This window comes from Pseudomonas sp. Pse35 (genome assembly GCF_024519715.1).
Lineage (GTDB): Bacteria > Pseudomonadota > Gammaproteobacteria > Pseudomonadales > Pseudomonadaceae > Aquipseudomonas > Aquipseudomonas paracarnis.
The window spans coordinates 224,066-281,736 of the sequence record NZ_JALJRP010000005.1; the positions used below are offsets into that span (position 1 = coordinate 224,066).

A 57,671-nucleotide genomic window follows, 5' to 3' on the forward strand; every position below is an offset into this window, starting at 1 on the left:
TGTTGCCCGCGCCTTCGATCAAGTGCTCGCGCACGTCGGCCGGTAACTGAGTATCGCGGTGCGCACCCAACCCCGACAAATAGCTGAGCAAGGTGTGAGACAGCACCAGGAACCGAAAACCCACGTCGGCTTCCTTACGAAAGTGCCCCGGCTCCATCAGCATATTGGCCAGGGTGGTGGACAACGCGGCGTCGGCGTTGTGCGCGTTGCGGCGGGCCAGGCGGTAAGCCAGGTCGTCGCTCTTGCCGGCGGCGTATTGCTGCATGATCTGGCGCAGGTAGATGCTGTTGCAGGTCAGGGTGTTGGCCAGCACTTTGTTCAAGCGCCGGCCTTGCCAGTCCGGCAGGAACAGGAATACCGCCAGGCCAGCGATCAGGCTGCCGAGCAAGGTATCGAACAGGCGTGGCAGGAACAGCCCGTAGCCATCACCCACCTGGTTGAAGCAGAACAGCACCATCAGGGTGATCGCCGCCGTCGCCAGGGTGTAGCGGGTGGTGCGGTTGATAAAGAACACCAGGCCCGCGGCGATAGCGAACATCGACTGCACCACCGGGTTGGGGAACAGATCGAACAGCGCCCAGGCCACGGTGAGGCCGATGGCGGTGCCGATAATCCGCTGGCCGAGCTTGCGCCGGGTGGCGCCGTAGCTCGGTTGGCAGACGAACAGGGTGGTGAGGATGATCCAGTAACCCTGGGACGCGTGGATAGCGTGCAGGGTGGCGTAGCCGACGGTCAACGCCAGGGACAGGCGCAGGGCATGGCGAAACAGCAGCGAGGTGGGTGTGAGTTGGGTGCGCAGGCGCGTCCACATTTCCTTGAGGTTGCGCGGGGCGCGGTCCAACAGGTTACTGTCGGTGGCGTCCGCCAGGGCATCGGGATTGCTGGCGTCGCCCAGCAGGCGGTCGAGTGTGGACAGGTTGGCCGCCAAGGCGCGCAATGAACGCAGCAGGCCGCGCCAGGCCGGGTTGCTCTGGATGCGCAGGTGCTCCAGGGACGCGTTGAGGTCGCCCAGGGCCTGGGCAAAACTGTCGTCATAGATGAACGGTTGGCGCAGTTGGATCGACTCGGCCAGGGTCTGGCAGGCCTTGCCTTGCTGGCGCAGCAAGCGCTGGCAGCGAAACAGCACATCGCTATGGAAGAAGGCTTCAGTGAGGGCGTTGTAGGGGTAGTGGGAGGAACTGGCGCGCTCGTGGATGTCCTGGGCCAGGAAGTACAGTTTCAGGTAGCGGCTGACCTTCGACCCCGGTCGCCCATTGCCGACGCGGTGCAGGATGATTTCCTTCGCGGCATTCAGCGCAGCCACTACCCGGCCATTTTGCTGGGCCAATTCCAGGCGCCGCGCTTCCACGTCCAGCTGCCGGATCGGTTCGAACAACGATGACTTGAGCTTGAGGTAACGCCCCAGCTCGCGGAACAATCGCGCCAGGCTCTGCTGTACCGGCTGGTTGGAAAACAGCGCCTGCCACAGTACGGACAACACACCGTACCAGGCGGCACCGGCCACCAGCAGCAGCGGCTCATGCCAGAAATCCGTGACGGCGCCACCGCGCTGGTCCACGCCGATCATGGTGTAGACCGACAGAATCAAGGTGGCCGAAGCAATCGCGCCATAGCGTTCGCCCAGTGCGCCGAGCATGGTCAGGCCGAAACTGGCCAGGGCCAGGGCGATGGCAAATATCCAGGGGTAAGGGAACAGCAGCTCCACCGACAGCGCGGCAATGCTGAAACACACCAGTGTCACCGCCAGCGCGTTGAGGCGGCCTTGCCAGCTGTCATCCGTCTCGGCCAGGGCGCTGGCGATAATCCCCAGGAAGAGCGGGATCAGCAGCGTCATTTCATCCTGGTACCAACACAACGCCATGCTGCCGGTGAGGGCGATGAACACCCGTACGCTGTAGCTGAATTTATCCAGCGCCCACAGGCGCCGCATGGACTGCTTGAACGAGGTCGATGACATGAAGTCTGGAGTCTTCCGGGACGTTGTCGCTAAATTGAGCCAGTAATGACGCCACGGCAAGCGTAGCGATCACATCGGACAGCAAAATTTTCAGTATCACTGCAAAACCAATGTGGGAGCGGGCTTGCCTGCGATAACGATGTGGGATTCACCGCCGCTATCGCAGGCAAGCCAGCTCCCACAGGGGATTGCATCTCAAGGTGCACGTCAGGCGTATTGCGCGGCCGCGTAGCCGGAGGCCCAGGCCCACTGGAAGTTGAACCCGCCCAGGTGGCCGGTCACGTCCAGCACTTCGCCGATAAAGTACAGGCCGGGGCTTTTCAGCGATTCCATGGTCTTGGAGGACACTTCCCGCGTATCCACCCCGCCCAATGTTACCTCGGCGGTGCGATAACCCTCGGTGCCGGCCGGTACCAGTTGCCAGCTCCCCAGCTTTTGCGCGATATCGGCAATTTCAGCGTGGGTGTACTGCTTCATAGGCTTGGATTCGAACCAGCTTTGGGCCAGCAGGTTGGCCATCTTCTTGGTGAAGATCTCACCCAACAGGGTTTTCAATTCGCTGTTGGGGTGTTCGGCCTGTTGCTGTTGCAGCCAGGCATGGGCGTCGTGGTCGGGCAGCAGGTTGATTTCTACCGTGTCGCCGGAGTGCCAATACGAGGAAATCTGCAAAATCGCCGGCCCGCTCAGGCCGCGATGGGTGAACAGGATATTCTCGCGAAAGCTCTGGCCGTTGCAGCTCACCAGGCAGTCGACCGAGGTGCCGGACAACTCGCCGCACAACTCCTTGAGCTGGTCGGTGATGGTGAACGGCACCAGCCCGGCGCGGGTCGGCAGCAGTTCATGGCCGAATTGCCTGGCCACTTGGTAGCCGAAACCGGTGGCGCCCAGCGTCGGGATCGACAAGCCGCCAGTGGCGATCACCAGGGATTCACAGCGCAACTCACCCAGGGTGGTTTGCAGTTGATAGCCGCTTTCGAGCTTGGCGATTGCCTCGATGGAGGTGTCCAGGTGCAGGCTCACGCCGGTCTGGATGCACTCGTCGAGCAGCATGCCGAGGATGTCGCTGGACTTGTTGTCGCAGAACAGCTGGCCGAGTTTCTTCTCGTGGTATGGCACGCCGTGCTTGGCCACCAACCCGATGAAGTCCCACTGGGTATAGCGGGCCAGGGCGGATTTGCAGAAGTGCGCGTTGTGCGAGAGGAAGTTGGCCGGCTCGGTGTACATGTTGGTGAAGTTGCAGCGGCCGCCACCGGACATCAGGATTTTCTTGCCGGCCTTGTTGGCGTGGTCGATCAACATCACCTTGCGCCCACGCCCGGCGGCGGTCAGCGCGCACATCAAGCCTGCGGCGCCGGCGCCAATGATCACAACTTCGGTCGAGCGCACAGCCATGTCCTCACAAAACTATTGATTTGAAATGCAATCAACACTGTGGGAGCTGGCTTGCCTGCGATGGCGGTAGTGGATTCACCGTCGCTATCGCAGGCAAGCCAGCTCCCACAGTGATTCGGTCCTTGCAGTCACTATGTTGTTACAGGATCCGCACGCGCAGCGAACGACCTTTGATCTTGCCGTCATTCAAACGCTGCAAAGCCTGCTTGGCGATGCCGCGTTCCACGGCCACGAAAGCCTGGAAGTCAAAGATCGCGATCTTGCCCACCTGGGCACCCGGAATGCCGGCTTCACCGGTCAATGCACCGAGGATGTCGCCTGGGCGCACCTTGTCTTTACGCCCGGCGGCGATGCACAGGGTGCTCATCTGCGGCAGCAACGGGCCACCGCTTTGCGGTTTGAGGTTGTCCAGTTGGTCCCAGTTCAGCGGCGACTTCTGCAGTTGCTCGATGGCCTGGGCGCGGTGGGCTTCGGACGGCGCTACCAGGCTGATGGCGATGCCGGTCTCACCGGCACGGCCGGTACGGCCTACACGGTGGATGTGAATTTCCGAGTCGCGGGCCAGTTCGACGTTGATCACCATGTCCAGGGCGTCGATGTCCAGTCCTCGGGCGGCGACGTCGGTGGCCACCAGCACCGAGGTGCTGCGGTTGGCAAACATCGCCAGTACCTGGTCACGGTCGCGCTGTTCCAGGTCACCATGCAGGCCAACGGCGGAAATGCCTTTGGAGGTCAGGTGGTCGACGGTTTCCTGCACTTGCTGCTTGGTAAAGCAGAACGCCACGCAGGAGGCAGGGCGGAAGTGCGCCAGCACCTTGGTCACGGCGTCCATGCGCTCTTCCGGGGAGATCTCGTAGAAGCGTTGTTCGATCTGGTCGTCGGAGTGGAACGCTTCGGCTTTCACTTGCTGAGGCGCACGCATGAACTTGGAGGCCAGTTGCTTGATGCTCACCGGGTAAGTGGCCGAGAACAGCAGGGTCTGGCGGCGCGGTGGGGTCTTGCTGATGATGTCTTCGATGGCGTCGTAGAAGCCCATGTCGAGCATGCGGTCGGCTTCGTCGAGGATCAGGGTGTTCAAGCCGTCCAGCACCAGTGAACCTTTACGCAGGTGCTGCTGGATGCGGCCCGGGGTGCCGACGATGACGTGGGCGCCGTGCTCCAGGGAGGCAATCTGTGGGCCGAGGGACACGCCGCCGCACAGGGTCAGCACCTTGATGTTGTCTTCGGCACGGGCCAGGCGACGGATTTCCTTGGCTACCTGGTCGGCCAGTTCGCGGGTCGGGCACATCACCAGCGCCTGGCACCCGAAGTAGCGCGGGTTGATCGGGTTCAGCAGGCCGATGCCGAATGCGGCAGTCTTGCCGCTGCCGGTCTTGGCCTGGGCAATGAGGTCCAGCCCTTTGAGGATCACCGGCAAGCTTTGCGCCTGGATCTGCGTCATCTCGACGTAACCCAGCGAGTCGAGGTTAGCCAGCATGGCGGCGGACAGGGGCAAAGTATTAAAAGCGGTGGCGATGGTAGTCACGGGACTGGCTCTGCAAAACAAAATGTCGCGCAGTGTAACAGGCCCCCTTGGGTTTCTTTGTATGTTCTCGACGAGGAGTAGGGGGGCGCGGCAAGTTATCAGCTGCAAGCCGCAAGCTTGAGGCTTACAACTTGAAGCTTGCAGCTGCTTCAATGCTCGATATCGTGCTCGCGGCTGACCACCCGTTTGCCGTCCTTGGGCGACAGTTGCAGGAAGATCGCCGCCGCCAGCATCGCCATGAGGCCCACGGTGAGGAAGGTCAGTTGGAAGGCGCCCAGCACGGTATTGACCCCGTCATTGCCGGCTTCGGCGGTAAAGCCGCCGAGCAATGCACCGGCACAGGCCACGCCCAGGCTCAGGGACAATTGCGCCACCACCGACAGCAAACTGTTGCCACTGCTGGCCTGGGCGTCGTCGAGGTCGATCAGGGTGACAGTGTTCATGGCGGTAAATTGCAGGGAGTTGATGGCCCCCAGTACCGCCAGCATGGCCAATAGCAGCGGGTAGGGCGTTTGTTCGCTGACCAGGCCCATGCTCGCCAGCATCAGGCCCAGGGCCAGGGTGTTGCCGGTCAGGACGATGCGGTAGCCGAGGCGCTCGATAAGCGGGCGTGCGATGGACTTGGCGAACATCGCCGCCGCCGCCAGTGGCAACATGCTCATGCCGGCTTCCGACGGCGAATAGCCCAGCGCCACCTGCAGCAGCAGCGGTACCAGGAACGGCAATGCGCCGCTGCCCAGGCGCGCAAACAGATTGCCCAGGATCCCCACGGCAAAGGTGCGCGTCTTGAACAGCACCGGCGAGAACAGCGGGTTATCGATATGCCCGGCGCGCAGCCAGTACGCCGCCAGGCAGGCAAACCCGCCGAACAGCAGCAATATCACGCGCAGATGCGGCAGGTGCAGTTCGCCCAGGCCTTCCATGGCGATGGTGATCAGCACCATCGCCGCGCCGAACAGCAGAAAGCCCAGGCCGTCGAAGCGCGTGCGCTCGCTGCCGCGCAGGTCGGGGATGAATTTCCACACGGCGTAGCAACCGATCATGCCCACCGGCAGGTTGATCAGGAAGATCCAGTGCCAGGTCAGGTATTGCACCATCCAGCCGCCCATTGTCGGGCCAAGCAAGGGGCCGAGCAGGCCTGGAATAGTGATGAAGCCCATGATCCGCACCAGCTCGGAGCGTGGATAAGCCCGTAGTACCACCAGTCGCCCGACCGGCAGCATCAGCGCACCGCCCAGGCCCTGGATCACCCGTGCGCCCACCAGCATGCTCAAGCTACTGGACAGCGCACACAGCAGCGACCCGATGCTGAACAGCATGATCGCGCCAAAGAAAATCTTCTTGGTGCCAAAGCGGTCAGCGATCCAGCCCGACGCCGGAATCAGCAAGGCGACGGTGAGCATGTAGGCGATCACCACGCCTTGCATGCGCAGCGGGTTTTCCGCGAGGTCTTGCGCCATGGCTGGTAGCGCGGTGTTGAGAATCGTCCCGTCCAGCGACTGCATGAAGAAGGCAATCGCTACCACCCAGGGGAGCCAGCGGGCGGTCTTGGCATCGAGAGGGGCACGATTCGGCATGGGATCCCTTTTAATTAGCAGGCTATGTGTTGGCGATTATGCGCCATCCGTCGCCGCTTTTCCCACTGGCGGTTCGTCTATATCTGACAATGTCACCTGCTCGCCCACCAGGAAGTCCAGCAACGCCCGATGCACTGCCAGCGCGGCTTCGCGGGACTCCAGGTCCAGCAGATGGCCGGTGTGTTCGGCCACCGCAAAGCTGCTGCGGCCTACGTAGTGTTTGAACAGCTGGGCTTCGTCGGCCGGCGTGTATTCGTCCAGCGCGCCGTTGAGAAAGTGCACCGGTGTTTCAATCTGCCGCAGTGCCGGCAAGTAGTTGCCATCGCCCAAGCCCAGCACCTGATGGATATGAAAGCGCGCCTGGCGGTATTCGGTAGTGGCCATGGTCGACAGGTGTCGATGGTTGTTGCGCTTGAGGCGCGGCGACAGGTATTTGCCAACCGTTTCGTTGAGCAGATGGCCGACCGCCGACTTGTCATCGGCCTCGATCAGCACACGCACGCGCTCGACATATTCCAGCATCGCCTGGTTGAGGTTGGGCGCCAGGGCCATCACCACCGAGCTTTCGATGGAGGGCGGGTTGTGCGCCAGGGTCAACAGCGTGGAGATGCCGCCCCATGAGGCCGAAACCAGATGGTTGACCGCAAAGCGCGCTACCAAGGCACGCAGGATTTGCACCTCGTCGTCCTTGGTGACCAGTTCGAGGTCGGTGTTGTGCTCGCGTGACAAGCCAGAGAATGGCAAGTCGAACAGCAGCACATTGAAGTGCTCGGCCAGGCATTTGCTGGTGCGGGCAAAGGAGCGCGTGGTGGACAACGCGCCATTGACCATCAGTACGGTTTTTCTATGCGGGTCGTTACCCAGTTGCTCTACGTGAACGTTGTAGTGCTTGTACAGTTTTTCTATGACGAAACTTCCATGGTTCATGTCAACGCTCCAGCTTGCCTTTCCCGGGCAAGGTTATGCTCTCGTGGGCAGGGGTGGCGAGAAGCCATTAACCGTTATAACGAGGAATAAGCAGAGCGACAACATGCCGAACGGCCAAAGTAGGCGGGATAGAAGTTTCGTCGCAGCGCAGGTTATTGAACTGTAGGAGCGAGCTTGCTCGCGAAAAACGACAACGATAACGCAGCGCTGACAGCCAGCCCGCGGTGTCTGTACGTTCTTCGCGAGCAAGCTCGCTCCTACAGTTTATAAAGTCAGCGTCAAACGGTTTACCAAAGCGCCTGGCAACAGGTTGGAAGCGGTGTTGCGCTGGTCATAGGTACTGGCCGACAACAGCAGCTCCCGATCAGCGGTCAGCGCTTCCAATTGCGAACCGAGCAACTGATAGACACTGTCATCAAAGCGCATGGTGCTGACCGGCGCCTTGATCTCGCCGTTTTCCACCCAGAAGGTCGCAAAGCGCGTCATGCCGGTCAGGCGCGCTGCCGGCAGGTCGGAGTAGTTCAGGTACCAGAGGTTGCTGATATACAGACCGGTGCCCAACTGCTTGAGAATATCGGCCTGGGCCAGGCTGCCGGCCGCCATTTGCAGGGCGCTGGGCGACTCGTCGCTGCTGGCGCCGTTGGTGCTCAAGCCGTATTCGGCGGCGCTGCGCGAGTTGACCAACTGGCCCTCGGCCTTGCCTGCGTTGATCAGGGTGACATCCTCACGCGGGTAGCCTTCAGTGGAAAACGCCTGGCTCAGGGAGCCGCTGATCTGCTCATCCACCGTCACCAGCGGGCTCAATGACTGATCACCCGTGTACAGGCGTTGCAACGAACTGCCTTTGCTCGCGATGGCCTGGGCCGAAAAACCACCCCAGGTGATGATGCTGATGATTTCTTCCAGCGCTGCCGGCGCAAGGTAGGCGCGGTATTGGCCGGGCGCCAGGGTGTGGAGCGGGCGACCGAGAAACGCCAGTTGCTCACGGGCCTGTTGGAAACGGGCGGCGAACTCGGCGCTGTTCCAGGTGTGCCCGGCGTAGCTGGCTTTTACCGCTTCGCCATTGGCGTGGAACAGGCTGAAGTCGAAATTGAAGCTGTTAGCCCGGTGCCAGCCGAACGCCCCCGATGAGCTGGCGAAACCACGGCTGATCGGGCCGGCGGCGTAGAAGCCAACCAGGTCCACGCCATCGGCGGCCTGGCTGATGTCGTCCAGCACTTGGGCCAGTTCCGGCAGCGGGCGCAGCTGTTCGTTATGGCTGTGCCAGGCGTCGGGGTTCAGCAGCAGGTACGGGTCAGGCGGCAACAGCGGCAAGGTCTCGCGCAGTTGTTGCAGGCCATTCGCCAGGCGCTGGCGATCCAACTGCGCCTCGCCGGAAAGGGTGATACCCAGGTCGGCGTGGCGCCCATCGTTGATCAGCTTGAGGTTCAGGCTGGCCTGCTGTACCTGGCCCGCCTGGCGTACCTGCGCGTGGTTGAAGCGCACGAACTCGGACGTTTCATCCGCGTAGCCGAGTTGAAAGTGTTCTTGATCGGTGACCGCCTGCTTGAGCCAATCCACCAGAGCCTTGAAGTGGTTCATCAGGCATCTCCCCCAAATACATCGACATTGCTGAATACACAGGCCGGCGACGCATGGCCGACACGGATCACCTGGTTGGGTTCGCCCTTGCCGCAGTTCGGCGTGCCCAAGACCTTGAAGGTGCTGGCGTCGCCTACCGCGCTGAGCTTGCGCCAGAACTGCGCGGAAATCGCGCGGTAGTTGGGGTTCTTCACCACGCCCTTGAGTTCGCCGTTTTCGATCAACTGGCCCCACTCGCAGCCGAACTGGAACTTGTTGCGCGCATCGTCGATGGACCACGAACGGTTGGTCGACATCAGGATGCCGCTCTCAATGCCGCCCACCAATTGCGCGAGGCTTTTATCCCCAGGTTCGATATTCAGGTTGGCCATGCGGTCGATGGGCGCACGGTTCCAGCTGCAGGCGCGGCTGTTGGCGACGCCTGGCAGGTTGGCGCGAAATTGCGATAAGGCCCCGCCCAAGGGCTTGAGCAGCAGGCCTTCGCGAATCAGAAATTGCTTGCTGGCAGGCGTGCCGTCGTCGTCATGAGCGTAGCTGGCAAGCTGTTCGGGGATGTCCGGGTCGAAGGTGACGTTGAGCAGCGGTGAGCCATATTGCAGGTGGCCGAAGTCGCTGGCTTTCACAAAACTGGTGCCGGCGTAATTGCGCTCGTCACCAAGGATGCGATCCAGCTCCAGCGGATGGCCGATCGACTCGTGGATCTGCAGGATCATTTGGTCGGGCATCAGCAGCAGGTCACGCGGGCCGTGGGGCGTATTCGGTGCGAGCAGCAATTGCAGGGCTTCGTCGGCCACCTTGCGGGCGGCGCCCACCAGGCCAAAACGCTGGATCACCCCGGCACTGCCTTGCTGGCCGAAGTTGGTACCGCCCAGGGTACGGGTCTGGCTGTCGTTGCCGTCGAAGGCGGTCACACTCAGGCCCGGAAAGACAAAGCGCTGGGCCTGACGCAATTGCGCGCCAGCGCTGTTGAGATAGATCTGTTCAACCCGCGTGGTCCCCAGGCTGACTTCCCAGCTCACCAGGCGCTCATCCTTGGGCACGGCGGCGGACTCATCGCCGAGCAATTGGTAGCAGTCGCTCAGGGATGGGAAGGGCTGGTCGAGGTCGGGCGACAGGTAGTCGGCGACGTCGCTGGACACTGGCTGCTGGTGCAGGTCGAGCAGGGCGTGAGGCTTGATCAACCGGGCTTGCTGTTCAGCGCGCTCAAGGGCGGCTTGCAGGCCGGCAAGGGAAATGTCGTTGGTCGCGGCGTAGGCTTCCACGCCGTTGAGACGCACGGTAAGCATGGCGCCTTCGTCATGGCCCAGGTGAGGCGGCTCGGCGACGTTCTTGCGTACTGACAGGTACTGACCGGATTCGCGCACGTAGCGCAGGGAGAAAAATTCGGCGGTGGTGCGCAGGGCACCGAAGTGTTTCTTGAGCGTGGCGTGGTGTTCGAACATGGGGCCTTCCTTGTGGGCGGCTCGGCGCGGGCAGGCGAACAGAGTAGGCCTGGGCGGGGAGCTGATCAAGGGAGGTTTTGTTGTGTGATCGTTCCCACGCTCTGCGTGGGAATGCCACCCTGGACGCTCTGCGTCCGCTCTTGAAGGGCGTGACGCAGAGCATCACAGGATGCGTTCCCACGCGGAGCGTGGGAACGATCAATCACTGGGGTGTTTCGGTTACTGCGCCAATGGCCCTACTTCACGCATCGGCTTGCCACGCACCGGCGCATCGCCTGCTACGTAGTAGTCAGCGGTGCTGCGCGGCAGTGGCTTGCGGCCACGGATCTTGTCGGCGATTTTCTCGGCGATCATGATCGTTGGCGCGTTCAGGTTGCCGGTGGTGATGATCGGCATGATCGAGGCATCGACCACACGCAAGCCCTGCATGCCATGCACGCGGCCTTCGCCATCGACTACGGCCATCTCGTCGGTGCCCATCTTGCACGAGCAGGACGGGTGGAACGCGGTCTCGGCGTGCTCGCGGATGAACTTGTCCAACTGTTCATCGGTTTGCACTTCAATGCCGGGGCTGATTTCGCGGCCACGGTACGGGTCCAGTGCCGGCTGCTGCATGATTTCACGGGTCAGGCGGATGCCATCGCGGAACTCCTGCCAGTCCTGCTCGGTGGCCATGTAGTTGAAGAGGATGCTCGGGTAGTCCCGTGGGTTCTTCGACTTCAGCTGGATACGGCCACGGCTTGGCGAACGCATGGAGCCCATGTGCGCCTGGAAACCGTGCTCTTTCACACCGTTGCTGCCGTTGTAGTTAATCGCTACCGGCAGGAAGTGGTACTGGATGTTTGGCCACTCGAACTCTTCACGGGTACGGATAAAACCGCCCGCTTCGAACTGGTTGCTGGCGCCGATGCCGGTGCCGTTGAACAGCCATTCGGCACCAATCGCCGGCTGGTTGTACCAGAGCAGCGAGGGGTACAGCGACACTGGCTGGGTGCACGCGTATTGCAGGTACAGCTCAAGGTGGTCCTGCAGGTTTTCACCCACGCCAGGCAGGTCGTGAACCACCGGGATGTCGAGGCTTTCCAGCAGTTTGGCCGGGCCGACACCGGAGCGTTGCAGCAGTTGCGGCGAAGCGATTGCGCCACTGCACACCAGCACTTCTTTGCGCGCACGGGCTTCAACGCGTTCTTCGGCAGCGCCGATCAGGTAACGCACGCCGACCGCACGCTTGCCTTCGAACAAGACTTTGTCGGTGAGGGCATGGGTGACGATGGTCAGGGTCGAGCGCTTTTTAGCCGTGTCCAGGTAGCCGCGTGCGGTGCTGGCGCGACGGCCGTTCGGCGTGACAGTACGGTCCATCGGGCCGAAGCCTTCTTGCTGGTAGCCGTTCAAATCTTCGGTACGTGGGTAACCGGCCTGTACGCCCGCTTCAACCATGGCGTGGAACAGCGGGTTGTTGCCCGCTTTCGGCGTGGTCACGCTGACCGGGCCGTCGCCACCGTGCCAATCGTTGGGGCCGATGTCGCGGGTTTCGGCTTTGCGGAAATACGGCAGGCAGTCCAGGTAGGTCCAGTCTTCCAGGCCCGGCAGCTTCGACCAGTTGTCGTAGTCCATGGCGTTGCCGCGGATGTAGCACATGCCGTTGATCAGGGAAGAACCACCCAGGCCCTTGCCGCGCCCGCATTCCATCCGGCGGCCGTCCATGTGTGGCTCTGGATCGGTTTCGTAGGCCCAGTTGTAGCGGCGGCCTTGCAGCGGGAAAGCCAGGGCGGCTGGCATCTGGGTGCGGAAGTCGAGGCGGTAGTCCGGGCCACCGGCCTCCAGCAGCAAAACAGTGACGCCTTCGTCTTCGGTCAGACGGGTCGCCAGGGTGTTACCGGCAGAGCCGGCACCCACAATGATGTAATCGTATTCTTGGGACATGAATGTACCCTCGTAAAATGGGTTCAGGCTGCTTTTGTGGCGAGGGAGCTTGCTCCCGTCAGCAGTCGCAAAATCAGCGCTCGAGTTCTGTCTGAAAGAACTACTGGGTCTGGAATGGGGCTGCTTCGCAGCCCAGCGGGAGCAAGCTCCCTCGCCACAGAGGAGCATTCCAGGCCCATAAGGTGTTAGAACACCGAGGCGTAATCGCCCAACTCAACCTGTACCGATTTGATGCGGGTGAAGTTGTTCAGCGAGCTGATCCCGTTCTCACGGCCCACCCCCGACTGCTTGTAGCCGCCAACCGGCATCTTCGCGTCGGACTCGCCCCAGGCGTTGATCCAGCAGATACCGGCTTCCAACTGATGAATCACGCGGTGGGCGCGGTTCAGGTCCTTGGTCACCAGGCCAGCGGCCAGGCCGAAGTCGGTGTCGTTGGCACGGCGGATCACTTCTTCTTCGGTCTCGTAGGTGAGGATGCTCATCACCGGGCCGAAGATTTCTTCACGCACGATCACCATGTCATCGGTGCAGTCGGTGAACACGGTCGGGGCCACGAAGGCGCCTTTGGCGAAGTCACCCTCGGTCAGGCGGTCGCCGCCGCACAGCAGGCGGGCGCCTTGCTCTTTGCCTTTGGCGATGTAGCCCAGCACGCTTTCCATGTGGGCGAAGCTGACCAGCGGGCCGAAGTTGGTGTTTTCGTCTTCCGGGTTGCCGATGCGAATACGCGCCACACGCTCGACGATCTTGGCTTCGAACGCGGCTTGCAGGTGCTTGGGCACGAACACGCGGGTGCCGTTGGTGCAGACCTGACCGGAGCTGTAGAAGTTGGCCATCATGGCGGTGTCGGCGGCGCGGTCGAGGTCGGCGTCGTCGAAAATGATCAGCGGGGACTTGCCGCCCAGCTCCATGGTCACGTCCTTGAGCGAGGAGCTCGACGCGCTGGCCATGACTTTCTTGCCGGTGTCGGTGCCGCCGGTGAAGGAGACTTTCTCAATGCGCGGGTGCTCGGTCAGCCAGGTGCCGACTTCACGGCCGCTGCCGGTCAGTACGTTGAACACGCCCGCTGGAACGCCAGCCTCGGTGTAGATCTCGGCCAGTTTCAGGGTGGTCAGCGAGGTGACTTCGCTTGGCTTGAAGATCATCGCGTTACCGGCAGCCAGGGCCGGTGCGGATTTCCACAGGGCGATCTGGATCGGGTAGTTCCACGCGCCGATACCGGCAACCACGCCCAGCGGCTCGCGGCGGGTGTAGACAAACGAGGTGTCGCGCAGTGGGATCTGCTCGCCTTCGATGGCAGGTACCAGGCCGGCGTAGTATTCCAGCACGTCAGCGCCGGTGACGATGTCGACGTACTTGGTTTCGGAGAAGGCTTTACCGGTGTCCAGGGTTTCCAGGGCGGCCAGTTCATCGTTGCGCTCGCGCAGGATGTCCACGGCACGGCGCAGGATGCGCGAACGTTCCATGGCGGTCATGGCGGCCCAGATTTTCTGGCCTTTTTCAGCGCTGGCCACGGCACGTTCAACGTCGTCTTTGGTGGCGCGTTGCACTTGGGCGAGAACTTCACCGTTAGCCGGGTTGATGGCTTCGAAGGTGGCATCGCTGCCAGCGTCGCTGTAGCCGCCGTCAATGTAGAGTTTTTGCAGGTCGAAACGGGCCATAAAGTCCTCGCAAGTGCATAAGTGGTTGGCGTTACCCGCCGAACAGTGGGCCATGGGGGTGTGGCAACACTGAGCGGCGGACGTTCAGGGGTTGAGCATTTATAAGGGCTCTAACTCACCTGCTTGGCCAATTGGAAATCCATGTATTCGTAAGCGATCCGCTGCGCCTGCTCCGTGTCGAAAGCGTCTCCCGACAGGGCGCCGCGCAACCACAAACCGTCGATCAAAGCCGCCAGCCCGCGGGCTGCGCTGCGTGCCTCGGGTAACGGCATCGCACGGCGGAACTGGCAACACAGGTTGGAATACAGACGGTGATCGTTGATCCGCTGCAACCTGTGCAATGACGGGTGGTGCATGCTGGTGGCCCAGAAGGCCAGCCAGGTTTTCATTGCCGGGCCGTTGACCTGGCTGGCGTCGAAGTTGCCTTCGATGATCACCTGAAGGTGCGCCCGTGGGCTGTCATCCTTCAAGGCACGCCTGCGCTCTTGCACGTTCTCGATCAGCGCATTCATCAGGTAGCGCATCGTCGCTGCGATCAGGCCGTTCTTGTCCTGAAAGTAGTGGCTGATGATGCCGTTCGAGACGCCGGCCAGACGGGCGATCAGCGCAATGCTGGCATCTCCCATCCCGACCCGATCGATGGCCGTCAACGTGGCTTCGATCAACTGCTGGCGGCGTATGGGTTGCATACCGACCTTGGGCATGTAGCACCTCTCCTTAGGCCTGCCGATGGGCGATCCACGTCCGTCGGCTTGAGGGCCAGTCTATTTTGTTTTGATTGAACGTTCAATCAACAAAGAATAAGATCTGCGACAAATGGTCGCTGCCTACAGATATTTCCTACCTGCGAGCTGCAACCTTCGACACCTGCAAAAACCCTTGAAACAGGCCACTTCAGAGCCTGATCACCGCTTAGGCGGGCTCAAGAATTTTGGGGTGTCTTTATAACACCCGTCCGTCGACTGCCGAAAAATCGATGTCCCGGGATAACCGTTGCCTTGTGTTTCTCTCTCGCACTGCCTGGAGCATCTGCGCCATGAGTTCTGCCTCTCTTATAAAGACCCCACCGGAAAAGGTCCGGGTCAACGGTTGGGTGTTCTACACCTCCACCGCGCTGATTTTATTGTTGACCGCCATTCTGATCGTCGCCCCGCAGGAGGCCGGGCGCATGCTCGGCGTAGCCCAGGCCTGGCTGTCGAAAAGCTTTGGCTGGTACTACATGGTGGTCATCGCCGCCTACCTGGTGTTTGTGGTCGGCCTGGCGTTTTCGTCCTATGGGAAACTTAAGCTGGGTGCGAAGGACGATACCCCAGACTTCAGCTACGGCGCCTGGGCCGGCATGTTGTTCTCGTCGGGTATCGGCATCTCGCTGTTGTATTTCGGTGCGTCCGAGCCGTTGGACCATTACTTCAACCCGCCCGAAGGCGCTGCCGCCAGCAATGGCGCGGCACGCCAGGCGCTGCAGCTGACCTTCCTGCACTGGGGCCTGCACGGCTGGGCGATCTATGCGCTGGTCGGCCTGGCCGTGGCGTACTTTGCGTACCGCCACAACCAACCGCTGGCACTGCGTTCGGCGCTGTACCCGCTGGTGGGCGAGCGTTGGGTGAAGGGCGCGGCTGGCCATGCGGTAGACGGTTTCGGCATGTTTGTGACCCTGCTGGGCCTGGTGACCAACCTGGGGATCGGCTCGATGCAAGTGTCGTCGGGGCTGGAAAACCTGTTCGGCATGGAGCACAGCAATACCAATTTGCTGATCGTGATCATCGTGATGAGCACCGTGGCGACCATTGCCGCCGTGTCGGGTGTGGAAAACGGTATTCGCCGCCTGTCCAACCTCAACATCGTGCTGTTCAGCGGTTTGCTGATCTTCGTGCTGCTGTTCGGCCCCACCTTGCACCTGCTCAATGGCCTGGTGCAGAACACCGGTGATTACCTCAACGGTATCGTGCTGAAAACCTTCGACCTGTATGTGTACGAAGGCGACGGTGCCAAGACCGAACGCTGGATGGGCCTGTGGACTCTGTTCTACTGGGCCTGGTGGATTTCCTGGGCGCCATTTGTGGGCATGTTCATCGCGCGTATTTCCCGTGGTCGCACCGTGCGCGAACTGGTGGCTGGCGTATTGCTGATCCCGCTGGGCTTTACCCTGGCGTGGCTGTCGATCTTCGGCAACTCGGCCCTGGACCTGGTGTTGAACCATGGGGCGGTGGAGTTGGGCAAGACGGCGCTGGAGCAACCGTCCATGGCCATCTACCAGCTGCTTGAGCATTACCCAGCGTCGAAAGTGGTGATCGGCGTGTCGATCTTCGTGGGCTTCGTGCTGTTCCTGACGCCTGCGGATTCCGGCGCGGTGATGATGGCCAACCTTTCCTGCAAAGGCGGCAATGTGGATGAAGATGCGCCGCACTGGTTGCGTATCTTCTGGTCGGCGGTGATCACCCTGGTGACCATCGGCCTGCTGTTTGCCGGCAACTTCGAAGCCATGCAAACCATGGTGGTGCTGGCGGGGCTGCCGTTCTCTGTGGTGCTGGTGTTCTTTATGTTCGGTTTGCACAAGGCCATGCGCCAGGACGTGGCCACCGAACAGGAGCAAGCGCAATTGGCTGAACGCGGGCGTCGTGGTTTCAGCGAGCGCTTGACGGCGCTGGACCTGCAACCGAGCCAGGCCACCGTGCAGCGCTTTATGGACAAGCACGTAACGCCGGCGTTGGAAGAAGCCGCGAGTGCGTTGCGTGATCAGGGCCTGGAAGTGCAGACCCTGCTGGGCAAATCCAAGCGCTGCATCGGCGTGCGGATCGAGATGGACGAGGGCAACTCGTTTGTCTACGAAGTGAGCCTGGATGGCTACTCGGCGGCACCGGCTGACCTGCCTGAAGAAGAGCGCACCCGTTACTACCGTGCCGAGGTGTACCTGCACAACGGGCCGCAGGAGTATGACCTGATGGGCTTCACCCAGGAGCAGATCACCCGGGATGTGCTCGATCAGTTTGAAAGCCATCGGCAGCTCCTTGGCCGGGTCTATAGCTGATAATTGAAGCCTGGTGGTGTCTTCCCTGACATGATCGTTCCCACGCTCTGCGTGGGAACACCGCCATGGACGCTCCGCGTCCCGCTCTTGAAGTCGTGACGCGGAGCGTCACAGGGTGCATTCCCACGCAGAGCGTGGGAACGATCCAGTAGGTTTTGCAGGGTTGCCTTAACCCAGGTTTTTGCCCAGCAGGGCGTGGTAGAGCTCACTGTCTCCCAAAATCCCCACCACCTTGTTGTTGTCGTGCAGCACCAGCTTGTTGCCTGTCTGGTAGCGAATCTGCAGTGCATCGCGCATGCCGATGTTCGAGTCCACCAACGTCGGTACGCGGCCCAAGCCTTCCACGGCTTGCCCTGGCGCCCAGTTCTGCAGGTTCATCGTCACGCCATTCTGGCGTGCGCCCTGGATGGTGTTGCCTTCAGCCAGGTCCAGCCAAGAGTCGCCACCCGGATCAAGGCATACCGAACCATTCACACGCGTGCAGTTATCCAGGGTGCGCATCAGGCTGCGCCCGCACAGCACGTTCAACGGGTTGGTATGGGCGACGAAGGTGCGCACATAGTCGTCCGCCGGGTTCAGCACGATCTCTTCCGGCACGCTGTACTGGATGATCTTGCCGTCTTTCATGATCGCGATACGGCTGCCGAGCTTGAGTGCTTCATCCAGGTCGTGGCTGACGAACACGATGGTCTTGCTCAATTTGCGTTGCAGTTCCAGTAGCTCATCTTGCAAGCCTTGGCGGATCAGCGGGTCGAGGGCCGAGAAGGGTTCGTCCATCAGCAGGATATCGGCGTCCATCGCCAGGGCGCGAGCCAGGCCGACGCGCTGCTGCATACCGCCGGACAACTCGTCGGGCTTCTTGTTGCGCCATTGGCTCAGGCCCACCAGTTCGAGTTTCTCGTCCACCAGTGTGCGTCGTTCTTTCTCTGGGCGGCCCTGCATCTCCAGGCCGAAGCTGATGTTCTCGCGCACCGTCAGCCATGGCATCAGGGCGAACTTCTGGAACACCATGGCGATGCGTTTGGTGCGCATCATTTTCAGCTCGGCGGGGGTGCAGGAGGCGATGTCGATCTGACGCCCTTCATGCTCCACAAACAGCTGGCCACGGCTGACGGTATTGAGGCCGTTGATGCAGCGCAGCAAGCTGGATTTGCCTGAGCCCGAGAGGCCCATCAGCACACAGATCTCGCCTTTCTCGATATCCAGGCTGGCGTTCTCGACGCCGACGATCTGCCCGGTCTTCTTCAGGATTTCGTTACGGCTCATGCCCTGGTCCAGCAGCTTGAGCGCTTCGCGTGGGTCTTTGGAAAAGATCACGTCGACTTTGTCGAATCGGATAATGCTCATGCATCACCCCCTACTTTAGCGTCGGGTTGTTTGCAGATACGGTCGAGCATGATGGCGAGCAACACAATGGCCAGGCCCGCTTCAAAGCCCAGCGCAATATCGGCAGTGTTGAGTGCGTTGACCACTGGCTTGCCGAGGCCGTCGGCGCCTACCAGGGCGGCGATCACCACCATCGACAGCGACAGCATGATGCATTGGGTAATGCCGGCGGCGATGCTCGGCATGGCGTGGGGCAGTTCAATGCGTGAGAGCAACTGGCGGCGCGAGCAGCCAAAGGCCTTGCCGGCGTCCATCAGCTCTTGCGGCACATCGCGGATACCCAGGTAGGTCAGGCGGATCGGCGCGGCAATCGCGAACACCACCGTGGAAATCAGCCCAGGCACCACACCCAGCCCGAAGAGGGTCAGGGTAGGGATGAGGTAGACGAAGGTCGGCACGGTCTGCATCAGATCGAGTACCGGCCGCATCATGGTGTAGAACATCGGCTTATGCGCGGCAACAATGCCCAGCGGCACACCGATGACCACGCAGACCAGGGTGGCGAACAGCACCTGCGCGAGGGTTTCCATGGTTTCCTGCCAGTACCCCAGGTTGAGGATCAGCAGGAAGGAGGCGATGACAAAAACAGTCAGTCCCCATTTACGTTGAATAAAGTGAGCCAGCAGCGCAATCAGACCGATCAATGCCAGTGGATTGAACCAGGTCAGCGCAAACGTCACGCCGTGGATCATCGTTTCCAGTGTCGATGCGATTGCGTCGAAGTAGTTGGCACCGTGTTGGGTCAACCAGTCGACGAAGGCAGCGATGTACTGGCCTAGTGGGATTTTCTGTTCAGTCAGCATGGTAGTGAATGTCCACATGCGAAGGGGAAAACATCCCAGGCCAGCGCACCGGCCTGGGGTCAGCGGGTGCTATTTGGCGAGGTAAGCTTTAACGGCATCGAGCCCTGGTTTGCCATCAACGGTGGTGACACCGGCGAGCCAGGTGTCGAGCACTTGCGGGTTCTTCTGCAGCCAGGCCTTGGCGGCAGCATCGGCCTTCATCTTGTCGTCCAGGACGTTACCCATCAGGGTGCTTTCCATGTCGAGCGTGAACACCAGGTTTTTCAGCAACTGACCAACGTTGCTGCATTCCTGGGTGTAGCCTTTGCGGGTGTTGGTGTAGATGGTGGCCTGGCCGTAGTTGGGGCCGAACGAGTCGTCACCGCCGGTCAGGTACTTCATCTTGAAGCGAGTGTTCATCGGGTGCGGTTCCCAGCCGAGGAACACGATGGCCTGGTTGCGCTTGGAGGCGCGTTCGACCTGGGAGAGCATGCCGGCTTCGCTGGATTCGACCACCTTGAAACCGGCGGTTTTCAGGCCGAAGGCATCTTTGTCGATCAGCGTCTGGATGGTGCGATTGCCATCGTTGCCCGGCTCGATGCCGTAGATCTTGCCGCCCAGCTCATCCTTGAATTTGGCGATGTCGGCGAAGTCTTTCAGGCCCTTCTCATACAGCGCCTCTGGGACCGCCAGGGTGTACTTGGCGTTCTCCAGGTTGGCGCGCACGGTTTCCACGGTGCCGGCATCACGGTACTGCTTGATGTCGTTTTCCATGGTCGGCATCCAGTTGCCGAGGAAGATATCCATGTTCTTGCCGTCGGCCAGGGACTTGTAAGTCACAGGTACCGAAATCATCGTGGTGCGCGGCTTGTAGCCCAGGCCCTTGAGGATCTCGCTGGTGGTCGCGGTGGTGACGGTGATGTCGGTCCAGCCGACATCGGAGAAGTTGACGGTCTTGCACTGTTCCGGTTCTGCGGCGTGTGCCACGACTGGCAGACTCAGCATGGCGGCCAACAACAACGAGGGTGAACCTTTCATGTGGGTAGACTCCTGTGTCTTTTCTGGCGGCATTCGCCGCGCTTTATAAGTGTTGCGGTTGGAGCGTGCGACAACAGCTCTGGCGCGGTGCCTTGCAAACGAGTCGAGACTGATCATGTACCAGTGAAAATCTGACGCCTACAGGGGGCGTCGTATCCAGTACAGGGAGGGTCGCATCCAGTACCGATGACGTCGCTTACAGGTTTTTCCGAAGGTAAAACTGCTGTTTTTACCCTTCTGCACCGCAAAAAACGGCCAAAACTGGCGTTCGCACGCGAGCGCCGCTGGTGAGCATGAGTGCGTCGGTGTGAGACGCCGTGATGACGAATAAAAGCTTGATGATGCCGCCATCTGGGCGATCTGAGCGTAGCACCTCGTTCAAGCCCGGCCCGTGCTTATCGAGGAGTTCCACGTTAATGGCTATCAGCGTTTTCGACCTGTTCAAGATCGGCATCGGGCCTTCGAGTTCCCACACCGTGGGGCCCATGCGCGCCGCGGCGTTGTTCGTTCAAGGGTTGCGTGAGCGTGGGTGGCTGGAACAGGTGCAGCGTGTCGAAGTGCAACTGTACGGCTCGTTGTCGGCCACCGGCATCGGCCACGGCAGCGACACCGCCACCATCATGGGCCTGATGGGCGAGTGGCCAGACGCAATCGACCCCACGCAAATCGGCGCCCGTATCCACACCCTGCGCGAAACCGACACGCTGCTGCTGGACGGGCGTTTGCCGGTGCCCTTTGTGTGGGCGCGGGATATGCGCCTGCTCGATGAGAACCTGCCGTTCCATCCCAATGCCATGACCCTGGTGGTGTTTGGCGAAAACGGCGAGTTGCACCGCGACACCTATTACTCGGTGGGCGGCGGTTTTGTGGTGGATGAAGCTCAGGCCCAAAGCGGTGTGGCGGACATGGACCGCACCGAGCTGCCTTATGACTTTTCCAGTGCCGTGGAGCTGTTGCAGTTGTGCAAGACCCACAACCTGCGCGTTGCCGAACTGATGCTGGCGAATGAAAAAACCTGGCGCAGCGAAGAAGAAATCCGCAGCGGCCTGATGAAGCTCTGGCGCGCCATGCAAGATTGCGTGGAGCAGGGCCTCAAGCACGAAGGCATCCTGCCCGGCGGCTTGAACGTGCGCCGTCGCGCTGCCAAGTTGCACCGCAGCTTGCAGGAGCTGAACAAGCCCAATGTGATCGGCTCGACCTTGAGCGCCATGGAATGGGTCAACCTGTTCGCCCTGGCGGTCAACGAAGAAAACGCCGCCGGTGGGCGCATGGTCACGGCGCCCACCAACGGCGCGGCGGGAATCATCCCGGCGGTGTTGCACTACTTCATGAAGTTCAGTGAAGAAGTCACCGAAGCCAACGTGGTCGACTACCTGTTGGGCGCGGCGGCGGTGGGCATCCTGTGTAAAAAGAACGCCTCGATCTCCGGTGCCGAAGTCGGTTGCCAGGGCGAGGTCGGTTCCGCGTGTGCCATGGCCGCAGCCGGGCTGGCGGAGATCCTTGGTGCCACGCCGGAGCAACTGTGCAACGCTGCCGAAATCGGCTTGGAACACAACCTCGGCCTGACCTGCGACCCGGTGGGCGGCCTGGTGCAAGTGCCGTGTATCGAGCGCAATGCAATTGCGGCGGTGAAGGCGATCAACGCGGCGCAAATGGCGTTGCGGGGCGATGGCCAGCACTTCATCTCGTTGGACCGGGTGATCCGCACCATGCGTGATACCGGGGCCGATATGCATGACAAGTACAAAGAGACATCACGCGGTGGGTTGGCGGTGAGTGCGGTTGAATGTTGAGTCAGTGACATGATCGTTCCCACGCTCCGCGTGGGAATGCCGCCCCGGACGCTCCGCCCATGGGTGACGCAGAGCGTCACAGGATGCATGCCCACGCAGAGCGTGGGAACGAGCTGAACAGAGGAGCATCATTGCTCACAAAGTGAACACCCCAGCCAAAATCGCCACCTTTTAGCGCGTCGCAAATAGATAAGTAGCTTCCGAACGAATTCCTACACGATCACACGCCTGATGTGCTTTGGGTGACAGACTCCTCCTACGCCCGCAAAGCGCCTTCCCACAAGTGCTACCGATCTGCTCACCCCCCTTGAACCCCGCCCGTTATGCGTCATATCCCGCACTTCACGCGTGGGCTCATATAGACGCATAAACAGGTCGTTTTCAGGAGTTCTTGAATAGCCATTCAATTTTAGGCATGGCATTTGCTCTATCAATTACAAAGCCTCTCCTTTTCAGGACGAGCGCAATAACAAGAGCCTCGCCTGAGGCCGCCACCCGCTTTGTGTGATGTGAGGAGATACCGCGATGACGTCGACCAACTCCGGGGCCCAACCCCAGAACCGTGCGCCTCAATCCATCGGCTTTTTGCTGCTGGACAATTTCACGCTGATTTCCCTGGCGTCAGCCGTGGAGCCACTGCGCATGGCCAACCAGCTGTCCGGCCGCGAGCTGTATCGCTGGACAACCCTGAGTGTCGACGGCAACCAGGTGTGGGCCAGCGATGGCCTGCAAATCACACCCGATGCCTCCATGCACAAAGCACCCGTGCTGGACACGGTCATCGTGTGCGGCGGCGTGGGTATCCAGCGCACCGTCACCCGTGAACATGTGTCGTGGCTGCAAAGCCAGGCACGCCAGTCTCGTCGCCTCGGCGCAGTGTGCACCGGCAGCTGGGCCCTGGCCTGCGCCGGCTTGCTCGACGGCTTTGATTGCAGCGTGCACTGGGAATGCCTGGCGTCGATGCAGGAAGCCTTCCCGCGGGTGGCCATGAGCACGCGCCTGTTCACCCTCGACCGCAACCGCTTCACCAGCTCCGGTGGTACCGCGCCCCTGGACATGATGTTGCACCTGATCAGCCGCGACCACGGCCGTGAATTGTCGGCCGCCATCTCCGAGATGTTCGTGTACGAACGCATCCGCAACGAACAGGATCACCAGCGTGTGCCGCTCAAGCACATGCTTGGCACCAACCAGCCGAAGCTGCAGGAAATCGTCGCGCTGATGGAGGCCAACCTCGAAGAGCCAATCGACCTGGACGAACTGGCGGTGTATGTCGCCGTGTCGCGCCGGCAGTTGGAGCGGCTGTTCCAGAAATACCTGCACTGCTCGCCGTCGCGCTACTACCTCAAGCTGCGCCTGATTCGTGCGCGGCAGTTGCTCAAGCAAACGCCGATGTCGATCATCGAAGTCGCCTCGGTGTGCGGGTTTGTGTCTACGCCGCACTTTTCCAAGTGCTACCGAGAATATTTCGGCATTCCGCCACGGGATGAACGTGTCGGCTCCAACACCACCCAGCAAGTGGCGATGATGCCGATTCCGCAGGCGTTGGTGTTGTCACCGTTGTCGGGGCCGATGTCGGCGTTGAGCCAGGCCAGGAACGAGTCGACGTTTGCCAGTGTAAGGCTCTAAACCGAGTCGTCTGCATCGCAGGCAAGCCAGCTCCCACCTTGGAATGCGTTCTCCTGTGGGCGCTGGCTTGCCTGCGATAGCGGTATTTTCAGGCGCCGGAGTTCTGTTTGAATTGCATCAGCGCCGGCAACAACTGCTTGTCGATCGCCTGGCGCACGGCCGGCAAAATGGTCGCCTTGCCGGTGTACATTTGCTCCACCATTCCCTTGAGCGCCTTGGCCCGCGCTTCGCTCAAACCGCGCACTGCACATTCACACGCCTGCTCGGCGCTGGCGCCGCTGGACACTTCAAAACCCAGTGAGCGCAGTTGGCTCAGCAGGTCATCCTGATCAATCAAATCCGCGTGCATCATGACGTTTATCCTGGTGTAGGGAACAGGGATTGACCTGGATTCTGGTAGGCCCTTGCTGGGTGGGCAAGAGCAGAATCGAGCGATGGCTTGGATGGCTATGAACAGGTCGTTTTCGGGTCACTTGGCAATACGGTTAATAGGCACACTGAACCCAGGCACGCAGCTTGACGGTTTGGTCACCCTCCAGATGCACAGCTCACACAAGGCCCCTCTGCCCCGATCCAGTCACGGCTGGCTCGGGGCTTTTTTTGCCGGTAAACCGATGACACGGCCAAGCAGGGCAGGCCTTGGCAGCTCGGCCTGGGCAGCGCTGATCGCCGCAAGCCGTTGCAGCGTGGCCTCGGTGAACAGCGTGGCCTGCGGCCCGGCCAGGTCGACGTGCAACAGCATCTGTTCATTGCCGGCCAGTTCCTTGTCGTCTCCCACCCGGTGCAGGCTGTGATAAAGGTGCAGGCGCTTGGCGTCATAGGCGATCAGTTGGGTATGCACCTCAACCTCGGCCCCGAGCTTCACCTCATGCAGGTAGTTCAGGTGCAGCTCCAGGGTGAACAGCGAGTGGCCACTGGCTTCGCGGTTTTCGCCGTCCAGCCCCAGGGTGTCCATCAGCGCATCGGTGGCGTAGCTGAAGATCAGCAGATAGAACGCGTCACGCAGATGGCCGTTGTAGTCGACCCAGTCGGGCAGGATTTTGGTGGTGTAGGTGGTCAGTGCGGGCATGGCATGAATCCAATTCAGTGTGCGGTCAAATGTGCTGGCCGGTCTGCGATAGCAATGGTGAGGCCAACACCGCCATCGCAGGCAAGCCAGCTCCCACAGGGTTATTCGGCGAAGTTCATGCCGTGCTTGGCCTTGGTTGTTTTTACGGCTTCCAGCACCGCCAGCAGGCAGTCATCACGATAGCGCTCCAGCGCCGAGATGCTGTGGTTACCCAACTGCTCAGCGGTGCCATCGACCACATCATCAATCAGCTTTTCAGTCAATTCAGGCGCCGGTAGATAAGTCCACGGCAGCTGCAACGCCGGGCCGAACTGTGCCATGAAGTGGCGCATGCCGGCGTCGCCGCCCGCCAGTGTGTAAGTGAGGAAAGTGCCCATGAACGACCAGCGCAACCCGGCACCAAAACGAATGGCGTCGTCGATTTCGCCGGTGGTCGCCACCCCGTCATTGACCAGGTGCAGCGCCTCACGCCACAGCGCTTCCAGTAGGCGGTCGGCAATAAACCCCGGCACTTCCTTGCGCACATGCAAAGGGCGCATGCCGAGGGATTCATACACCTTGATCGCTGCCTGGATCGCCTCTGGCGCGGTGTTTTTGCCGCCCACCACTTCTACCAGTGGCAACAGGTAGACGGGGTTGAAGGGGTGGCCGACCACGCACCGTTCCGGGTGGGTAGAGCTTTCATAGAATTCGCTGGGCAATAGCCCTGAGGTGCTGGAGCCGATCAATGCGTTCGGCTTGGCCGCGGCGCTGATCTGGCGGTGCAATTGCAGCTTCAGCTCCAGGCGTTCTGGGGCGCTTTCCTGGATGAAGTCGGCGTCTTTTACGCAGTCTTCGATGGTAGTGACAAAGCGCAGGCGGTCCTGGGAGGCACCTGCCGCCAGGCCCTGTTGTTCAAGGGCGGGCCAGGCGTTGGCGACGCGTTTGCGCAAGGCCGCCTCGGCACCGGGCGCGGGGTCCCAGGCCACCACATCCAGACCATGGGCAAGGGCACGGGACACCCAGCCGCTGCCGATGACACCGCTGCCCAACGCAGCAAAGGTTTTGATTTCGGTGATAAAGCGCATGGCATATTCCTAAAGTGTTCGATGATCCGTTGTGGGAGCCGGGCTTGCCCGCGATGGCGGCATTGCAGGCTACAAAGATGTGGCAGATTTACTGGCCTCATCGCGGGCAAGCCCGGCTCCCACAGGAGTGGTGGTGTCTGTGTTAGCCGCGTTGGGTCAGGCCCATCTTGATGCGGCCTTCGGCTGGGGTCAGGACCCTCGCGCCTAACCGGCTGAGAATTTCACTGGCGCGCTCCACCAACTGCCCATTGGTGGCGAGCACGCCTTTGTCCAGCCACAGGTTGTCTTCCAGGCCCACCCGTACGTTGCCGCCCAGCAGCACCGCCTGCGCGGCCATTGGCATTTGCATGCGGCCAATGCCGAAGCCGGCCCACACCGCGTCGGCGGGCAGGTTATCGACCATGGCTTTCATGGTGGTGGTGTCGGCCGGTGCCCCCCAGGGAATGCCCAGGCACAGTTGGAACAGCGGGTTATCCAGCAGCCCTTCCTTGATCATCTGCTTGGCGAACCACAGGTGGCCGGTGTCGAAAATTTCCAGCTCGGCCTTTACGCCCAGTTCCTGGATACGTTTGGCGCCGGCACGCAGCTGCGCCGGGGTGGACACGTAAATGGTGTCGCCATCGCCGAAGTTCAGCGTGCCGCAGTCCAGGGTGCAGATTTCCGGCAGCAGTTCTTCGACGTGGGCCAGGCGGGTCAGCGGGCCCACCAGGTCGGTATTGGGCCCGAACTCCATGGGATTCTCGCCGCCACCGATCTCCAGGTCGCCACCCATGCCGGCGGTGAGGTTGACGATGATGTCGATGTCGGCCTCGCGGATGCGCTCCATCACTTCGCGGTACAGCGCAACGTCGCGACTGAACTTGCCGGTCTCGGGGTCGCGTACGTGGCAATGCACGACCGTGGCGCCGGCCTTGGCGGCTTCCACGGCAGCGGCGGCGATTTGCTTGGGAGTGACCGGCACGTGGGGGCTTCTGGCGGTCGTGTCGCCAGCACCGGTGAGTGCGCAGGTGATGATGACGTCGTGGTTCATGGGGCGGTTCCTTACAGGCGGGTGATTTCAAGGCGCAGGGCGCCGTTCGCAACCTTCAGGGGTTGCGAAGCGGTGATCTGGATGGGTTATTTCGTGGTCAATTGCAGGTTGGCGGCAGCCGGTTTGCCGTCGAAGGTGGTCACACCCTCCAGCCAGCGCGCCTGGTCTTGCGGGTGATCCTTGAGCCACTGCTTGGCGGATTCGATGGCATCCTTGTGGTCCAGCAGCGGTTGCATCATGCGGCTCTCGTCGGCGGCGGTGAACGTCAGGTTGGTCAGCAGCTTATGCACGTTGGGGCACTGCTCGGCGTAGGCCGGCGCGGTCACGGTCCACACGGTGGCCATGCCTTCGTTCGGGCCCAGGGCGCCTTCGCTGCCGGTGAGGTAAGTCATCGCCACATTGACGTTCATCGGGTGCGGTGCCCAACCAAAGAACACCACGGCTTCCTTGCGGCGCACGGCACGGTCTACGGCCGCCAACATGCCGGCTTCGCTGGACTCCACCAACTGGAACTTGCCCAGGCCGAACTGGTTTTTGGCGATCATCGCCTTGATCTGCGTATTGGCCCCCGAGCCCGGCTCGATGCCATAAATCTTGCCGCCCAGCTCTTTTTCGAACCTGGCGATGTCAGCAAAGGTTTTCAGGCCCTTGTCGGCCAGATAAGTCGGCACCGCCAGGGTGGCGCGGGCGTCTTCCAGGCTGGGTTTTTCGAGGACCTTGACTTGCTTGGCGTCGACGAACGGCGTGATGGTCTGGGTCATCAGCGGGTTCCAGTAACCCAGAAACAGGTCCAGGCGCTGGTCGCGGATGCCGGCAAAGATGATTTGCTGCGAGGCGCTGGTTTGTTTGGTCTTGTAGCCGAGGCCATCGAGCAGCACCTGGGCCATGGCGCTGGTGGCGATGACGTCGGTCCAGTTGACCACGCCCATGCGTACGTTCTGGCATGAAGCGGCATCCGCTGCCAGGGCGTTAGTGCTCAAAATGGCGCTGGCGCTGAGTGCAAGTACGCAGCGGCTGATCAGTCGGTTCATGGGTGGAGCCCTCGGCAGTCGTTATTGTGGGTGCCGGCGTCTTTGTGCGCCGTGGGATCACGTTACGCAGCTTGGCGCCCCGCAAAGCGCACGGCGGCGACCCACTCTTGCACTGCAGCGACCTGGGCTCTTGAATGGCCGGTTGAACTGGCGTATCACAGTGAGCACGCTGCCCGTATGACGAGAGCGCCACCATGTCCCAGGATGTCTATTTCTTGCTGATGCCGGGGTTCTCGGCCCTCGGTTTTATCTCCGCGCTGGAACCGTTACGCGTGGCCAATCGCTTTCGCGGCGAGCTGTACCGCTGGCACATCTTGAGTGCCGATGGCGGCGCGGTACTGGCGAGCAACGGCATGTCGGTCAACGCCGATGCCGCGCTGGAACCGTTGAAAAAAGGCGCGACCTTACTGGTGGTGGCCGGCTTCGAACCCCTGCAGTTCGCCACGCCCGCCCTGGAGCATTGGCTGCGCCGCCTCGACCATGAGGGTGTGACCCTCGGTGCCATCGACACCGGCGCCTGCGTGCTGGCCGAGGCGGGCCTGCTTGACGGCCACCGCCTGACCTTGCACTGGGAAGCCATCGACGCCTTCAAGGAGGCCTATCCGCACCTGAGCGTGACCCAGGAACTGTTCGAAATCGACCGGCGCCGCATCACCTGCGCCGGCGGCACCGCGTCCATCGACTTGATGCTCGATCTCATCGCCCAGGCCCACGGCCCGGAACTGGCGATCCAGGTTTCCGAGCAATTCGTACTCGGCCGCATCCGCCCGCGCAAGGACCACCAGCGCATGCAGATCGCCACGCGCTACGGCATCAATAACAAGAAACTGGTGCACGTGATCGGCGAAATGGAACAGCACACCGAACCGCCCCTGAGCACCTTGGCCCTGGCCGAAACGATCAAGGTCACCCGGCGCCAACTGGAGCGGCTGTTTCGCCTGCACCTGAACGATACGCCGAGCAATTTCTACCTGGGCCTGCGCCTGGAAAAAGCCCGCAAACTGCTGCGCCAGAGCGACATGAGCGTACTGGAAGTGAGTATTGCGTGCGGGTTTGAGTCACCGTCGTATTTCACCAGGAGCTATCGCGCAAGGTTTGCCAAATGCCCGCGGGAGGATCGGCGGCGGGAGGTGGTTTGACGGACAATTATAGTCAATTATACTCTTTACTATAATTTATAGTCATTCCCATAATTGAGTATAAAACCATGTCCAAGCACAGCGGCTTTGTGTTTCGCCGCCCCACCCTGGCAAGCAGTATTGCCGATGGCCTGGTGGGGGCCGGTATTCAGGATTTCACCTCCGGCCTGTTTCTCGCGGCGCCCCGACGCACGGGCAAAAGCACTTTTTTGCGCGAAGACCTGATTCCGGAATGTCAGCTGCGGGGCTGGCTGGCGGTGTATGTCGACCTGTGGGCCGACAAGGAAAAAGACCCCGCCGAGCTGATCGCAGGTGCCATTGCGGGGGCGTTGGTGCCGTTTGAAAAGGGCATTCGCAAACTGGCAAAGAGCATTGGCATCGAGAAACTAAGCTTTCTGCGTACGCTTTCCTGGGACTTTACCAAGCCACAATTGCCGGTCGGTGCGACGCTGACCCAAGCGTTGGAATTGCTCCATAGGGCTGCAGAAAAACCCGTTGTACTGGTGATTGACGAAGCACAGCACGCATTAACCACCGAGTCAGGTATCAATGCGATGTTCGCGTTGAAGGCTGCCCGGGATCAGCTCAACCAAGGCCGTGACGAGGAGGGCAGCGGTTTGCGCCTGGTGTTTACCGGCTCCAATCGCGACAAACTCGCCCATTTGGTATTGGGTAAAAGCCAGCCATTCTTCGGTTCCAGCATCACGCCGTTTCCGCTGCTGGGCAAAGCGTTCACCCAGGCCTACACCGTGCACCTCAACGCGCACCTGGCCAAGAACAACCAATTCAACGCGGCTGACATTGATGAGGCGTTTGAGCTGGTAGGTCGGCGTCCCGAGATGTTGCGCACGATCATCGGTGAAGTCGCATTGGAGCTGGGCGAGGCGAGCAATCTTGGCCAACTGCTGCACAGTCGCGCAGAACTGCTGCGCGCGGGTGTATGGACCGAGTTCGAAAGCGCCTGGAACGCCCTGACCATCCCGCAGCGTGCGGTGTTGCAGGTGATGGTGGTGCGTTCGCAAAGCAATGAGCCATTTGCGCCGTTTACCGACAGCACGATTACCGCAGTCAGCAAGGCATTGGAGGTTATGCGCAGCGATGTGGTGCCCGGGACCCAGACCATTCAGGCCTGTATCGATGCCCTGCGCGACAAGGAATTGGTATGGAAGTCGAGCCGGGGAGGGTATGCCCTGGAAGACAAGTCGTTCGGGGATTGGCTGCTGTACAAAACCCGCATACCGACTAACGAGTGAAACCCGATGTAGCGCAGTTTATAAGGGAATCATGGAAGGTGTAGGAAGTTTCTTTTTTTTCATCGCTAACGGAGACTTATAGCCAAGGACTGCTAACGTCCTATGGGTCTTAGAAGTGGCTCTTGACCAAATGCTTTTGAAATGAAGCACGCAGGCCAGGAAGTCACTACTTAACCAGAAGAGGTTGGCATGCTTAGAAAACTAGTTACTGTCATCGCGTTAGCGACCACCCCGGCGTGGGCAGCCCAGGCGTCTGCACCTTTCACCGGAGCCGACTACAGCGGACGCTATGAATGTACCGGCCAGGATAAACATATAGGCAGCTATAAGGGTGTTGTTGATATGGCACTCGACGCCAAGCAAAGTACTGGCAAGTACGCCGCCTACACCTTCACCTTGACCTTGGAAGACAAGTCCCGTTATGACGGAATGGCCGCCGGGACTTCGGACGCGCTGGGCGTTTATTTTGCTCACACCGACCCTGTCTTGAAAGACTTCGGCGTGGGGGTCGCACAAATGACGTCAACCCCGGAGGGCAAAGTGTCTTTCGTTAAGTACTACTACACGCCTGAATACGAAGGCGGTGGTCACGGCTTGGAACACTGCGTCAAAAGCTGATGGGTAATTACTTTTTCATCAGGGTTGAGCAGGCTGTTTTATAAGCTTCATGCTGATACTTGTTCAACGTCGTCGGCAGATCAAAGCTGTGCTTCTTGTTTTGCGCATTGATGGTCTGCGGCGACAGCAGCGTCACCTCCACCCCATCCAGCAACTGAAACACCCCTTCGATCTTGAACGTCGTCGGGCCACCGGCGAACTCGCCTTTTTTACTGCGTTTCTTGATGGCAATGCGCGTGATGCCGTTGGCTTGAACGAACGCCTTCACCTGGGCGGCGAAAGCTTTTACGTTGGCCGCTTCGTCGTCATCGTCGAGGGCGATTTTCTTGGTGGCCAGGGCGACGTGGGTCAGCGTCTGGTTGTCCAGGGAGGCGACGGCGATGATGGCTTCGCTGCCTTTGATTTCGATGCCGCAGATGGTCATGAGCGGGTCCTTTGCGAGGGAGAGGCTTCAGGAAAGGGCTTATTGAAATGCAATTCAAAGAGCTGCTCTATTGTCTTGCTCATTGGTTGAAGTTGGGAAATTTCTATCTTAAGTTTCAATAAGCTTGCTTCTTTGATTTTAATATCTAGCTCATTCAGTACTTCGCCGGGCTTTTGTATTTTCTGAAACCAGCGGCTAAAACCTATCACCGTGCACAGTGACGTGAGCGTCGCGTACAGACCGATGAAAATATAAAACTCTTTTTCGTGGACGAGCAGATAGTCCATGAACGTGTCGAGGTTATCTTTCTCTCGTTCTTTGTATGTAGAAAGTTTTCTTTCTTGTATAGCGAGGCTGTTCTTCAGGAAGGTGACGTCGTTGTTGAATGACTCCGGCAGATCTGCGATTTTATGCAGCTCCGGTGTGCCTTTCTCAAGTGCTTCAATGCGTTTAGTGAAGTCGTTTACCATTTGCTCCGTTTGCGAATGGTGGCTTTCCTCGCGTGTTTCTTTTTGGAATCTGTAGTCCAGATAAGAAAAAATAGACACCAGTGTCAGCGCACCTGCAATTAGCCATAAACCAAATACAGCAAGCAACTTATAAATATTGTCGGTGGGTGGGGATGGAAGCCATTGCATGCCGAAAATTCCTTAAATCAGCGTCAGGTAGCGAAAAGCGACAGTGGGACGCTTCTATTGTAGGAATATAGTTACTATTCTTGGCCAATCGACTCCAGAAACTCCGACCGCTCATCACTCATGCGCGCCAGGCAGTCGTTGTGCGCAATCGCATAGGCCTTGGTGCCGGTCACTGCCGGGAAGGTGTCCACTGCACAATCGGCGTCGCGCAGTTTTTCCCACTTCTGCTGCGCATCCTTCAGACGGGCGGTAATGTCCGCCAGTTTGGTCTTGTCGCTGCCGTAGGTCGAACCCATGCGCTCCAGCAACCCCTGATAGTTATCTTTGAGCAATTGCTCGGCGGTGGTCTTGTTGTAGGTGGCGCATTCCAAGGTTTGCTGGTCGTTCTCGATACCGTCGCACGGCGTGCTGTCGGTGTCTTCGGCCGCGTGGGCGGTGGTTGCGATGAGTGCCAAAGCCAGGAAAATCGATTTCATTGCGCCGTCTCATATCACGTGATGCGCAATTCTGGCTCAAGCGTAAGACAAAGAACAGCCGACCGTGGGGCCTGTCTTCGCAGGCTTTGTCGCGGATTGACGCTTTCGGCAATTCCCCTGTCGTTTTTGCACCCGGCTCCGTCGGTCCCTGGGCATATGCTGGCCCCAAAGCGCCGGCAGACGATTCGGCGCATGAATCGCCAATAAGGGGACGCCTGATGAGCCCAGCCGAGTTGCACGCCGACAGCATCGTTATCGACGGTCTGATTATTGCCAAGTGGAACCGCGACCTGTTCGAAGACATGCGCAAAGGTGGCCTCACCGCCGCCAACTGCACGGTGTCGGTGTGGGAAGGCTTCCAGGCCACGATCAATAACATTGTCGCCAGCCAGACCCTGATCCGTGAGAACAGCGACCTGGTGATCCCGGTGAAAACCACCGCCGACATCCGCCGCGCCAAGGAGCAGGGCAAGACCGGCATCATCTTCGGCTTCCAGAATGCCCATGCCTTTGAGGACCAGCTCGGCTATGTCGAGATCTTCAAGCAGCTCGGCGTGGGGGTGGTGCAGATGTGCTACAACACCCAGAACCTGGTGGGCACCGGCTGCTACGAGCGTGATGGCGGCCTGTCGGGTTTCGGGCGTGAGATCGTCGCCGAGATGAACCGCGTCGGCATTATGTGCGACCTGTCCCACGTGGGCTCCAAGACCAGCGAAGAGGTCATCCTCGAATCGAAAAAGCCGGTGTGCTACTCCCACTGCCTACCGTCCGGGCTTAAAGAGCACCCGCGCAACAAGTCCGATGAAGAGCTGAAGTTCATCGCCGACCATGGCGGTTTTGTCGGCGTGACCATGTTCGCGCCGTTCCTGGCCAAGGGCATCGACTCGACTATCGACGACTACGCCGAAGCCATCGAATACACCATGAACATCGTCGGCGAAGACGCCATCGGCATCGGCACCGACTTCACCCAGGGCCATGGTCAGGATTTCTTCGAAATGCTCACCCATGACAAGGGCTACGCCCGCCGCCTGACCAGCTTCGGCAAGATCATCAACCCGCTGGGCATCCGCACCGTGGGTGAGTTCCCCAACCTCACCGAGACCCTGCTCAAGCGCGGCCACAGCGAGCGTGTGGTGCGCAAGATCATGGGCGAGAACTGGGTCAACGTGCTCAAGGACGTCTGGGGCGAATAAGCCACTGCTCGCTTAATCCTTCACCCGCCGCCATCCGCGTGGCGGGCATCAAAACGAATTTTCTGGAGTTAAGTTTCCATGGCCAAGATCGCCCCGCAATTGCCAATTGAAGTCGACAGCGAAACCGGTGTCTGGACCTCCGACGCCCTGCCGATGCTGTACGTGCCGCGTCATTTCTTCGTCAACAACCACATGGGTATCGAAGAAGTACTGGGGGCCGACGCCTACGCCGAGATCCTCTACAAGGCCGGCTACAAATCCGCCTGGCACTGGTGTGAAAAAGAAGCTGAATGCCACGGCCTGGAAGGCGTCGCGGTGTTCGAGCACTACATGAAGCGCCTGTCGCAACGCGGCTGGGGCCTGTTCAAGATCCAGGACATCGACCTCGATAAAGGCACCGCCAGCGTCAAGCTTGAGCATTCAGCTTTTGTGTATGTCTACGGCAAGGTCGGACGCAAAGTGGACTACATGTTCACCGGCTGGTTTGCCGGCGCCATGGACCAGATCCTTCAAGCGCGTGGCAGCAAGATCCGCACTGTGGCCGAACAAGTCTACGGAGGCTCCGAAGAGGGCCACGATGATGGTTTGTTCACCGTCAAACCGTTGTAAGCCGAGGACCGTGCCATGGCTTTCGAAGCAATGTTCCAGCCGATCCAGATCGGCAAACTGACCATCCGCAACCGGGTGCTCAGCACTGCGCATGCCGAGGTGTATGCCACCGATGGCGGCATGACCACCGACCGCTATGTGAAGTACTACGAAGAGAAAGCCAAGGGCGGTATTGGCCTGGCGATCTGCGGTGGCTCCTCCGTGGTGGCCATCGACAGCCCGCAGGAATGGTGGGCGTCGGTGAACCTGTCCACCGACCGCATCATCCCGCACTTCCAGAATCTGGCCGATGCCATGCACAAGCATGGCGCCAAGATCATGATCCAGATTACCCACATGGGCCGGCGCTCGCGTTGGGACGGCTTCAACTGGCCGACCCTGATGTCGCCGTCCGGCGTGCGTGAGCCGGTGCACCGTGCCACCTGCAAGACCATCGAGCCAGAAGAAATCTGGCGTGTGATCGGCAACTACGCCCAGGCTGCGCGTCGGGCCAAGGCCGGTGGCCTGGACGGGGTGGAATTGTCGGCCGTGCACCAGCACATGATCGACCAGTTCTGGAGCCCGCGGGTCAACAAGCGTACCGACGAGTGGGGCGGCAGCTTCGAGGGCCGCATGAAGTTCGGCCTGGAAGTGTTGAAGGCCGTGCGTGCCGAAGTGGGGGATGACTTCTGTGTGGGCATGCGCCTGTGCGGTGACGAGTTCCACCCGGACGGCTTGTCCCACGAGGACATGAAGCAAATCGCCAAGTACTACGATGACACCGGCATGCTCGATTTCATCGGCGTGGTGGGCTCGGGTTGCGACACCCACAACACCCTGGCCAACGTCATCCCGAACATGAGCTACCCGCCGGAGCCGTTCCTGCACCTGGCGGCCGGCATCAAGGAAGTGGTCAAGGTTCCGGTGCTGCACGCGCAGAACATCAAGGACCCGAACCAGGCCACGCGTATTCTGGAAGGCGGCTATGTGGACATGGTCGGCATGACCCGTGCGCACATCGCCGACCCGCATCTGATCGCCAAGATAAAGATGGGCCAGATCGACCAGATCAAGCAGTGCGTGGGCGCCAACTACTGCATCGACCGCCAGTACCAGGGCCTGGATGTGTTGTGCATCCAGAACGCTGCGACCTCCCGTGAATACATGGGCGTGCCGCACATCATCGAGAAGTCCACCGGGCCCAAGCGCAAGGTGGTTGTAGTGGGGGCCGGCCCGGCCGGGATGGAAGCCGCGCGCGTGGCGGCTGAACGTGGCCACGACGTGACGCTGTTCGAGAAAAAGGAGTTTATCGGCGGGCAAATCACCACGGCATCGAAAGCGCCGCAGCGTGACCAGATCGCCGGTATCACCCGTTGGTATCAACTGGAGCTGGCGCGTTTGAAAGTCGACCTGCGCCTGGGTGTTGCAGCCGATGCCGAGACCATCCTGGACGTGCGTCCGGACGTGGTGGTGCTGGCGGTGGGCGGGCACCCGTTCATCGAGCAGAACGAACACTGGGGCGCCGCCGAAGGCTTGGTAGTGAGCAGTTGGGACGTGCTCGACGGCAAGGTGCTGCCTGGCAAGAACGTGCTGGTGTACGACACCATCTGTGAATTCACCGGGATGTCGGTGGCCGACTTCCTGGCCGACAAAGGCAGCCAGGTGGAGATCGTCACCGACGACATCAAGCCAGGCGTGGCAATCGGCGGTACGTCGTTCCCCACGTACTACCGCAGCATGTACCCCAAGGAAGTGATCATGACCGGCGACATGATGCTGGAAAAGGTCTACCGCGAGGGCGACAAGCTGGTGGCCGTGCTGGAGAACGAATACACCGGCGCCAAAGAGGAGCGGGTGGTCGACCAGGTCGTGGTGGAGAACGGCGTGCGTCCGGACGAGGCCATTTACTACGGGCTCAAGGAAGGTTCGCGCAACAAGGGCCAGATCGACGTTGAAGCGCTGTTTGCGATCAAGCCGCAGCCATGCCTGAGCGAGGCGGGCGAGGGGTACTTGCTGTTCCGCATTGGTGACTGTGTGGCCCAGCGCAATACCCACGCCGCCATCTATGACGCCCTGCGCTTGTGCAAGGATTTCTGACGCACCTGATCGTTCCCACGCTCTGCGTGGGAATGCCGCCCTGGACGCTCCGCGTCTGCTTTTAAGGTAGTGACGCAGAGCGTCACAGGATGCATGCCCACGCAGAGCGTGGGAACGATCTTAGTGGGAGCTTCACCATGCTGAATACCCTTCTTCCCATCCTGCTTTTTGCCGCCCTGGGCCTCGCCGTCCTCGGCGCCTTGCGCCGGGTGAACATGTGGCGCCGTGGCCGCTCATCCAAAGTCGACCTGCTGGGTGGCCTCTTGGCCATGCCCAAGCGCTACATGGTCGACCTGCACCACGTGGTCGCCCGTGACAAATACATCGCCAACACCCACGTAGCGACGGCGCTGGGCTTTGTGCTGTCGGCGCTGCTGGCGATTGTGGTGCACGGTTTCGGCCTGCAGAGCCGCATTCTTGGTTATGCCCTGCTGCTGGCGTCGACATTGATGTTTGTCGGCGCGATCTTCATGTACCTGCGCCGCCGCAATCCGCCTGCTCGCCTGTCAAAAGGCCCGTGGATGCGCCTGCCGAAAAGCCTGATGGCCTTCTCGGTGAGCTTCTTCCTGGTGACCTTGCCGGTGGCCGGGATTCTGCCCGTCGACTTCGGCGGCTGGCTGCTCGCGGCATTGCTGAGCGTGGGCGTGTTGTGGGGCGTGTCCGAAATGTTCTTCGGCATGACCTGGGGTGGGCCGATGAAACACGCGTTTGCCGGAGCCCTGCACCTGGCCTGGCACCGTCGCGCCGAACGCTTTGGCGGTGGCCGCTCCACCGGTTTGAAACCCTTGGACCTGAGCGATAAAACCGCGCCACTGGGCGTGGAAAAACCCAAGGACTTCACCTGGAACCAACTGCTCGGCTTCGACGCCTGCGTGCAGTGCGGCAAGTGCGAAGCGGCGTGCCCGGCGTTTGCCGCCGGCCAGCCACTGAACCCGAAAAAACTCATCCAGGACATGGTGGTCGGTTTGGCCGGTGGCACCGATGCCAAGTTCGCCGGCAGCCCGTACCCCGGCAAACCGGTGGGCGAACACGGCGGCAACCCGCACCAGCCGATCGTCAACGGCCTGGTGGACGCCGAGACCCTGTGGTCGTGCACCACCTGCCGCGCTTGCGTGGAAGAGTGCCCGATGATGATCGAGCATGTGGACGCTATCGTCGACATGCGCCGCCACCTCACCCTGGAAAAAGGCGCCACGCCGAACAAGGGCGCTGAAGTCCTGGAAAACCTGATCGCTACCGACAACCCCGGCGGGTTTGCCCCCGGTGGGCGCCTGAACTGGGCGGCAGACCTGAACCTGCCGTTGCTCAGCGACAAAGGCAGTTGCGATGTGCTGTTCTGGGTCGGCGATGGCGCCTTCGACATGCGTAACCAGCGTACCCTGCGCGCTTTCGTCAAAGTGCTCAAGGCCGCCAAGGTCGATTTCGCCGTGCTCGGCCTGGAAGAACGCGACAGCGGTGACGTGGCGCGGCGCCTCGGTGACGAAGCGACATTCCAGTTGCTGGCCACGCGCAATATCCAGACCCTGGCCAAGTACAGCTTCAAGCGCATCGTCACCTGCGATCCGCACAGCTTCCATGTGCTGAAAAACGAATACGGCGCCTTCAACGGCAACTACCGCGTGCAGCACCACAGCACCTTCATGGCCGAGCTGATCGGCGAGGGCGCGCTGAACCTGGGCCAGCACAAAGGCAACAGCGTGACCTACCACGACCCGTGCTACCTGGGCCGCTACAACGGCGAATACGAGGCGCCGCGCCAAGTGCTGCGGGCTTTGGGTATCGAGGTCAAGGAAATGCAACGCTCGGGCTTCCGTTCACGCTGCTGCGGTGGCGGTGGCGGTGCGCCGATCACTGACATCCCCGGCAAGCAACGTATCCCCGATATGCGTATGGACGACATCCGCGAGACCGGCGCCGAACTGGTGGCCGTGGGTTGCCCGCAATGCACGGCGATGCTTGAAGGCGTGGTCGAACCGCGCCCGTTGATCAAGGACATCGCCGAACTGGTAGCCGACGCGTTGCTTGAAGACGCCGCGCCGGCCAAAGCCCCCGTCAAGCGTGAACCTGCGGAGGTGCACTAATGAGCGATATTATCCGCCGCGACCCCCGGGCCGAATGGATCGCCCGTAACCGCCTGCACCCGTTGCACGCGGCGATGCAGCCGGTGCAACACAGCTGGATGGGGCCCAACGGCATCATTCGCAAAAACGTGCATGGTGTCGGTTTTATCGGGCCCAACGGCATCAAGCGTATCGACCGCAGCGGTGCCCAGCAGGGCGGCGCGGCCAAGCGCACCGCGGCAGTGGAAGTGCAATTGCCGCTGCATCAAGTGCCGACCCCGGCGTTCTACATCAACGTGGTGCCGGACATGGTCGGTGGCCGCCTGAGCAGCCACGACCGTGACCTGCTTGGCCTGGCGCGCCAACTGGCCGGCAATGACGGCGCGGTGTTGGCGGTGGTGTTCGGTGAACACAAGGAAAGCGCGTTTGCCACGGCCGGCGTCGACCGTCTGCTGGTGCTGGAGGGGCATGAGTTCGAGGGTTATGCACCGGAGCAACGCGTGCAGGGCCTGCGCGCTGTGGATAACCAATTCAGCCCGCGCCACTGGTTGCTGCCAGACAGCCGCAGCGGTGGTGGTGAGCTGGGGCGACGCTTTGCCGCCAGCCTCAAGGAACGCCCGGCGACGCGGGTGTGGCAGATCAAGGGCGAGGAATGCATCGGCCGTGCCGGTGCCGGCCAGGAAGACCTGGCGCGGCCGTTGCCCCGTCTGATCCTCGCTGCCGCCGAATGTGCCGATCCGGTCAGCGAGACCCGCCACGAAGTCTTGCCCGTGGAGTTATCCACAAGCCTGGCGCGTAGTCTGCCGCGTATCGAAGACCTCGGCGCGGTGGCGGTCGACCCGGCAGCGATTCCGATGGCCGAGGCAGAGTTCATTTTCTCCGGTGGCAACGGCGTGAAGGACTGGGCGCTGTTCCACCAGACCGCCGCGGCCCTGGGCGCTACCGAAGGCGCCTCGCGGGTGGCAGTGGACGATGGCTTCATGGCGCGTGATCGCCAGGTCGGCGCCAGCGGCACCTGGGTGACTGCGCGGGTGTACGTGGCAGTGGGCATTTCCGGGGCGATCCAGCACCTGCAAGGCATCGGTGCCTGCGACAAGGTGGTGGCGATCAACCTCGACCCAGGGTGCGACATGATCAAGCGTGCCGACCTGTCGGTGATCGGCGAAAGCGCCGCGATACTGCACGCCTTGATCGCGGCGGTCGAGACCTACCGCAACGGCGCCAAGCGCGATGCAGCCTGAGGATATGACCATGACGAACACTGTATTCAGCCTGGTGTCCATCGGTGCTCACCCCACCTCCGGGCGTCCACGCCGCGCCGAGCAGGATGCGCGCGCGGTTGAGCTGGGGCTGCAACTGGCTGGGGATAAGTTGCAGGTGCTGCACGCTGGTGATGTCAGCGAGCCGACCCTGCGCAGCTACCTGGGCATGGGCCTGCCGCAACTGCAGGTACTGGAACAACCGGCCGGCTCGGATGCCTTGCCGGTGCTCAGTGAGTATCTGCGCGACGCCGGTGCTCAGGTGGTACTGACCGGGAGCCAGGCAGAAACCGGCGAAGGTTCGGGAATGCTGCCGTTCCTCTTGGCCGAGCAACTGGGCTGGCCGCTGATTGTGGGGCTGGCCCAGGTGGAGTCCATCGACGCCGGCGTAGCCCTGGTGCTGCAGGCGCTGCCTCGCGGCCAGCGACGGCGCTTGAAGGTGCGCCTGCCGTTTCTCGCCACTGTGGATAACGCCGCGCCCAAGCCACGTCAGAGCGCCTACGGCCCGGCGCAACGGGGTGAACTGGCCGCCCATGACGTTGAGATTGAACACGACGAGTTATTCACAGGCGCACTGTTGCAACCGGCCAAGCCACGGCCAAAGCGCCTCAAGGTGATCAAGGCCAAGAGTGGTGCCGACCGTATGAAGGCCGCAACGGCCAAGTCCAGTGGCGGCGGTGGGCAGGTGCTCAAGGGCGTGAGCGCTGAAGAGGGCGCGCAAGCGATTCTCAAGCTTCTGGTAGAAGAGGGCGTCGTACGCTGAACCCTGACCACCACCAAACCTTGTGGTAGCTGGCTTGCCTGCGATAGCGGTAGGTCAGCAACCCATGCATCCGTTGACGTATTGCAATCGCGGGCAAGCCCGCTTCCACATTTTCCTGCTTTATCTTGGGCTTACCCACAATGCCTGTTGATCCGCCTGTGGATAACCTGTTCGCGGGTGTCCACAAGCCCGGCATATCAAGCTCTGCAGCCCTCTGTACGAAAAACAACCAGCCTAACTCGCGGTTTTTGCTCGGGTTTTCACCGGGTTGAGGCCTCGACTTGCCCCCAAAGTCTGTTGGCGCTTTTGTGGATAAGATGTTCGCTATCCGCTACAAGCCTTATAAAACGTGGCTTTCGAGGGGTTGGTCAATAATTGAGCAAATCTCACATATTCGCCGTTTAAACGGCTGGATATCCCCGATTCATGAGGGTTTCAAGGGCTTTTCCACAACCCGAACAAAGTTGCCCCCGAATTCTGTTGGCGCATCTGTGGATAAGGTGTTCGCTTACCGCTGCAAGCCACGCCAAACAAGGCTCTTGGAGGTTTGGTCAATAAATGAACAGCTCAAGATAAAACCCGCAAGTTTAAATAAGTCACGGATTTTCTTGATTTAATTTGTGAGCACGGCGCACTTGCCCACAATTGCTGTGGGTGGCTTTGTGGATAAGTTGTTGGGGAAAGGCTGGAGGGCAGGGTGGTAAAGGGCTGCATCGGAACTGATCGAATTTTGAACAGTTAACCTGTCCAAATGTGGGAGCTGGCTTGCCTGCGATAGCGGTCTGTCAGCCAATACAGGCTTTGACAGACACAATGCCATCGCGGGCAAGCCCGCTCCCACACAAGCGTTATTCGTGAGCAGCTACGCCTTTGAGATAAGGCGCTGGCGCCGCGCCCAGGTTGTTGAGCATCCGCTCGCTGTACCAATCCACAAAATTCACCACGCCAAACTCATAGGTCTTGGAGTAAGGGCCTGGCTGGTAGGCGGTGGAGTTGATGCCGCGCTGGTTCTCTTCGGCCAGGCGGCGATCCTGGTCGTTGGTGGCATCCCACACCTGGCGCATGCGCTCCACGTCGTAGTCCACGCCTTCCACCGCGTCCTTATGCACGATCCACTTGGTGGTGACCATGGTTTCCTGGGCGCTGATCGGCCACACGGTGAACACAATGATGTGGTCGCCCATGCAGTGGTTCCAGGAGTGCGGCAGGTGCAGGATGCGCATCGAACCCAGGTCCGGGTTCTTGATGCGGCCCATCAGTTTGGCGCAGCCCTGCTTGCCGTCCAGGGTCATCGACACAGTGCCCTTGAGCAGTGGCATGCGCACGATGCGGTTACGCAGGCCGAAGCTGGCGTGGGCGTAAGGGATTTTTTCGGCATTCCAAGCGGCGGCGGACGCGGCTACGTGATCCTTGAACGCCTGGTCGGCGCGCGGGTCGGTAACGTCGTCCCACTCCAGCAGGGTTTTCAGCAGTTCCGGGTGCGAGGCGTTGCAGTGGTAGCACTCGCGGTTGTTTTCCAGCACCAGCTTCCAGTTGGCTTTTTCGAACAAGGTGGTCTGGATCGCCACCTTGGTGTTCTCCATGTCGTAGGGCTCCATGTAATGGCTGAGCGTCGACAGGAAGTCATCAATGGCCGGTGGATTTTCGGCCAGGCTGATAAAGATGTAGCCGCCAGCAGTCTTCACGTTCACCGGCTTGAGGCCGTACTGCTTCATGTCGAAATCGGCGCCCATCTCGGTGCCGGCGAACAGCAGGCGGCCGTCCAGCTCGTAGGTCCACTGGTGGTAGTGGCACACCAATTTGGCGACCTTGCCCTTCTCGCTGGTGCACAAGCGCGAACCACGGTGGCGGCAGACGTTGTGGAACGCATGCACCACGCCGTCGGCACCCCGGATCACGATGATTGGGTTCTTGCCCACTTGCAGGGTCAGGTAGTTGCCCTTGGTGGGGATTTCGCAGGTCATGCCGGCGATCAACCACTCTTTCTGGAAGATCTCCTGCATGTCGATATCAAACAACCGCTCATCAGAGTAGAACGGCTGCGGCAGCGAAAAAGTGCGCTCGCGCTCTTGCAGCATTTGCGCAGTGGCCTTGCGTGCGGGTTCCAGCGGATCGCCCAAGCTTAAGGTTGCGGTGACGTCCATCGTGTGTGTCCTCATGGCCATTCTGTGTGGCCGGCGAATAGTGGCTACGGTTGGTGCTGTGCAAGGCGTAAAGAACGCGTCTTTGTTGGGAGCGAGTGTGGGCCCGGCGTAACGTCGAACCTTATCCATGGGCGACATGGCCCAATCTGATCCCGACGCGCAAGCCCCTGTCTTTGGGGGCTGGTCGCCGTAAGTATGTGAATGTCGCAGATAGGTAAATGGGTGGTTCTCGCGTTACGCAGAATCGTCACCATAAGGCCGACGTCGGCGGTGGAGAGCAACATGTCCAATAATTTCCTGAATCCGGTAACCACCCAGACCTGGGCCAATGGTCGGCACATCGTCCGCTGCGTCAAAGTCATCCAGGAAACCTGGGATGTGCGCACCTTCTGCTTCATGGCCGATCAGCCGATCCTGTTCTTTTTCAAGCCAGGGCAATTCGTCACCCTGGAGCTGGAAATCGAAGGCCAGCCGATCATGCGTTCGTACACGATTTCCAGCTCACCGTCGGTGCCTTACAGCTTTTCGGTGACCATCAAGCGTGTGCCGGGCGGTCGGGTTTCCAATTGGCTGCACGACACTTTGCACGAAGGCCAGGAGCTGGCGGTGCACGGGCCGGTCGGGCTGTTCAATGCCATCGACTTCCCGAGCCCGAAAGTGCTTTACCTCAGCGGCGGCGTTGGGATCACGCCGGTGATGTCCATGGCGCGCTGGTTCTACGACACCAATGCGAACGTCGACATGACCTTTATCCACAGCGCCCGCTCGCCCAAGGACATCATCTATCACCGCGAGCTGGAGCACATGGCGTCGCGGATCGACAACTTCAGCCTGCACCTGATTTGCGAAAAACACGGCCTGGGCGAGCCTTGGGCCGGGTATCGCGGCTATCTGAACCACAAGATGCTGGAGCTGATGGTGCCGGACTTCCTGGAGCGCGAAGTGTTCTGCTGCGGCCCTACGCCGTACATGAACGCGGTGAAGCGTTTGCTGGAAGTTGCCGGTTTCGACATGACGCGTTATCACGAAGAATCCTTTGGCGCGACACCGCCCGAAGCCCGTGCCGATGCGGTGGAGCAGGCCGAGCAAGCGGCGGATGCGCCGGAGATCGACCTGGCAGACCTGCATCAAGTGGAATTTATCGCGTCCGGCAAGAGCATTCGCGTGGCGCCGGGGGAAACGGTGCATGCTGCGGCGGCCAAGCTCGGCCTGCTGATCCCCAAGGCCTGCGGCATGGGCATCTGCGGTACGTGCAAGGTCATGAAGCTGGGCGGCGAAGTAGAGATGGAGCACAACGGCGGGATTACCGAAGAGGACGAAGCCGAAGGCTATATCCTGTCGTGCTGCAGTGTGCCGAAGGGTGATGTACGCATCGAGTTCTGATCTGCTCGTTCCCACGCTCTGCGTGGTAACGCCTCCCAGGACGCTCCGCGTCCCGTCGCAACTGAAGGGTGACGCGGAGCGTCACGGGCTGCATTCCCACGCGGAGCGCGGGAACGATCTTTCCGGCAGCAGGCACATGCTCGTTCCCACGCTCTGCGTGGTAACGCCTCCCAGGACGCTCCGCGTCCCGTCGCACATGAAGGGTGACGCGGAGCGTCACGGGCTGCATTCCCACGCGGAGCGCGGGAATGATCTTTCCGGCAGCAGGCACATGCTCGTTCCCACGCGCTGCGTGGTAACGCCTCCCAGGACGCTCCGCGTCCCGTCGTAAGGGAAGGGGCACGCGGATCTTCAGAGCCAAGGTTGGATGTCGATCAGGCCTGGCATACCTGCATAGTTGCGCGCGCTGGAGTAACGCCAGTGTTCAGCCAGGTCCACATAGCCCCGCTTTATGGGGTTGTGATGGATGTAATCAAGCTTCTGGCGCATGACTGCCTCGCTGTAAACCAACTCCGCATGTGAACCTTCCTGCCACAGTTGATAAACACGATCTGTCTTGTGTGCACGCTTGCAGAAACGCAGGCGCTGCAATATCCGCTCCGCGCCTTTGCTTTGCAGGTCGTCAATGATGGTGCGGGCGGTGAAGGATTTGAATTGGCTGACGCACTTTCCCAGATCGGGCGCTTGAGCAATAAAGTGCAAGTGATTTTCCAGGATGATGTAACCAAACAAGTTTAAAGCGTGGTTGCTTTGTTGATATCGCCAGCAATCCAGAAGATGGTCCACCAGGTAGTTGCGGGTGAAGAGAGGGAGCCATTCCATGACAGTGCAGGTGAGGAAGTGGGGTTTTTCGGGTTCGGTGATGACATAGCGGCTTCTGCCCACGTGTTCATCCTTGATTTCGGGTGGACGCGGAGCGTCCGAGGAGGCATTCCCACGCAGAGCGTGGGAACGATCATGATTCAGCGTCGCGTCGCAGGTCGGGAATCTGCGACGCGAGCCTTAGGTGTTAACAGTTATTGGGCATAGATATGGACAACGAAGTGCTGGCCTGAGTTTGTCAATTCGTAGGCTTTGTCGTAGATGGTCAGCGTCCTTGATGACTCCTGAATGGTGTCCCCGACCTTGGCGTGTTTCCTGAACTCATCCCAGTCAATGACCGTGGTGCTAGTGCTGCCGCCGCTTTGCAGTGTGTTGCTATTGCTTTGATATTCCATGATAAAGCTCTCCATTGATGTGCCTTTGCCGCCGATTATTCGGCTGGCGGTGAAACCCGAAAGGTGGCAGTTATCGCTGCGTTTTCCTTGCGGGTAACAAGAGGCTAGACAATGAATGCGAGCTACGTAGCTGTCAGAAATATCAAAAAACAGTCTCGGCAATCGGCCAGTAAGGACTGGCCGGGGCCCTGCTTTAAGCGTTCATCACTTCCCGAATATCGGCAGCCAATTCCCTTACACGCTCTTCCTCGGTATCCCACGCACACATGAAGCGCGCACCACCTTTGCCGATGAAGGTGTAGAAACGCCAGCCCTTGGCGGTCAGCGCTGCAATCGCGGGTTCGGAGAGTTGCAGGAACACGCCGTTGGCCTGTACCGGGAACATCAATTCCACACCGGGAATATCCGCCACCAGGCTGCTCAACAATTGCGCGCAATGGTTAGCGTGGCGCGCATGCTTGAGCCAGGCGTCATTTTCCAGCAGGCCCACCCATGGCGCAGAAAGGAAGCGCATTTTCGACGCCAACTGACCGGCCTGTTTGCAGCGGTAGTCGAAGTCTTCAGCCAGTTTGTGATTGAAGAACAGGATGGCTTCACCCACCGCCATGCCGTTTTTGGTACCACCAAAGCACAGCACGTCGACGCCGGCTTTCCAGGTCAGGTCGGCCGGTGAGCAACCCAGGAATGCACAGGCATTGGCGAAGCGGGCACCGTCCATGTGCAGGTTCAGGCCCAGCTCCTTGCAGGTGGCGCTGATGGCACGGATTTCTTCCGGGGTGTACACGCTGCCGACTTCGGTGGCCTGGGTCAGGGTCACGACGCGGGGTTTGGGGTAGTGGATGTCCTGGCGCTTGAGGGCGATCTCACGGATCGACTCCGGGGTCAGCTTGCCGTTTTCGGTGCGGGCAACCAACAATTTGGAGCCGTTGGAGAAAAACTCCGGCGCGCCGCATTCGTCGGTCTCGACGTGGGCAGTTTCCGAGCAAATCACGCTATGGTAGCTCTGGCACAACGAGGACAGCGCCAGGGAGTTGGCAGCCGTACCGTTGAAGGCGAAGAACACCTCGCAGTCGGTCTCGAACAGATTGCGGAAACCGTCGGCGGCGCGGTGGGTCCATTCATCATCGCCGTAGGCACGTTGATGGCCCTGGTTGGCTTGTTCCATGGCGGCCCAGGCTTCCGGGCAGATGCCGGAATAGTTGTCGCTGGCAAATTGTTGGCTCTTGTCGGTCATGGCCCGTTCCTGTGGTCGATGTTGGTGCGCACTTTACCCAAGATTGCCGGGGGCACGCACGCACTGTAAATGCAAAGTCGTTGGGGAATTATGCACGGTACTGAAACCTTGCCTGTCGGACCTGTCCGAGATGGCGCTTTGGATCTGCTCAAGTGGCTGGCGCTGTTGAGTATGGTGCTCGATCATTTGCGCTATGTGGGGCTGAGTCTGGATGGGCTATACGTGCCGGGGCGCCTGGCGTTTCCATGGTTTTGCCTGGCGATTGCGGCTAATTTGCACCGTGTCCGTTACGCCCCAGTGACGGGCCATTGGCGCTACCTGGGTTGGTTGCTGCTGTTCAGCGTGATCAGCGAAGTGCCTTATCGGATGTTCATCGAAGATGCCGATACCTTGAACGTGTTGCCGACCCTGGCGCTGGGCATGCTGGTTGCCCGAGGTTGGCAGCAAAAGACGTTGGTTGATCGAGGATTGGCGCTGATCGCCGTCACCATGGCGGCCGTGTTTTCACACCAGTTGATGTTCGGTTTCTTTGGTGTATTGCTGCCACTGGCGATATTGCTGGTGTTTCGCCGGCCCTGGTATTTCAGCGTGCTGCCGGGTTTAGTCTGCGTCGCCGCCAATCAGTGGCAGATTCTGCTCAATAGCGGCACGCTTGTGGCGCTGTCGGGGTTGGCTGCATGTCTGATTGCGCCGCTGGCAGGATTGGTCTTATTGCGACATGGCAAAAACGCCAACCCCCCCGCCATGCGACGCTGGGCCTATGCCCTGTATCCCATGCATTTTCTTCTGTTGCTACTCGTTCGCAAGCTCATTGCCTAGCCCTTGTAGGAGCGAGCTTGCTCGCGAAAAACGTCAACAATAACGCGGGCTGCCTGATTGAACGCGGCGCCCTCAGGTTTTTCGCGAGCAAGCTCGCTCCTACAGTTTGTAGGCACCCAGTTAGCATTTGCTCAGGCCATGTCGTAAACGCACCTTTGCGTGGCGTGCGCAGGCATTTGGCCCGCACGCGCCAGCCCTACCATCGCATCAAAGGGCCCTGCGAGGGCCTCAACAATACGAAAGGCTGGGAGAGACGCGATGTTCAGCAAACAAGACCAGATCCAGGGATATGACGACGCACTGCTGGCGGCGATGAATGCCGAGGAGCAGCGCCAGGAAGATCATATCGAGCTGATCGCGTCGGAGAACTACACCAGCAAGCGCGTGATGGAAGCTCAAGGCAGTGGCCTTACCAACAAATACGCCGAAGGCTACCCGGGCAAGCGCTACTACGGCGGCTGCGAGCATGTGGACAAGGTCGAAGCCCTGGCCATCGAGCGCGCCAAGCAGCTGTTCGGTGCCGATTACGCCAACGTGCAACCGCACTCCGGTTCCTCCGCCAACAGCGCCGTGTACCTGGCGCTGATCAATGCCGGCGACACCATTCTGGGCATGAGCCTGGCCCACGGCGGTCACCTGACCCACGGCGCCAAAGTGTCGTCCTCGGGCAAGCTGTATAACGCGGTGCAGTACGGCATCAACACCGACACCGGCCTGATCGACTACGACGAAGTCGAGCGCCTGGCGGTCGAGCACAAGCCGAAGATGGTGGTGGCAGGTTTCTCGGCCTACTCCAAGACCCTTGATTTCCCACGCTTCCGTCAGATTGCCGACAAGGTTGGCGCGCTGCTGTTCGTCGACATGGCCCACGTCGCCGGGCTGGTCGCCGCCGGCCTGTACCCGAACCCGCTGCCTTATGCCGACGTGGTCACCACCACCACCCACAAGACCCTGCGCGGTCCACGGGGCGGCCTGATCCTGGCCAAGGCCAACGAAGAAATCGAAAAGAAACTCAACGCTGCGGTATTCCCCGGCGCCCAGGGCGGCCCGCTGATGCACGTGATCGCCGGCAAGGCCGTGTGCTTCAAGGAAGCGCTGGAGCCCGGCTTCAAGGCTTACCAGCAGCAAGTGATCGATAACGCCCAGGCCATGGCCGAAGTGTTCATCAAACGTGGCTACGACGTGGTCTCCGGCGGCACCGATAACCACCTGTTCCTGGTCAGCCTGATCCGCCAGGGCCTCACCGGCAAAGAGGCGGATGCCGCCCTGGGTCGCGCCCACATTACGGTCAACAAGAACGCGGTGCCGAATGACCCGCAGTCGCCGTTCGTGACCTCGGGCCTGCGCATCGGTACCCCGGCGGTGACCACCCGTGGCTTCAAGGTGCCGCAGTGCGTCGAACTGGCCGGCTGGATCTGCGACATCCTCGACAACCTCGGCGACGCCGATGTCGAGGCGAACGTGGCCAAGCACGTGTCTGCCCTGTGCGCTGATTTCCCGGTTTATCGCTGAGCGCGGTTTTGGAGTAATGACTATGCAACGCTACTCAGGCTTCGGCCTCTTCAAGCACTCCCTCAGCCATCACGAAAACTGGCAGAAGATGTGGCGCACGCCGACCCCTAAAAAGGTCTACGACGTGGTCATCGTCGGCGGCGGCGGGCATGGTCTGGCGACCGCTTACTACCTGGCCAAGGAACACGGCATCACCAACGTGGCGGTGGTCGAGAAAGGCTGGCTGGGCGGCGGTAACACCGCGCGCAACACCACCATCGTGCGTTCCAACTACCTGTGGGACGAGTCGGCGCACCTGTACGAACACGCTATGAAACTCTGGGAAGGTTTGTCCCAGGACCTGAACTACAACGTGATGTTCTCCCAGCGTGGCGTGTACAACCTGTGCCACACCCTGCAGGACATCCGTGACTCCGAACGCCGCGTGAGCGCCAACCGCCTCAACGGTGTGGACGGCGAGCTGCTGAATGCCCAGCAAGTGGCCGACGAAATCCCGTATCTGGATTGCTCCAAGAACACCCGTTACCCCGTGCTCGGCGCCACCGTGCAACGTCGCGGCGGCGTGGCCCGTCACGATGCCGTGGCCTGGGGCTTTGCTCGCGCTGCCGACGCCTTGGGCGTGGACCTGATCCAGCAGACCGAAGTGATCGGGTTCCGCAAGGAAAACGGCGTGTGCATCGGTGTGGAAACCAACAAGGGCTTTATCGGCGCCAAGCGCGTCGGTGTGGTCACTGCCGGTAACTCCGGGCACATGGCCTCGCTGGCGGGCTTTCGCCTGCCGATCGAATCCCACCCGCTGCAAGCGTTGGTGTCGGAGCCGATCAAGCCGATTATCGACAGCGTGATCATGTCCAACGCCGTGCATGGCTACATCAGCCAATCCGACAAGGGCGACCTGGTGATCGGCGCCGGTATCGACGGCTACAACGGCTACGGCCAGCGCGGTTCGTACCCGGTGATCGAGCACACCATCCAGGCCATCGTCGAGATGTTCCCGGTGCTGTCACGGGTGCGCATGAACCGCCAGTGGGGCGGCATCGTCGACACCACGCCGGATGCCTGCCCGATCATCTCCAAAACCCCGGTACCGAACATGTTCTTCAACTGCGGTTGGGGTACGGGCGGCTTCAAGGCCACCCCAGGCTCAGGCAACGTGTTTGCCGCCAGCCTGGCCAAGGGTGAAATGCACCCGCTGGCCGCACCTTTTTCCATCGACCGTTTCCACAACGGTGCGCTGATCGACGAACACGGCGCTGCGGCCGTCGCCCACTAACAGGAGAAATCCCCTATGTTGCATATCTTCTGTCCTCACTGTGGCGAACTGCGCTCCGAAGAGGAATTCCACGCGTCCGGCCAAGCGCACATCCCGCGCCCGCTGGACCCGAATGCCTGCACCGACGAGCAGTGGGGCGACTACATGTTCTTTCGCGATAACCCGCGCGGCCTGCACCACGAACTGTGGATCCATGCCGCCGGTTGCCGCCAGTATTTCAACGCCACCCGCGACACTGTGACCTACGAAATTCTTGAAACCTACAAGATCGGTGAGAAGCCTCAGTTCACCGCCAAGGCCTCTGGAGAGAAGGTATGAGCCAGATCAATCGCCTGTCCAACGGTGGCCGCATCGACCGTAATAAAGTCCTGACGTTTACGTTCAACGGTCAGAGCTACAAGGGTTTTGAAGGCGACACCCTGGCCGCAGCCCTGCTGGCCAACGGTGTCGACATCATTGGCCGCAGCTTCAAGTACTCGCGCCCAAGGGGCATCTTTGCCGCGGGCGCCGAAGAGCCGAACGCGGTGCTGCAGATCGGCGCCACCGAAGCCACGCAGATCCCCAACGTGCGCGCCACCCAACAGGCGCTGTACCAAGGCTTGGTTGCTACCAGCACCAACGGCTGGCCGAGCGTGAACAACGACATGATGGGGATTCTCGGCAAGGTCGGCGGCAAGCTGATGCCGCCGGGTTTCTACTACAAAACCTTCATGTACCCGCAATCGTTCTGGATGACCTACGAGAAGTACATCCGCAAGGCGGCGGGCCTTGGCCGTTCGCCCACCGAGAACGACCCGGACACCTACGACAACTTCAACCGTCATTGCGACGTGCTGGTCGTGGGCGCAGGCCCTGCGGGCCTTGCGGCTGCGCTGGCCGCTGCGCGCAGCGGTGCCCGTGTGATCATCGCCGACGAGCAGGAAGAGTTCGGTGGTTCGCTGCTCGATTCGCGCGAAAGCCTCGACGGCAAGCCGGCCACTGAATGGGTTGCCAGCGTCATTGCCGAATTGAAAGCCCTGCCGGACGTGGTGCTGCTGCCCCGCGCCACCGTCAACGGTTACCACGACCATAACTTCCTGACCATTCACGAGCGTCTCACCGACCATCTCGGTGATCGTGCGCCGATTGGCGTGGTGCGTCAGCGTATCCACCGTGTGCGTGCCAAGCGTGTGGTGCTGGCCACCGGTGCGTGCGAGCGTCCGCTGGTGTATGGCAACAACGATGTGCCGGGCAATATGCTCGCGGGTGCGGTGTCTACCTACGTGCGTCGCTACGGCGTGGCACCGGGTAAAAAGCTGCTGCTGTCGACCAACAACGATCATGCCTACCGCGTTGCGCTGGATTGGTTCGATGCGGGCCTCACCGTTGTTGCGGTGGCCGATGCGCGCCACAACCCACGCGGGGCTCTGGTTGAAGAAGCTCGCGCCAAAGGCATTCGCATCCTCACCGGCAGCGCCGTGATCGAGGCCCGTGGCAGTAAGCACGTGACCGGTGCCCGCGTGGCAGCCATCGACGTCAAGGCGCACAAAGTCACCAGCCCCGGCGAGTGGCTGGACTGCGACCTGGTCGCCAGCTCCGGCGGTTACAGCCCGGTGGTGCACCTGGCCTCGCACCTGGGCGGCAAGCCGACCTGGCGTGAAGATATTCTCGGGTTTGTACCCGGCGAAGCACCGCAAAAGCGCGTGTGCGTGGGTGGCATCAACGGTGTCTACGGCCTTGGCGACTCCCTCGCCGATGGCTTTGAAGGCGGCGTGCGTGCGGCCAGCGAAGCCGGTTTTGCCCCGGTTGAAGGCACGCTGCCAAAAGCCTTGAGTCGTCTTGAAGAACCCACCCTGGCGCTGTTCCAGGTACCCCACGAAAAAGCTACCGCACGAGCGCCAAAGCAATTTGTCGACCTGCAAAACGACGTGACCGCCGCCGCCATCGAACTGGCCACCCGCGAAGGTTTCGAGTCGGTGGAGCACGTCAAACGCTACACCGCGCTGGGCTTCGGCACTGACCAGGGCAAGCTGGGTAACGTCAACGGCCTGGCCATCGCCGCCCGTTCGTTGAACGTGACCATCCCGCAGATGGGCACCACCATGTTCCGTCCCAACTACACGCCGGTGACGTTCGGCGCCGTAGCGGGCCGTCACTGTGGGCATATCTTCGAGCCGGTACGCTACACCGCGCTGCAAGCCTGGCACGTTAAGAACGGCGCCGAGTTTGAGGACGTTGGCCAGTGGAAACGCCCCTGGTATTTTCCGCGTAACGGTGAAGACCTGCACGCCGCCGTGAAGCGTGAATGCCTGGCGGTGCGTGACAGCGTCGGCCTGCTGGATGCCTCCACCCTCGGCAAGATCGACATTCAAGGTCCGGATGCCCGTGAGTTCCTTAACCGCATCTACAGCAACGCCTGGACCAAGCTCGATGTGGGCAAGGCGCGCTACGGCCTGATGTGCAAGGAAGATGGCATGGTCTTCGACGACGGCGTGACGGCCTGTCTGGCCGATAACCACTTCCTGATGACCACCACCACCGGCGGCGCCGCCCGCGTGCTGCAGTGGCTGGAAATCTACCAGCAGACCGAATGGCCGGACCTCAAGGTGTACTTCACCTCGGTCACCGACCATTGGGCAACCATGACCCTGTCGGGCCCCAACAGCCGCAAGCTGCTCAGTGAAGTCACCGACATCGACCTGGACAAGGACGGCTTCCCGTTCATGACCTGGAAGGAAGGCCTGGTGGGCGGCGTGCCGGCGCGGGTGTTCCGTATCTCGTTTACCGGTGAGCTGTCGTACGAAGTCAACGTGCAGGCCGACTACGCCATGGGTGTGCTGGAAAAGATCGTCGAGGCCGGCAAAAAGTACAACCTGACCCCGTACGGCACCGAGACCATGCACGTCCTGCGCGCTGAGAAGGGCTTCATCATCGTCGGGCAAGACACCGACGGCTCGATGACCCCGGACGACCTGAACATGGGCTGGTGCGTTGGCCGTACCAAGCCGTTCTCGTGGATCGGCTGGCGCGGGATGAACCGTGAAGACTGCGTGCGTGAAGAGCGCAAGCAGTTGGTGGGGCTCAAGCCGATCGACCCGAACGTGTGGCTGCCGGAAGGCGCGCAGTTGGTGTTCGATCCGAAGCAGACGATTCCGATGAAGATGGTGGGTCACGTTACCTCAAGTTATGCGCATAACTCCCTGGGCTATTCGTTTGCCATGGGTGTGGTGAAGGGCGGCTTGAAGCGCATCGGTGAGCGGGTGTTCTCGCCGCAAGCGGATGGCAGCGTGATCGAAGCCGAGATTGTGTCTTCGGTGTTCTTTGACCCCAAAGGTGATCGGCAGAACGTCTGACACCTGATCGTTCCCACGCTCTGCGTGGGAATGCATTCCGGGGCGCTCTGCGCCCCAAGGGCGGACGCAGAGCGTCCATGGCGGCATTCCCACGCGGAGCGTGGGAACGATCAACAGAATTCAGAACAGGTGCTTTATGACAGCAGCCAATGTTTACCAACAACGCCCCACCACCGGCGCCAAGGCCGAGTCGTCGCTGCACCATGCCGACCTTGCCAGCCTGGTCGGCAAGGGCCGCAAGAATGCCGGCGTGACCGTGCGTGAAAAGAAACTCCTCGGCCACCTGACTATCCGTGGCGATGGCCACGACGCCGCCTTCGCCGCCGGCGTACACAAGGCCGTCGGTATCGAACTGCCCGGCCCGCTGAGCGTGGTCTTCAAAGGTGAAACCAGCCTTCAGTGGCTCGGCCCGGATGAGTGGCTGTTGATTGTGCCGAGCGGTGAAGAGTTTGCCGCCGAGCAAAACCTGCGCGCCGCCCTGGGCGACCTGCATATCCAGATCGTCAACGTCAGCGGCGGCCAGCAGATTCTTGAACTGAGCGGCCCGAATGTGCGCGATGTGCTGATGAAGTCCACCAGCTACGACGTACACCCCAACAACTTCCCGGTCGGCAAAGCCGTGGGTACGGTGTTCGCCAAGTCGCAACTGGTGATCCGTCATACGGCTGAAGACACCTGGGAACTGCTGATCCGTCGCAGCTTCTCGGATTACTGGTGGTTGTGGTTGCAGGATGCCTCGGCTGAGTTCGGCCTGAGCGTTGTCGCATGATGATCATTCCCACGCAAAGCGTGGGAATGATCAGCCTGAGGAGTGACCCATGAGCCGCGCACCCGATACATGGATTTTGACCGCCGACTGCCCCAGCGTGCTCGGCACGGTGGACGCGGTCACCCGCTACCTGTTCGAGCAGGGCTGCTACGTCACCGAGCACCATTCTTTCGATGACCGTCTTTCCGGCCGGTTTTTCATTCGTGTGGAATTCCGCCAGCCCGACGGTTTTGACGAGCAAGCCTTTCGCGCAGGCCTGGCGACCCGTGGCGAAGCCTTTGGCATGATCTTCGAACTGACGGCACCGAACTATCGGCCCAAAGTGGTGATCATGGTCTCCAAGGCCGATCACTGCCTGAACGACCTGCTGTACCGCCAGCGTATCGGCCAATTATTGATGGATGTGGTCGCGGTGGTGTCCAACCACCCTGATCTGAAACCGTTGGCCGACTGGCACCAGATTCCCTACTACCATTTCCCCCTGGACCCCAACGACAAACCGTCCCAGGAGCGTCAGGTGTGGCAGGTAATTGAAGACACCGGCGCCGAATTGGTGATCCTTGCGCGCTACATGCAAGTGCTGTCACCGGAGCTGTGCCGCAAGCTGGACGGCAAGGCCATCAACATTCACCACTCATTGCTGCCGGGCTTCAAGGGCGCCAAGCCTTATCACCAGGCGTACAACAAGGGTGTGAAACTGGTGGGCGCCACGGCGCATTACATCAACAACGATCTGGATGAAGGGCCGATCATCGCCCAGGGCGTGGAAGTGGTGGATCACAGCCACTATCCCGAAGATTTGATTGCCAAGGGGCGGGATATCGAAGGGCTCACATTGGCGCGGGCGGTGGGGTATCACATCGAGCGGCGGGTGTTCTTGAACGCCAATCGCACCGTCGTTCTTTAGATCCCTATCGCAGGCAAGCCAGCTCCCATTCCTGGATGTGTGAACCCGATCCACTGTGGGAGCTGGCTTGCCTGCGATGAGGCCCTTACAAGCAACACAAGAAACAGCATCTGTACCCGAGCACTTAACGCGCTGCCCCAAGGGCAACGCAGTTCCATAAAAACAACAGCGAGGTGAAAGCATGTCTGGTAATCGTGGTGTCGTGTATCTCGGCAACGGCAAGGTCGAAGTACAGAAAATCGACTATCCCAAAATGCAGGACCCCCGTGGCAGGAAGATTGAGCACGGCGTCATCCTGCGCGTGGTCTCCACCAACATCTGCGGCTCCGACCAACACATGGTGCGTGGGCGCACCACGGCCCAGACCGGCCTGGTGCTCGGTCATGAAATCACCGGTGAAGTCATCGAGAAGGGCAGCGACGTCGAGAACCTGAAAATCGGCGACCTGGTGTCCGTGCCGTTCAACGTCGCGTGCGGCCGCTGCCGTTCGTGCAAGGAACAACACACCGGCGTCTGCCTGACCGTCAACCCGGCCCGTGCCGGTGGCGCCTACGGCTACGTGGACATGGGCGACTGGACCGGCGGCCAGGCCGAGTACGTGCTGGTGCCGTATGCCGACTTCAACCTGCTGAAACTGCCGGACCGTGACAAGGCCATGGAGAAAATCCGTGACCTGACCTGCCTTTCCGACATCCTGCCCACTGGCTACCATGGCGCTGTTACTGCCGGCGTCGGCCCAGGCAGCACTGTCTACATCGCGGGTGCCGGCCCGGTGGGTCTGGCGGCTGCCGCCTCCGCTCGCTTGCTGGGTGCAGCGGTGGTGATCATCGGCGACGTCAACTCGATCCGCCTGGCCCACGCCAAGGCCCAGGGTTTTGAAGTGGTCGACCTGTCCACCGACACCCCGCTGCACGAACAAATCGCCGCGTTATTGGGCGAGCCCGAAGTGGACTGCGCCGTTGACTGCGTGGGCTTCGAAGCACGCGGCCACGGCCACGACGGCGTCAAGGCCGAAGCCCCGGCCACCGTGCTCAACTCGCTGATGGGCGTGGTACGTGTGGCAGGCAAGATCGGTATCCCAGGCCTGTATGTGACCGAAGATCCAGGTGCTGTCGATGCCGCCGCAAAAATGGGCAGCCTGAGCATTCGCTTTGGTCTGGGCTGGGCCAAATCCCACAGCTTCCACACCGGGCAGACGCCAGTGATGAAGTACAACCGCCAACTGATGCAGGCGATCATGTGGGACCGTATCAACATCGCTGAGATCGTCGGCGTGCAGGTGATCAGCCTTGATGATGCGCCACGTGGCTATGGCGAGTTCGATGCGGGTGTACCGAAGAAGTTTGTGATTGATCCGCACAAGCTGTTCAGTGCGGCGTAAAGGCAAAGCAAACAAAGGGCGACCCGCGGGTCGCCCTTTGTTTAACAAAGACGCGCATCATTCTCGCGATGAGCTGCCAAGGCTCACCTGCCCGGGTGCAAGACCAAAAACTTCTACGCCCTCGGCGTTGGCATGGCCCACCTCTACGATCCGGCGTTCAATCGGCTGGCCCTCGCCTTTACGGTAAATCACGACCATTTCACTGCCTTCCTGGCTTATCGCTTCGGGCGCCACGATGATGGCCTGTTCATTGTGGTAGGCCGTGATGTTCAGGCGTGCGCTCATACCGGGACGGATACGCTTGGCCTGTCCTGGCGTCAATGCCGCCACGCTCAGTGTGACGGGAAACAGTGCACTGTCGCCGGGGTCATCGCTGGGCAAGGCCAGGTTGCCGACCGCTTGCACATGGCCAAGCAGCGGCTCGCCGAGAAATCCATCACCCAGGATTTCAACGCGCTGTCCCGGTTGCAGCTGGTTGATATCCAGCTCGGATGCCGTAGTGACGATCTTGAGTGTTTCGGTATTGGCCAAACCCAGCAGAGCCTGATTCTGACTGACCCTTGAGCCGGTCTGTACGAGAGGCGTTACTCCGGCCCCTTGTGCGGCATTTACAGGAACAATAACGCCGGTGAACGGTGCTACCACGACTTGTTTGGCAATCAACCGTTGCAGCTGTTCGTACCTCACCGTGGCATTGGTCAGCTCCATTTCGGCAATCTGCCGAGCCTGGCCTTTCCCTTCGTCTAATAACGCGTTCAGCTCGTTTTGAGCGCTGCTGCGTTCAAGTCGTTGCAACTTCGTTTGCTGCTCTAGTTCGTCAAGTTCGTTGCGCGCAATAATGCCGCGTTCGAACAGATGGCGGTTTTCTCGTAGCCTGCCTTCCAGGTTGCTCAGTGAGATGTCGGCGGTGCGTAACGCACGACGCGCTCGTGTGACTTGAGTGCCGTTTTCCCAATTGTTCAACTCGTGCACGGTTCGTTGGGCTTTGAGTTGCCCGGACAGGGCTTCGCGTAACTGCAGCTCGATCAGCGTAGGGTCCATGCTCAGAAGCGCTTGGCCTTTCTGTACCCACTGGCCCTGTTCGGCTTCGAGGGACTGGATAACGCCTTCGAATGGTGCGTTGAGCACGATGGTTTGGATAGGCTCGAATTTTCCGACCAGGCCGATATGTAGCGTCATTGGCTTGGTTTGCACGCTCACCCATTGCGGTGCGGGGGGCGGCGCAATCGCAACTTTTTTCACGATCAATGCAGCGCCAATCAACGCTATCAGCATCATCGAACCTATGCGCCAATAGTGCGAGTGACAGGCCTTTTCAGTGTGGGCCTTCAAGTGCAATCTCCCATTTTTCCAA

At 60.6% G+C, this 57,671-nt stretch carries 48 protein-coding genes (2 of these 48 running past the window's edge); 21 read left to right on the plus strand and 27 right to left on the minus strand.

All coding sequences use genetic code 11. From position 1 onward, the window contains the following. From yccS to betI, 10 genes are all read right to left on the minus strand, one after another. Positions 1-1,957 carry the 5' portion of a YccS family putative transporter gene (yccS, locus tag OC445_RS06790; protein ID WP_034128901.1) on the minus strand. 227 nt of this gene lie to the left of the window's left edge, so the window shows 1,957 of its 2,184 coding nt (coding positions 1-1,957); it begins with the start codon at positions 1,955-1,957; its stop codon lies off the left edge, out of view. Positions 1,958-2,164: 207 nt separating this feature from the next. Then, complete coding sequence (locus OC445_RS06795; protein ID WP_034129071.1) at positions 2,165-3,343, minus strand: NAD(P)/FAD-dependent oxidoreductase; 1,179 nt, start codon at positions 3,341-3,343, stop codon at positions 2,165-2,167. Positions 3,344-3,488: 145 nt separating this feature from the next. Next, the gene (gene dbpA / locus OC445_RS06800; RefSeq protein ID WP_229999345.1) at positions 3,489-4,826 is read right to left on the minus strand and encodes an ATP-dependent RNA helicase DbpA; all 1,338 of its coding nucleotides are present in this window, start codon (positions 4,824-4,826) and stop codon (positions 3,489-3,491) included. 197 nt (positions 4,827-5,023) lie between these two features. Continuing rightward, the gene (mdtD, locus tag OC445_RS06805) at positions 5,024-6,451 is read right to left on the minus strand and encodes a multidrug transporter subunit MdtD (protein ID WP_034128900.1); all 1,428 of its coding nucleotides are present in this window, start codon (positions 6,449-6,451) and stop codon (positions 5,024-5,026) included. Positions 6,452-6,487: 36 nt separating this feature from the next. Next, complete coding sequence (locus OC445_RS06810; protein ID WP_198790991.1) at positions 6,488-7,378, minus strand: alpha/beta fold hydrolase; 891 nt, start codon at positions 7,376-7,378, stop codon at positions 6,488-6,490. Positions 7,379-7,642: 264 nt separating this feature from the next. Continuing rightward, complete coding sequence (locus OC445_RS06815) at positions 7,643-8,959, minus strand: TldD/PmbA family protein (RefSeq protein ID WP_198790992.1); 1,317 nt, start codon at positions 8,957-8,959, stop codon at positions 7,643-7,645. Then, positions 8,959-10,401: a TldD/PmbA family protein gene (locus OC445_RS06820; RefSeq protein WP_054922362.1), complete on the minus strand. Its 1,443-nt coding sequence runs from the start codon at positions 10,399-10,401 to the stop codon at positions 8,959-8,961. Before OC445_RS06820 ends, OC445_RS06815 begins: the two co-directional genes overlap by 1 nt. A 219-nt stretch (positions 10,402-10,620) precedes the next feature. Continuing rightward, on the minus strand, positions 10,621-12,324 hold the full coding sequence (gene betA, locus OC445_RS06825; RefSeq protein WP_054898187.1) for a choline dehydrogenase: 1,704 nt from the start codon (positions 12,322-12,324) through the stop codon (positions 10,621-10,623). A 185-nt stretch (positions 12,325-12,509) separates the two neighbouring features. Further along, a complete protein-coding gene (betB, locus tag OC445_RS06830) occupies positions 12,510-13,982 on the minus strand; it encodes a betaine-aldehyde dehydrogenase (RefSeq protein ID WP_054922365.1) in 1,473 nt (490 codons plus the stop codon). Positions 13,983-14,092: 110 nt separating this feature from the next. Next, a complete protein-coding gene (gene betI, locus OC445_RS06835) occupies positions 14,093-14,686 on the minus strand; it encodes a transcriptional regulator BetI (protein ID WP_054898188.1) in 594 nt (197 codons plus the stop codon). 389 nt (positions 14,687-15,075) lie between these two features. Here betI and OC445_RS06840 point away from each other — a divergent pair, with 389 nt between their 5' ends. Next, a complete protein-coding gene (locus OC445_RS06840; RefSeq protein WP_262020030.1) occupies positions 15,076-17,010 on the plus strand; it encodes a BCCT family transporter in 1,935 nt (644 codons plus the stop codon). A gap of 168 nt (positions 17,011-17,178) precedes the next feature. Here OC445_RS06840 and choV read toward each other — a convergent pair whose 3' ends face one another. From choV to OC445_RS06855, 3 genes are all read right to left on the minus strand, one after another. After that, the gene (choV, locus tag OC445_RS06845) at positions 17,179-18,357 is read right to left on the minus strand and encodes a choline ABC transporter ATP-binding protein (RefSeq protein ID WP_054922367.1); all 1,179 of its coding nucleotides are present in this window, start codon (positions 18,355-18,357) and stop codon (positions 17,179-17,181) included. Beyond that, the gene (gene choW / locus OC445_RS06850; RefSeq protein ID WP_003194913.1) at positions 18,354-19,199 is read right to left on the minus strand and encodes a choline ABC transporter permease subunit; all 846 of its coding nucleotides are present in this window, start codon (positions 19,197-19,199) and stop codon (positions 18,354-18,356) included. The genes choV and choW overlap by 4 nt, the downstream gene beginning before the upstream one ends. 69 nt (positions 19,200-19,268) lie before the next feature. Next, positions 19,269-20,216 (minus strand): choline ABC transporter substrate-binding protein, encoded by a 948-nt coding sequence (locus tag OC445_RS06855; protein ID WP_034128893.1) that lies wholly within the window; start codon positions 20,214-20,216, stop codon positions 19,269-19,271. 416 nt (positions 20,217-20,632) lie between these two features. Here OC445_RS06855 and OC445_RS06860 point away from each other — a divergent pair, with 416 nt between their 5' ends. Together OC445_RS06860 and OC445_RS06865 are read left to right on the plus strand one after the other, a co-directional pair. Then, a complete protein-coding gene (locus tag OC445_RS06860) occupies positions 20,633-22,009 on the plus strand; it encodes an L-serine ammonia-lyase (RefSeq protein WP_014720257.1) in 1,377 nt (458 codons plus the stop codon). A 525-nt stretch (positions 22,010-22,534) separates the two neighbouring features. Next, a complete protein-coding gene (locus tag OC445_RS06865) occupies positions 22,535-23,638 on the plus strand; it encodes a GlxA family transcriptional regulator (protein WP_034128892.1) in 1,104 nt (367 codons plus the stop codon). Positions 23,639-23,726: 88 nt separating this feature from the next. Here OC445_RS06865 and OC445_RS06870 read toward each other — a convergent pair whose 3' ends face one another. The 5 genes from OC445_RS06870 to OC445_RS06890 all read right to left on the minus strand — a co-directional run bounded on the left by OC445_RS06870 (position 23,727) and on the right by OC445_RS06890 (position 27,835). Continuing rightward, positions 23,727-23,990 (minus strand): hypothetical protein, encoded by a 264-nt coding sequence (locus OC445_RS06870; protein ID WP_034128891.1) that lies wholly within the window; start codon positions 23,988-23,990, stop codon positions 23,727-23,729. A gap of 225 nt (positions 23,991-24,215) precedes the next feature. Then, entirely contained in the window at positions 24,216-24,707 is a 492-nt protein-coding gene (locus OC445_RS06875; RefSeq protein ID WP_060763976.1) for a thioesterase family protein, read from the minus strand. A gap of 101 nt (positions 24,708-24,808) precedes the next feature. Then, complete coding sequence (locus tag OC445_RS06880) at positions 24,809-25,774, minus strand: L-carnitine dehydrogenase (RefSeq protein ID WP_198790993.1); 966 nt, start codon at positions 25,772-25,774, stop codon at positions 24,809-24,811. Between the two features lie 142 nt (positions 25,775-25,916). Then, positions 25,917-26,804, minus strand: coding sequence for a 3-keto-5-aminohexanoate cleavage protein (locus OC445_RS06885; protein ID WP_034128888.1), 888 nt, complete (start codon positions 26,802-26,804; stop codon positions 25,917-25,919). 86 nt (positions 26,805-26,890) lie between these two features. Continuing rightward, positions 26,891-27,835, minus strand: coding sequence for a choline ABC transporter substrate-binding protein (locus tag OC445_RS06890; RefSeq protein WP_057976525.1), 945 nt, complete (start codon positions 27,833-27,835; stop codon positions 26,891-26,893). Positions 27,836-28,029: 194 nt separating this feature from the next. On the opposite strand from OC445_RS06890, the gene OC445_RS06895 reads away from it, so the two are divergent. From OC445_RS06895 to OC445_RS06905, 3 genes are all read left to right on the plus strand, one after another. Continuing rightward, positions 28,030-28,974: a GlxA family transcriptional regulator gene (locus tag OC445_RS06895; RefSeq protein ID WP_054898194.1), complete on the plus strand. Its 945-nt coding sequence runs from the start codon at positions 28,030-28,032 to the stop codon at positions 28,972-28,974. Between the two features lie 68 nt (positions 28,975-29,042). After that, positions 29,043-30,227 carry an ATP-binding protein gene (locus tag OC445_RS06900; RefSeq protein WP_054898195.1) on the plus strand — a complete coding sequence of 395 codons (1,185 nt, stop codon included), beginning with the start codon at positions 29,043-29,045 and terminating at the stop codon, positions 30,225-30,227. A 189-nt stretch (positions 30,228-30,416) separates the two neighbouring features. Next, positions 30,417-30,845, plus strand: a complete 429-nt coding sequence (locus tag OC445_RS06905) for a hypothetical protein (RefSeq protein ID WP_054898196.1) — start codon at positions 30,417-30,419, stop codon at positions 30,843-30,845. Between the two features lie 7 nt (positions 30,846-30,852). Here OC445_RS06905 and OC445_RS06910 read toward each other — a convergent pair whose 3' ends face one another. The 3 genes from OC445_RS06910 to OC445_RS06920 all read right to left on the minus strand — a co-directional run bounded on the left by OC445_RS06910 (position 30,853) and on the right by OC445_RS06920 (position 32,383). After that, positions 30,853-31,269 carry a DUF3010 family protein gene (locus tag OC445_RS06910; RefSeq protein WP_054898197.1) on the minus strand — a complete coding sequence of 139 codons (417 nt, stop codon included), beginning with the start codon at positions 31,267-31,269 and terminating at the stop codon, positions 30,853-30,855. Beyond that, positions 31,266-31,907, minus strand: coding sequence for a hypothetical protein (locus OC445_RS06915; protein ID WP_054898198.1), 642 nt, complete (start codon positions 31,905-31,907; stop codon positions 31,266-31,268). The genes OC445_RS06910 and OC445_RS06915 overlap by 4 nt, the downstream gene beginning before the upstream one ends. 74 nt (positions 31,908-31,981) lie before the next feature. Next, a complete protein-coding gene (locus OC445_RS06920; RefSeq protein ID WP_014720247.1) occupies positions 31,982-32,383 on the minus strand; it encodes a lysozyme inhibitor LprI family protein in 402 nt (133 codons plus the stop codon). Positions 32,384-32,601: 218 nt separating this feature from the next. Between OC445_RS06920 and OC445_RS06925 the strand changes: the two genes are divergently transcribed. The 6 genes from OC445_RS06925 to OC445_RS06950 all read left to right on the plus strand — a co-directional run bounded on the left by OC445_RS06925 (position 32,602) and on the right by OC445_RS06950 (position 40,346). Beyond that, a complete protein-coding gene (locus OC445_RS06925) occupies positions 32,602-33,579 on the plus strand; it encodes a dipeptidase (protein ID WP_032879065.1) in 978 nt (325 codons plus the stop codon). 78 nt (positions 33,580-33,657) lie between these two features. Further along, the gene (locus OC445_RS06930) at positions 33,658-34,188 is read left to right on the plus strand and encodes a DUF5943 domain-containing protein (protein ID WP_008033249.1); all 531 of its coding nucleotides are present in this window, start codon (positions 33,658-33,660) and stop codon (positions 34,186-34,188) included. Between the two features lie 15 nt (positions 34,189-34,203). Continuing rightward, complete coding sequence (dgcA, locus tag OC445_RS06935; protein WP_003194876.1) at positions 34,204-36,264, plus strand: dimethylglycine demethylation protein DgcA; 2,061 nt, start codon at positions 34,204-34,206, stop codon at positions 36,262-36,264. Between the two features lie 137 nt (positions 36,265-36,401). Further along, positions 36,402-38,345, plus strand: a complete 1,944-nt coding sequence (gene dgcB, locus OC445_RS06940) for a dimethylglycine demethylation protein DgcB (RefSeq protein WP_181124724.1) — start codon at positions 36,402-36,404, stop codon at positions 38,343-38,345. After that, complete coding sequence (locus tag OC445_RS06945) at positions 38,345-39,565, plus strand: electron transfer flavoprotein subunit alpha/FixB family protein (protein WP_054898202.1); 1,221 nt, start codon at positions 38,345-38,347, stop codon at positions 39,563-39,565. The genes dgcB and OC445_RS06945 overlap by 1 nt, the downstream gene beginning before the upstream one ends. Before the next feature lie 10 nt (positions 39,566-39,575). Continuing rightward, on the plus strand, positions 39,576-40,346 hold the full coding sequence (locus OC445_RS06950; RefSeq protein ID WP_054898204.1) for an electron transfer flavoprotein subunit beta: 771 nt from the start codon (positions 39,576-39,578) through the stop codon (positions 40,344-40,346). Between the two features lie 848 nt (positions 40,347-41,194). Here the strand turns inward: OC445_RS06950 and gbcA are convergent. Beyond that, a complete protein-coding gene (gbcA, locus tag OC445_RS06955) occupies positions 41,195-42,490 on the minus strand; it encodes a glycine-betaine demethylase subunit GbcA (RefSeq protein WP_262020026.1) in 1,296 nt (431 codons plus the stop codon). Between the two features lie 282 nt (positions 42,491-42,772). Here gbcA and gbcB point away from each other — a divergent pair, with 282 nt between their 5' ends. Beyond that, complete coding sequence (gene gbcB / locus OC445_RS06960; RefSeq protein ID WP_014720237.1) at positions 42,773-43,873, plus strand: glycine-betaine demethylase subunit GbcB; 1,101 nt, start codon at positions 42,773-42,775, stop codon at positions 43,871-43,873. A 351-nt stretch (positions 43,874-44,224) separates the two neighbouring features. Here gbcB and OC445_RS06965 read toward each other — a convergent pair whose 3' ends face one another. From OC445_RS06965 to OC445_RS06975, 3 genes are all read right to left on the minus strand, one after another. Then, complete coding sequence (locus tag OC445_RS06965; protein ID WP_198790994.1) at positions 44,225-44,758, minus strand: REP-associated tyrosine transposase; 534 nt, start codon at positions 44,756-44,758, stop codon at positions 44,225-44,227. Positions 44,759-44,889: 131 nt separating this feature from the next. Next, positions 44,890-45,090: a hypothetical protein gene (locus tag OC445_RS06970; protein WP_054920783.1), complete on the minus strand. Its 201-nt coding sequence runs from the start codon at positions 45,088-45,090 to the stop codon at positions 44,890-44,892. Positions 45,091-45,283: 193 nt separating this feature from the next. Further along, the gene (locus tag OC445_RS06975; RefSeq protein ID WP_003194862.1) at positions 45,284-46,324 is read right to left on the minus strand and encodes a threonine aldolase family protein; all 1,041 of its coding nucleotides are present in this window, start codon (positions 46,322-46,324) and stop codon (positions 45,284-45,286) included. Between the two features lie 90 nt (positions 46,325-46,414). On the opposite strand from OC445_RS06975, the gene OC445_RS06980 reads away from it, so the two are divergent. From OC445_RS06980 to fdhA, 8 genes are all read left to right on the plus strand, one after another. Further along, positions 46,415-47,143 (plus strand): TraX family protein, encoded by a 729-nt coding sequence (locus OC445_RS06980; RefSeq protein WP_198790995.1) that lies wholly within the window; start codon positions 46,415-46,417, stop codon positions 47,141-47,143. A 258-nt stretch (positions 47,144-47,401) separates the two neighbouring features. After that, positions 47,402-48,655 (plus strand): serine hydroxymethyltransferase, encoded by a 1,254-nt coding sequence (gene glyA, locus OC445_RS06990; RefSeq protein WP_003194857.1) that lies wholly within the window; start codon positions 47,402-47,404, stop codon positions 48,653-48,655. Positions 48,656-48,677: 22 nt separating this feature from the next. After that, positions 48,678-49,928: a sarcosine oxidase subunit beta gene (locus OC445_RS06995; RefSeq protein WP_003176546.1), complete on the plus strand. Its 1,251-nt coding sequence runs from the start codon at positions 48,678-48,680 to the stop codon at positions 49,926-49,928. A gap of 15 nt (positions 49,929-49,943) precedes the next feature. Next, positions 49,944-50,246: a sarcosine oxidase subunit delta gene (locus tag OC445_RS07000; RefSeq protein WP_003194855.1), complete on the plus strand. Its 303-nt coding sequence runs from the start codon at positions 49,944-49,946 to the stop codon at positions 50,244-50,246. Next, on the plus strand, positions 50,243-53,260 hold the full coding sequence (locus OC445_RS07005) for a sarcosine oxidase subunit alpha (RefSeq protein WP_054896756.1): 3,018 nt from the start codon (positions 50,243-50,245) through the stop codon (positions 53,258-53,260). The genes OC445_RS07000 and OC445_RS07005 overlap by 4 nt, the downstream gene beginning before the upstream one ends. A 136-nt stretch (positions 53,261-53,396) precedes the next feature. Beyond that, positions 53,397-54,029 (plus strand): sarcosine oxidase subunit gamma, encoded by a 633-nt coding sequence (locus tag OC445_RS07010; RefSeq protein ID WP_014720232.1) that lies wholly within the window; start codon positions 53,397-53,399, stop codon positions 54,027-54,029. 49 nt (positions 54,030-54,078) lie between these two features. Continuing rightward, the gene (gene purU / locus OC445_RS07015; RefSeq protein WP_262020027.1) at positions 54,079-54,936 is read left to right on the plus strand and encodes a formyltetrahydrofolate deformylase; all 858 of its coding nucleotides are present in this window, start codon (positions 54,079-54,081) and stop codon (positions 54,934-54,936) included. Between the two features lie 181 nt (positions 54,937-55,117). After that, on the plus strand, positions 55,118-56,317 hold the full coding sequence (gene fdhA, locus OC445_RS07020) for a formaldehyde dehydrogenase, glutathione-independent (protein ID WP_014720230.1): 1,200 nt from the start codon (positions 55,118-55,120) through the stop codon (positions 56,315-56,317). Between the two features lie 57 nt (positions 56,318-56,374). On the opposite strand, the gene OC445_RS07025 is transcribed toward fdhA, so the two are convergent. Beyond that, positions 56,375-57,649, minus strand: a complete 1,275-nt coding sequence (locus OC445_RS07025) for an efflux RND transporter periplasmic adaptor subunit (protein ID WP_374225735.1) — start codon at positions 57,647-57,649, stop codon at positions 56,375-56,377. Beyond that, a protein-coding gene (locus tag OC445_RS07030) for a TolC family protein (protein ID WP_253249865.1) crosses the window boundary here: on the minus strand, positions 57,633-57,671 show its end. Its footprint extends 1,368 nt past the window's final position; only the last 39 of its 1,407 coding nucleotides appear in the window; the start codon falls outside the window, past its right edge; the stop codon is at positions 57,633-57,635. The genes OC445_RS07025 and OC445_RS07030 overlap by 17 nt, the downstream gene beginning before the upstream one ends.

What these genes read in the sequence shown, in the direction of transcription:
- purU (WP_262020027.1), top strand. Translation starts at nt 54,079, where the DNA reads ATGAGCCGCGCACCCGATACATGGATTTTGACCGCCGACTGCCCCAGC.
- OC445_RS06895 (WP_054898194.1), top strand. Translation starts at nt 28,030, where the DNA reads ATGTCCCAGGATGTCTATTTCTTGCTGATGCCGGGGTTCTCGGCCCTC.
- gbcA (WP_262020026.1), bottom strand. Translation starts at nt 42,490, where the DNA reads ATGGACGTCACCGCAACCTTAAGCTTGGGCGATCCGCTGGAACCCGCA.
- OC445_RS06855 (WP_034128893.1), bottom strand. Translation starts at nt 20,216, where the DNA reads ATGAAAGGTTCACCCTCGTTGTTGTTGGCCGCCATGCTGAGTCTGCCA.
- dgcA (WP_003194876.1), top strand. Translation starts at nt 34,204, where the DNA reads ATGGCTTTCGAAGCAATGTTCCAGCCGATCCAGATCGGCAAACTGACC.
- OC445_RS07010 (WP_014720232.1), top strand. Translation starts at nt 53,397, where the DNA reads ATGACAGCAGCCAATGTTTACCAACAACGCCCCACCACCGGCGCCAAG.
- mdtD (WP_034128900.1), bottom strand. Translation starts at nt 6,451, where the DNA reads ATGCCGAATCGTGCCCCTCTCGATGCCAAGACCGCCCGCTGGCTCCCC.
- OC445_RS06975 (WP_003194862.1), bottom strand. Translation starts at nt 46,324, where the DNA reads ATGACCGACAAGAGCCAACAATTTGCCAGCGACAACTATTCCGGCATC.
- OC445_RS06860 (WP_014720257.1), top strand. Translation starts at nt 20,633, where the DNA reads ATGGCTATCAGCGTTTTCGACCTGTTCAAGATCGGCATCGGGCCTTCG.
- OC445_RS06885 (WP_034128888.1), bottom strand. Translation starts at nt 26,804, where the DNA reads ATGAACCACGACGTCATCATCACCTGCGCACTCACCGGTGCTGGCGAC.
- OC445_RS06815 (WP_198790992.1), bottom strand. Translation starts at nt 8,959, where the DNA reads ATGAACCACTTCAAGGCTCTGGTGGATTGGCTCAAGCAGGCGGTCACC.
- OC445_RS06970 (WP_054920783.1), bottom strand. Translation starts at nt 45,090, where the DNA reads ATGGAATATCAAAGCAATAGCAACACACTGCAAAGCGGCGGCAGCACT.
- dgcB (WP_181124724.1), top strand. Translation starts at nt 36,402, where the DNA reads ATGCTGAATACCCTTCTTCCCATCCTGCTTTTTGCCGCCCTGGGCCTC.
- OC445_RS06810 (WP_198790991.1), bottom strand. Translation starts at nt 7,378, where the DNA reads ATGAACCATGGAAGTTTCGTCATAGAAAAACTGTACAAGCACTACAAC.
- OC445_RS06920 (WP_014720247.1), bottom strand. Translation starts at nt 32,383, where the DNA reads ATGAAATCGATTTTCCTGGCTTTGGCACTCATCGCAACCACCGCCCAC.
- dbpA (WP_229999345.1), bottom strand. Translation starts at nt 4,826, where the DNA reads ATGCTGGCTAACCTCGACTCGCTGGGTTACGTCGAGATGACGCAGATC.
- OC445_RS06980 (WP_198790995.1), top strand. Translation starts at nt 46,415, where the DNA reads ATGCACGGTACTGAAACCTTGCCTGTCGGACCTGTCCGAGATGGCGCT.
- OC445_RS06910 (WP_054898197.1), bottom strand. Translation starts at nt 31,269, where the DNA reads ATGACCATCTGCGGCATCGAAATCAAAGGCAGCGAAGCCATCATCGCC.
- OC445_RS06875 (WP_060763976.1), bottom strand. Translation starts at nt 24,707, where the DNA reads ATGCCCGCACTGACCACCTACACCACCAAAATCCTGCCCGACTGGGTC.
- OC445_RS06865 (WP_034128892.1), top strand. Translation starts at nt 22,535, where the DNA reads ATGACGTCGACCAACTCCGGGGCCCAACCCCAGAACCGTGCGCCTCAA.
- OC445_RS06880 (WP_198790993.1), bottom strand. Translation starts at nt 25,774, where the DNA reads ATGCGCTTTATCACCGAAATCAAAACCTTTGCTGCGTTGGGCAGCGGT.
- OC445_RS06870 (WP_034128891.1), bottom strand. Translation starts at nt 23,990, where the DNA reads ATGATGCACGCGGATTTGATTGATCAGGATGACCTGCTGAGCCAACTG.
- choW (WP_003194913.1), bottom strand. Translation starts at nt 19,199, where the DNA reads ATGCTGACTGAACAGAAAATCCCACTAGGCCAGTACATCGCTGCCTTC.
- OC445_RS07005 (WP_054896756.1), top strand. Translation starts at nt 50,243, where the DNA reads ATGAGCCAGATCAATCGCCTGTCCAACGGTGGCCGCATCGACCGTAAT.
- OC445_RS06905 (WP_054898196.1), top strand. Translation starts at nt 30,417, where the DNA reads ATGCTTAGAAAACTAGTTACTGTCATCGCGTTAGCGACCACCCCGGCG.
- OC445_RS06915 (WP_054898198.1), bottom strand. Translation starts at nt 31,907, where the DNA reads ATGCAATGGCTTCCATCCCCACCCACCGACAATATTTATAAGTTGCTT.
- betA (WP_054898187.1), bottom strand. Translation starts at nt 12,324, where the DNA reads ATGTCCCAAGAATACGATTACATCATTGTGGGTGCCGGCTCTGCCGGT.
- OC445_RS06995 (WP_003176546.1), top strand. Translation starts at nt 48,678, where the DNA reads ATGCAACGCTACTCAGGCTTCGGCCTCTTCAAGCACTCCCTCAGCCAT.
- betI (WP_054898188.1), bottom strand. Translation starts at nt 14,686, where the DNA reads ATGCCCAAGGTCGGTATGCAACCCATACGCCGCCAGCAGTTGATCGAA.
- OC445_RS06890 (WP_057976525.1), bottom strand. Translation starts at nt 27,835, where the DNA reads ATGAACCGACTGATCAGCCGCTGCGTACTTGCACTCAGCGCCAGCGCC.
- betB (WP_054922365.1), bottom strand. Translation starts at nt 13,982, where the DNA reads ATGGCCCGTTTCGACCTGCAAAAACTCTACATTGACGGCGGCTACAGC.
- gbcB (WP_014720237.1), top strand. Translation starts at nt 42,773, where the DNA reads ATGTCCAATAATTTCCTGAATCCGGTAACCACCCAGACCTGGGCCAAT.
- OC445_RS06900 (WP_054898195.1), top strand. Translation starts at nt 29,043, where the DNA reads ATGTCCAAGCACAGCGGCTTTGTGTTTCGCCGCCCCACCCTGGCAAGC.
- choV (WP_054922367.1), bottom strand. Translation starts at nt 18,357, where the DNA reads ATGAGCATTATCCGATTCGACAAAGTCGACGTGATCTTTTCCAAAGAC.
- OC445_RS06950 (WP_054898204.1), top strand. Translation starts at nt 39,576, where the DNA reads ATGACGAACACTGTATTCAGCCTGGTGTCCATCGGTGCTCACCCCACC.
- OC445_RS07000 (WP_003194855.1), top strand. Translation starts at nt 49,944, where the DNA reads ATGTTGCATATCTTCTGTCCTCACTGTGGCGAACTGCGCTCCGAAGAG.
- OC445_RS06930 (WP_008033249.1), top strand. Translation starts at nt 33,658, where the DNA reads ATGGCCAAGATCGCCCCGCAATTGCCAATTGAAGTCGACAGCGAAACC.
- fdhA (WP_014720230.1), top strand. Translation starts at nt 55,118, where the DNA reads ATGTCTGGTAATCGTGGTGTCGTGTATCTCGGCAACGGCAAGGTCGAA.
- OC445_RS06945 (WP_054898202.1), top strand. Translation starts at nt 38,345, where the DNA reads ATGAGCGATATTATCCGCCGCGACCCCCGGGCCGAATGGATCGCCCGT.
- glyA (WP_003194857.1), top strand. Translation starts at nt 47,402, where the DNA reads ATGTTCAGCAAACAAGACCAGATCCAGGGATATGACGACGCACTGCTG.
- OC445_RS06925 (WP_032879065.1), top strand. Translation starts at nt 32,602, where the DNA reads ATGAGCCCAGCCGAGTTGCACGCCGACAGCATCGTTATCGACGGTCTG.
- OC445_RS06820 (WP_054922362.1), bottom strand. Translation starts at nt 10,401, where the DNA reads ATGTTCGAACACCACGCCACGCTCAAGAAACACTTCGGTGCCCTGCGC.